General features: G+C 52.9%; 52 protein-coding genes and 1 tRNA gene. 23 read left to right on the top strand and 30 right to left on the bottom strand.

The features are described from left to right. Positions 1 to 145 precede the first annotated feature (145 nt). The 4 genes from ABDW36_RS15325 (at position 146) to ABDW36_RS15340 (ending at position 3980) form a co-directional block, all read left to right on the top strand. Positions 146 to 664 (top strand): class I SAM-dependent methyltransferase, encoded by a 519-nt coding sequence (locus ABDW36_RS15325; RefSeq protein ID WP_343702796.1) that lies wholly within the window; start codon positions 146 to 148, stop codon positions 662 to 664. A gap of 46 nt (positions 665 to 710) precedes the next feature. Continuing rightward, entirely contained in the window at positions 711 to 1952 is a 1242-nt protein-coding gene (locus ABDW36_RS15330; protein WP_343702797.1) for a DEAD/DEAH box helicase, read from the top strand. 37 nt (positions 1953 to 1989) lie between these two features. Continuing rightward, positions 1990 to 2754, top strand: a complete 765-nt coding sequence (locus ABDW36_RS15335; protein WP_343702798.1) for a DUF1080 domain-containing protein — start codon at positions 1990 to 1992, stop codon at positions 2752 to 2754. Positions 2755 to 2867: 113 nt separating this feature from the next. Further along, positions 2868 to 3980: an epoxide hydrolase family protein gene (locus tag ABDW36_RS15340; RefSeq protein ID WP_343702799.1), complete on the top strand. Its 1113-nt coding sequence runs from the start codon at positions 2868 to 2870 to the stop codon at positions 3978 to 3980. Positions 3981 to 4055: 75 nt separating this feature from the next. On the opposite strand, the gene ABDW36_RS15345 is transcribed toward ABDW36_RS15340, so the two are convergent. Beyond that, positions 4056 to 4949: a class I SAM-dependent methyltransferase gene (locus tag ABDW36_RS15345; RefSeq protein ID WP_343702800.1), complete on the bottom strand. Its 894-nt coding sequence runs from the start codon at positions 4947 to 4949 to the stop codon at positions 4056 to 4058. Between the two features lie 379 nt (positions 4950 to 5328). On the opposite strand from ABDW36_RS15345, the gene ABDW36_RS15350 reads away from it, so the two are divergent. Then, on the top strand, positions 5329 to 6831 hold the full coding sequence (locus tag ABDW36_RS15350) for an NAD(P)-binding domain-containing protein (protein WP_343702801.1): 1503 nt from the start codon (positions 5329 to 5331) through the stop codon (positions 6829 to 6831). Between the two features lie 3 nt (positions 6832 to 6834). After that, positions 6835 to 9171 carry an ATP-binding protein gene (locus ABDW36_RS15355; RefSeq protein WP_343702802.1) on the top strand — a complete coding sequence of 779 codons (2337 nt, stop codon included), beginning with the start codon at positions 6835 to 6837 and terminating at the stop codon, positions 9169 to 9171. Here ABDW36_RS15355 and ABDW36_RS15360 read toward each other — a convergent pair. From ABDW36_RS15360 to ABDW36_RS15370, 3 genes are all read right to left on the bottom strand, one after another. Further along, entirely contained in the window at positions 9140 to 9898 is a 759-nt protein-coding gene (locus ABDW36_RS15360) for a response regulator transcription factor (RefSeq protein WP_343702803.1), read from the bottom strand. The two genes, ABDW36_RS15355 and ABDW36_RS15360, sit on opposite strands and share 32 nt — an antisense overlap. Positions 9899 to 9935: 37 nt before the next feature. Then, the gene (locus ABDW36_RS15365) at positions 9936 to 10844 is read right to left on the bottom strand and encodes a histidine kinase (protein ID WP_343702804.1); all 909 of its coding nucleotides are present in this window, start codon (positions 10842 to 10844) and stop codon (positions 9936 to 9938) included. 197 nt (positions 10845 to 11041) lie between these two features. After that, positions 11042 to 11605, bottom strand: coding sequence for a 5'(3')-deoxyribonucleotidase (locus ABDW36_RS15370; protein ID WP_343702805.1), 564 nt, complete (start codon positions 11603 to 11605; stop codon positions 11042 to 11044). A 94-nt stretch (positions 11606 to 11699) separates the two neighbouring features. Between ABDW36_RS15370 and ABDW36_RS15375 the strand changes: the two genes are divergently transcribed. Next, complete coding sequence (locus tag ABDW36_RS15375) at positions 11700 to 12446, top strand: DeoR/GlpR family DNA-binding transcription regulator (RefSeq protein WP_343702806.1); 747 nt, start codon at positions 11700 to 11702, stop codon at positions 12444 to 12446. Here the strand turns inward: ABDW36_RS15375 and ABDW36_RS15380 are convergent. From ABDW36_RS15380 to ABDW36_RS15405, 6 genes are all read right to left on the bottom strand, one after another. Beyond that, positions 12443 to 13396: a YihY/virulence factor BrkB family protein gene (locus ABDW36_RS15380; protein WP_343702807.1), complete on the bottom strand. Its 954-nt coding sequence runs from the start codon at positions 13394 to 13396 to the stop codon at positions 12443 to 12445. The genes ABDW36_RS15375 and ABDW36_RS15380 overlap by 4 nt on opposite strands. A 113-nt stretch (positions 13397 to 13509) precedes the next feature. Next, entirely contained in the window at positions 13510 to 15189 is a 1680-nt protein-coding gene (locus ABDW36_RS15385; protein ID WP_343702808.1) for a SusD/RagB family nutrient-binding outer membrane lipoprotein, read from the bottom strand. A gap of 22 nt (positions 15190 to 15211) precedes the next feature. Beyond that, positions 15212 to 18931, bottom strand: a complete 3720-nt coding sequence (locus tag ABDW36_RS15390; RefSeq protein ID WP_343702809.1) for a SusC/RagA family TonB-linked outer membrane protein — start codon at positions 18929 to 18931, stop codon at positions 15212 to 15214. Positions 18932 to 18980: 49 nt separating this feature from the next. Further along, complete coding sequence (locus tag ABDW36_RS15395) at positions 18981 to 20012, bottom strand: FecR domain-containing protein (RefSeq protein WP_343702810.1); 1032 nt, start codon at positions 20010 to 20012, stop codon at positions 18981 to 18983. A gap of 64 nt (positions 20013 to 20076) precedes the next feature. Next, positions 20077 to 20643: a sigma-70 family RNA polymerase sigma factor gene (locus tag ABDW36_RS15400; RefSeq protein WP_343702811.1), complete on the bottom strand. Its 567-nt coding sequence runs from the start codon at positions 20641 to 20643 to the stop codon at positions 20077 to 20079. A gap of 172 nt (positions 20644 to 20815) precedes the next feature. Beyond that, on the bottom strand, positions 20816 to 21967 hold the full coding sequence (locus tag ABDW36_RS15405; RefSeq protein WP_343702812.1) for an aldose epimerase family protein: 1152 nt from the start codon (positions 21965 to 21967) through the stop codon (positions 20816 to 20818). Between the two features lie 142 nt (positions 21968 to 22109). On the opposite strand from ABDW36_RS15405, the gene ABDW36_RS15410 reads away from it, so the two are divergent. Beyond that, positions 22110 to 22817 (top strand): NUDIX domain-containing protein, encoded by a 708-nt coding sequence (locus ABDW36_RS15410; RefSeq protein WP_343702813.1) that lies wholly within the window; start codon positions 22110 to 22112, stop codon positions 22815 to 22817. 62 nt (positions 22818 to 22879) lie between these two features. Here the strand turns inward: ABDW36_RS15410 and ABDW36_RS15415 are convergent, their stop codons facing one another. From ABDW36_RS15415 to ABDW36_RS15440, 6 genes are all read right to left on the bottom strand, one after another. Further along, complete coding sequence (locus tag ABDW36_RS15415) at positions 22880 to 24343, bottom strand: Gfo/Idh/MocA family oxidoreductase (protein WP_343702814.1); 1464 nt, start codon at positions 24341 to 24343, stop codon at positions 22880 to 22882. Positions 24344 to 24450: 107 nt separating this feature from the next. Next, the gene (gene pepE / locus ABDW36_RS15420; RefSeq protein ID WP_343702815.1) at positions 24451 to 25155 is read right to left on the bottom strand and encodes a dipeptidase PepE; all 705 of its coding nucleotides are present in this window, start codon (positions 25153 to 25155) and stop codon (positions 24451 to 24453) included. Between the two features lie 135 nt (positions 25156 to 25290). Then, positions 25291 to 25773, bottom strand: coding sequence for a hypothetical protein (locus tag ABDW36_RS15425; protein ID WP_343702816.1), 483 nt, complete (start codon positions 25771 to 25773; stop codon positions 25291 to 25293). Between the two features lie 21 nt (positions 25774 to 25794). Continuing rightward, positions 25795 to 26133 (bottom strand): hypothetical protein, encoded by a 339-nt coding sequence (locus ABDW36_RS15430; RefSeq protein WP_343702817.1) that lies wholly within the window; start codon positions 26131 to 26133, stop codon positions 25795 to 25797. A 197-nt stretch (positions 26134 to 26330) separates the two neighbouring features. Then, positions 26331 to 28220 (bottom strand): histidine kinase, encoded by a 1890-nt coding sequence (locus tag ABDW36_RS15435; RefSeq protein ID WP_343702818.1) that lies wholly within the window; start codon positions 28218 to 28220, stop codon positions 26331 to 26333. A gap of 10 nt (positions 28221 to 28230) precedes the next feature. Next, positions 28231 to 28962 carry a LytTR family DNA-binding domain-containing protein gene (locus ABDW36_RS15440; protein ID WP_343702819.1) on the bottom strand — a complete coding sequence of 244 codons (732 nt, stop codon included), beginning with the start codon at positions 28960 to 28962 and terminating at the stop codon, positions 28231 to 28233. 103 nt (positions 28963 to 29065) lie between these two features. Between ABDW36_RS15440 and map the strand changes: the two genes are divergently transcribed. The 5 genes from map (at position 29066) to ABDW36_RS15465 (ending at position 34253) form a co-directional block, all read left to right on the top strand. Continuing rightward, positions 29066 to 29830 carry a type I methionyl aminopeptidase gene (gene map / locus ABDW36_RS15445; protein ID WP_343702820.1) on the top strand — a complete coding sequence of 255 codons (765 nt, stop codon included), beginning with the start codon at positions 29066 to 29068 and terminating at the stop codon, positions 29828 to 29830. A 198-nt stretch (positions 29831 to 30028) separates the two neighbouring features. Next, entirely contained in the window at positions 30029 to 30769 is a 741-nt protein-coding gene (locus tag ABDW36_RS15450) for an outer membrane beta-barrel protein (RefSeq protein WP_343702821.1), read from the top strand. A 50-nt stretch (positions 30770 to 30819) separates the two neighbouring features. Beyond that, positions 30820 to 32067 carry a S41 family peptidase gene (locus tag ABDW36_RS15455; RefSeq protein WP_343702822.1) on the top strand — a complete coding sequence of 416 codons (1248 nt, stop codon included), beginning with the start codon at positions 30820 to 30822 and terminating at the stop codon, positions 32065 to 32067. 107 nt (positions 32068 to 32174) lie between these two features. After that, the gene (locus tag ABDW36_RS15460) at positions 32175 to 33353 is read left to right on the top strand and encodes a DUF5009 domain-containing protein (protein ID WP_343702823.1); all 1179 of its coding nucleotides are present in this window, start codon (positions 32175 to 32177) and stop codon (positions 33351 to 33353) included. Positions 33354 to 33383: 30 nt separating this feature from the next. Beyond that, on the top strand, positions 33384 to 34253 hold the full coding sequence (locus tag ABDW36_RS15465) for an aldose 1-epimerase family protein (RefSeq protein WP_343702824.1): 870 nt from the start codon (positions 33384 to 33386) through the stop codon (positions 34251 to 34253). Here the strand turns inward: ABDW36_RS15465 and ABDW36_RS15470 are convergent. The 4 genes from ABDW36_RS15470 to ABDW36_RS15485 are packed head-to-tail and all read right to left on the bottom strand — an operon-like array spanning position 34250 to position 36533. After that, positions 34250 to 34954: a DNA alkylation repair protein gene (locus ABDW36_RS15470; RefSeq protein WP_343702825.1), complete on the bottom strand. Its 705-nt coding sequence runs from the start codon at positions 34952 to 34954 to the stop codon at positions 34250 to 34252. The genes ABDW36_RS15465 and ABDW36_RS15470 overlap by 4 nt on opposite strands. Before the next feature lie 30 nt (positions 34955 to 34984). Next, positions 34985 to 35857 carry a pirin family protein gene (locus ABDW36_RS15475; RefSeq protein ID WP_343702826.1) on the bottom strand — a complete coding sequence of 291 codons (873 nt, stop codon included), beginning with the start codon at positions 35855 to 35857 and terminating at the stop codon, positions 34985 to 34987. Next, complete coding sequence (locus ABDW36_RS15480) at positions 35854 to 36219, bottom strand: hypothetical protein (protein ID WP_343702827.1); 366 nt, start codon at positions 36217 to 36219, stop codon at positions 35854 to 35856. Before ABDW36_RS15480 ends, ABDW36_RS15475 begins: the two co-directional genes overlap by 4 nt. Before the next feature lie 14 nt (positions 36220 to 36233). Continuing rightward, on the bottom strand, positions 36234 to 36533 hold the full coding sequence (locus ABDW36_RS15485; protein ID WP_343702828.1) for a GNAT family N-acetyltransferase: 300 nt from the start codon (positions 36531 to 36533) through the stop codon (positions 36234 to 36236). Positions 36534 to 36710: 177 nt separating this feature from the next. On the opposite strand from ABDW36_RS15485, the gene bioA reads away from it, so the two are divergent. Continuing rightward, positions 36711 to 37997 (top strand): adenosylmethionine--8-amino-7-oxononanoate transaminase, encoded by a 1287-nt coding sequence (gene bioA / locus ABDW36_RS15490; protein WP_343702829.1) that lies wholly within the window; start codon positions 36711 to 36713, stop codon positions 37995 to 37997. A gap of 71 nt (positions 37998 to 38068) precedes the next feature. On the opposite strand, the gene ABDW36_RS15495 is transcribed toward bioA, so the two are convergent. The 4 genes from ABDW36_RS15495 to ABDW36_RS15510 form a co-directional block, all read right to left on the bottom strand. Further along, the gene (locus ABDW36_RS15495) at positions 38069 to 38566 is read right to left on the bottom strand and encodes a DUF2911 domain-containing protein (RefSeq protein WP_343702830.1); all 498 of its coding nucleotides are present in this window, start codon (positions 38564 to 38566) and stop codon (positions 38069 to 38071) included. A gap of 79 nt (positions 38567 to 38645) precedes the next feature. After that, positions 38646 to 39194, bottom strand: a complete 549-nt coding sequence (locus ABDW36_RS15500) for an SRPBCC family protein (RefSeq protein WP_343702831.1) — start codon at positions 39192 to 39194, stop codon at positions 38646 to 38648. A gap of 51 nt (positions 39195 to 39245) precedes the next feature. Continuing rightward, positions 39246 to 39806 carry an SRPBCC family protein gene (locus tag ABDW36_RS15505; RefSeq protein ID WP_343702832.1) on the bottom strand — a complete coding sequence of 187 codons (561 nt, stop codon included), beginning with the start codon at positions 39804 to 39806 and terminating at the stop codon, positions 39246 to 39248. Between the two features lie 58 nt (positions 39807 to 39864). Further along, positions 39865 to 40938 carry an ABC transporter permease gene (locus ABDW36_RS15510; RefSeq protein WP_343702833.1) on the bottom strand — a complete coding sequence of 358 codons (1074 nt, stop codon included), beginning with the start codon at positions 40936 to 40938 and terminating at the stop codon, positions 39865 to 39867. Between the two features lie 301 nt (positions 40939 to 41239). Between ABDW36_RS15510 and ABDW36_RS15515 the strand changes: the two genes are divergently transcribed. Beyond that, positions 41240 to 41581: a hypothetical protein gene (locus tag ABDW36_RS15515; protein ID WP_343702834.1), complete on the top strand. Its 342-nt coding sequence runs from the start codon at positions 41240 to 41242 to the stop codon at positions 41579 to 41581. Positions 41582 to 41848: 267 nt separating this feature from the next. Here ABDW36_RS15515 and ABDW36_RS15520 read toward each other — a convergent pair whose 3' ends face one another. Next, positions 41849 to 42388 (bottom strand): ORF6N domain-containing protein, encoded by a 540-nt coding sequence (locus ABDW36_RS15520; RefSeq protein WP_343702835.1) that lies wholly within the window; start codon positions 42386 to 42388, stop codon positions 41849 to 41851. A 218-nt stretch (positions 42389 to 42606) separates the two neighbouring features. Next, positions 42607 to 44364, bottom strand: a complete 1758-nt coding sequence (sppA, locus tag ABDW36_RS15525; RefSeq protein WP_343702836.1) for a signal peptide peptidase SppA — start codon at positions 44362 to 44364, stop codon at positions 42607 to 42609. Positions 44365 to 44480: 116 nt separating this feature from the next. Here sppA and folK point away from each other — a divergent pair, with 116 nt between their 5' ends. Then, positions 44481 to 44975 (top strand): 2-amino-4-hydroxy-6-hydroxymethyldihydropteridine diphosphokinase, encoded by a 495-nt coding sequence (folK, locus tag ABDW36_RS15530; protein ID WP_343702837.1) that lies wholly within the window; start codon positions 44481 to 44483, stop codon positions 44973 to 44975. A gap of 3 nt (positions 44976 to 44978) precedes the next feature. Beyond that, the gene (locus ABDW36_RS15535; RefSeq protein WP_343702838.1) at positions 44979 to 45602 is read left to right on the top strand and encodes a deoxynucleoside kinase; all 624 of its coding nucleotides are present in this window, start codon (positions 44979 to 44981) and stop codon (positions 45600 to 45602) included. A 151-nt stretch (positions 45603 to 45753) separates the two neighbouring features. Here the strand turns inward: ABDW36_RS15535 and ABDW36_RS15540 are convergent, their stop codons facing one another. After that, entirely contained in the window at positions 45754 to 45960 is a 207-nt protein-coding gene (locus tag ABDW36_RS15540; protein WP_343702839.1) for a hypothetical protein, read from the bottom strand. Positions 45961 to 46147: 187 nt separating this feature from the next. Here ABDW36_RS15540 and ABDW36_RS15545 point away from each other — a divergent pair, with 187 nt between their 5' ends. The 3 genes from ABDW36_RS15545 (at position 46148) to ABDW36_RS15555 (ending at position 49388) form a co-directional block, all read left to right on the top strand. Further along, positions 46148 to 46750 carry a hypothetical protein gene (locus tag ABDW36_RS15545; RefSeq protein WP_343702840.1) on the top strand — a complete coding sequence of 201 codons (603 nt, stop codon included), beginning with the start codon at positions 46148 to 46150 and terminating at the stop codon, positions 46748 to 46750. Between the two features lie 109 nt (positions 46751 to 46859). Then, positions 46860 to 48740 (top strand): hypothetical protein, encoded by a 1881-nt coding sequence (locus tag ABDW36_RS15550; RefSeq protein WP_343702841.1) that lies wholly within the window; start codon positions 46860 to 46862, stop codon positions 48738 to 48740. A 39-nt stretch (positions 48741 to 48779) separates the two neighbouring features. Continuing rightward, positions 48780 to 49388, top strand: coding sequence for a GNAT family N-acetyltransferase (locus ABDW36_RS15555; protein ID WP_343702842.1), 609 nt, complete (start codon positions 48780 to 48782; stop codon positions 49386 to 49388). On the opposite strand, the gene ABDW36_RS15560 is transcribed toward ABDW36_RS15555, so the two are convergent. Continuing rightward, positions 49372 to 50625 carry an NAD(P)/FAD-dependent oxidoreductase gene (locus ABDW36_RS15560; RefSeq protein ID WP_343702843.1) on the bottom strand — a complete coding sequence of 418 codons (1254 nt, stop codon included), beginning with the start codon at positions 50623 to 50625 and terminating at the stop codon, positions 49372 to 49374. The two genes, ABDW36_RS15555 and ABDW36_RS15560, sit on opposite strands and share 17 nt — an antisense overlap. A gap of 113 nt (positions 50626 to 50738) precedes the next feature. Between ABDW36_RS15560 and ABDW36_RS15565 the strand changes: the two genes are divergently transcribed. Beyond that, positions 50739 to 53177, top strand: a complete 2439-nt coding sequence (locus tag ABDW36_RS15565; RefSeq protein ID WP_343702844.1) for an MG2 domain-containing protein — start codon at positions 50739 to 50741, stop codon at positions 53175 to 53177. 78 nt (positions 53178 to 53255) lie between these two features. Here the strand turns inward: ABDW36_RS15565 and ABDW36_RS15570 are convergent, their stop codons facing one another. Beyond that, positions 53256 to 54671 carry a PQQ-dependent sugar dehydrogenase gene (locus ABDW36_RS15570; protein ID WP_343702845.1) on the bottom strand — a complete coding sequence of 472 codons (1416 nt, stop codon included), beginning with the start codon at positions 54669 to 54671 and terminating at the stop codon, positions 53256 to 53258. 485 nt (positions 54672 to 55156) lie between these two features. After that, positions 55157 to 56356, bottom strand: coding sequence for a hypothetical protein (locus ABDW36_RS15575; RefSeq protein WP_343702846.1), 1200 nt, complete (start codon positions 56354 to 56356; stop codon positions 55157 to 55159). Between the two features lie 312 nt (positions 56357 to 56668). On the opposite strand from ABDW36_RS15575, the gene ABDW36_RS15580 reads away from it, so the two are divergent. Then, positions 56669 to 56742 (top strand) — tRNA-His (locus tag ABDW36_RS15580). Between the two features lie 59 nt (positions 56743 to 56801). Continuing rightward, complete coding sequence (locus tag ABDW36_RS15585) at positions 56802 to 57392, top strand: hypothetical protein (RefSeq protein WP_343702847.1); 591 nt, start codon at positions 56802 to 56804, stop codon at positions 57390 to 57392. Positions 57393 to 57423: the final 31 nt, after the last annotated feature.

Genomic DNA, 57423 nt, shown 5'->3' on the forward strand with positions numbered 1-57423 from the left:
TGATGGTACGATACACGGCTGCCCGTAAAACGGCAGCCTTTTTTTATTTCCGGTACTCGCCCCATAGTACAACACCCTCACATCCGGCCGCTTGGAATTTTCGTAATTATATAATATATTCATTATGATAATATGACATGACCGTATGAAAGCGAACGAGCGATTTAACTGGGCGGTGGAAATGCTGCATATACACCCTGACGATCACATCCTGGAAATAGGGTGCGGGCACGGCATTGCGGTTTCTCTTATTGCCCCTGAGCTGAAAAGCGGGTCTATTACCGCCATAGACATCTCCAGGGTGATGATAAACAAGGCCATGAAACGCAATGAGACCAATGATGCCGCTTTTATTGCCGGCACGCTGGAAGAGGCCGGGTTGCCGGAACGGCAGTTTGACAAGGTATTTGCCTTTAACGTGAACGTCTTTCACAAAGGCCCCGGCAAGGAGTTGCCGCTGATACGCCGCTGCCTGGCCCCAAACGGGGCGCTGTACGTTTTTCATCAGCCACCGCCCACAGATAACATGAAAGTGGCCCAGGGCTTTGCGGACGCCATTGCCACACAGCTGGAGAAACACCATTTTGTGGTCAAAGACATCCTGCTGAAAAAACTGAGCCCCAGCCCCTGCGTATGCGTTATTTCACAACCCTCCGCGCAGTAACGCTTCATTTATCTACCTTTGTACCCTTTAGTACAAGCTGTAGCGCATGAAATTTGAACAATACCGGATTGCAGAGGAAATCAAAAGAAGCCTGGAAGACCTTGGGTTTAAACGCCCTACTGACATTCAATACAAGGCCATTCCTTCCATTCTGAAAGGAGATGACGTGCTGGCCATTGCCCAGACAGGTACCGGTAAAACCGCGGCCTTTGCCATTCCCGTATTGCAGCTGATGCACCAGCAAAGCCGCTCCCGCTCCAAAGGCGCGGTAAAATGCCTTGTGATGGTGCCCACACGGGAGCTGGCCATCCAGATATCTGACGTGTTCAAACAGCTGGGCAAACATACCCGGGTAGACATCATGGGCCTGTTTGGCGGCGTGGAACAGGAAGCCCAGATCAAAAAGCTGGAAAAAGGCGTAGACGTGCTGATTGCCACCCCCGGCCGCATGTTTGACCTCATCAGCCAGGGACACCTGGACCTCAGCTATGTACAGACCCTCATACTGGACGAAGCCGACCATATGCTGGACCTGGGCTTCATCCGAGACATCCGGGATGTGATCAAACGCCTGCCCCGCCATCATCAAACCCTCTTTTTTTCCGCCACCATAGACGAAGAGATCAAAGACCTGGCGTATTCCATCGTCCGCAACCCCATCCGCATACAGATCTCCCCGGAAGACCCCGTTTCCAGAAATGTAAGCCATTCCGTAGCCTACGTGGAAATGGATGACAAGCGTTTCTTCCTGGAACGGCTGGTAAGAGAGTTCCCGGACAATAAAATACTGGTGTTTGTACGGACCAAGGTAAGGGCGGAACGGGTAGCAGCAGCCATGGAAAGGGTGAATATCAAAACGCTTATTATGCACGGCGGCAAGGAACAGCAAGACCGGCTGGCCGTCATGGCGGAATTCAGGAAAGGGGACGTAAAAGTGCTCATCACCACAGACGTGAACGCCCGCGGCATAGACATCCCCCATGTAGACTACGTGGTGAACTATGACCTGCCTGAAGACCCGGAAAACTACGTGCACCGTGTGGGCCGCACCGGCCGCGGGGTACAGAAAGGGCAGGCCGTATCATTCTGCAGTGCGGAAGAAAAGCCCATCCTTGACGAGATACAAAAATACCTGGGCAAGCCCATACAGGTAATGAAGATCAATAAAGACGACTACCGGGAAACCATCAGCTTCTCCGAAGAAGTGCCCAACGAAAACTGGCAGCTGCTCATAGACCAGCACGAAGCTGCCATGAAAGCCGCCAAGCGGAAAAAGAAAAAGAAATAATTTTTGCTATTTTTAGGCAAAGCCTTGTTGCCATTTTATGATAAGACCATCTGTACTCCTGCTGCTGCTCTTCCTCTCGTCTGCCTGCATGAAGGCCCAGGAATGGAAACCCCTGTTCAACGGTAAAGACCTGAACGACTGGTATGTAAAGATTCACCGCCACCCGGTGGGAGATAACTTTGGCAACACTTTCCGTGCGGAAGACGGTATGATCAAGGTGCGGTATGACCAGTACGGGGACTTCAATGAACAATACGGGCATCTCTACTACAAACAGCCGTTCTCTTCCTACCACCTGAAGCTGGAGTACCGGTTCACGGGAGAATGGGAAAAAACTGCGCCTTCCTACACCATCCTCAACAGCGGGGTGATGTACCACTCGCAAGACCCGCGTACCATGCCCGCGGAGCAAGACTGGCCTATTTCCGTAGAAATGCAGTTCCTGGCCGGCCTGGGAGACGGCCAGCCCCGCCCCACCGGCAACATGTGCTCCCCGGGCACCCATATTGTGTACAAAGGCAAGCTGGATACCCGTCATTGCATCAATTCCAGCTCAAAAACCTATGGCAAGGACGAATGGGTGAAAGCGGAGCTTATTGTATACGGAGACTCCCTGATCACCCATGTTATTAACGGCGATACAGTACTCCAATATTCCAAACCGCAGATAGGCGGCCCGGTAGTGAACAACTTTGACCCGAAGCAGAAGCCGGACGGGAAGGTGCTTTCATCCGGTTTTATTGCCCTGCAAAGCGAAGGGCAACCCATTGATTTCAGGAATATCATGATCAAAGAGCTGTAAAAGCGCCCCCGTTTACCCCATACCTCCACTTTTTTTTCGTTTGCGGAAAACCTGCTGACACACCGTTGTCATGCTGTGCTGTTAGTTTTACCATATCATTTAAACCTGATCATATGCAAACAGTAACACCCTTCAAAATTGACGTTCCCCAACAAGTGCTGGAAGACCTGCAACAGCGCCTGCAACACACCCGCTGGGCAGATGCCCCCGAAAATGCCGGCTGGAACTACGGCACCAATCCTGATTATTTGAAAGAGCTGGTACAGTACTGGATAACGGCGTACGACTGGCGGAAACATGAAACCGCGCTCAACCAGTTCCCTCATTTCAAGGCAGACATAGAGGGCATCAACATCCATTTCCTCCACATTAAAGGGAAAGGCAAAACCCCCAAACCCCTGCTGCTGGTACATGGCTGGCCAGACAGTTTTTACCGGTATTACAAAGTGATTCCCATGCTCATGGAATATGACCTGGTGATCCCCTCCATCCCCGGTTTCGGCTTTTCAGACCATGTAGCCTGTGATCATGACCGCACGGCCGGTATCTTTTCCAAACTGATGACGGAAGTACTGGGCTACGGCAGCTATTACGTTGCCGGCGGAGACCTGGGCACAGGCATCACCAAATCCATGGCCAACCTCTATCCCAACGCAGTTAAAGCCATTCATCTTACAGACGTAGGGTACGGCACCGGCCAGGAAGACTGGTCTCAAATGTCCGCACCCGAACAGGAGTTCGGCAAGTTCCTGCAGCAGTGGTGGTATACGGAAGGGGCATACAACATGATGCATTCCACCAAACCGCAAACCGTAGCCTTCGGCCTGAATGATTCACCCGTGGGCCTCGCCTCCTGGATACTGGAAAAATTCAATGCCTGGACGGATAACGGCGGTAACATTGAGAGCGCCGTTACCAAAGACGAGCTGATCACGAATATCATGATCTACTGGGTAACGGAAACCATCAACACCAGCATGCGCACCTACCTTGAAAACACCCGCGCCGTGTACAGCGGGTCAGGCATGCCGGCGTCTTACCAACGCGTTACAGTGCCTACCGGCGTGGCCAGCTTCCCCGGTGAAGCGCCCATACCCCGTGAGTGGGCGGAGCGCTGGGTGAATGTGCAACGTTTTACCAAAATGCCCAAAGGCGGGCACTTTGCCGCGCTGGAGGTACCGGAGGCCTGGGTAGGGGAATTGAATGCGTTTTTTGAGACGGTGTGAGGAATTTGGTATATACTGAACAGGGGCCGCGTTTGCAGCCCCTGTTCAGTATATACCTGTATGGCAAAAAATAGCCTACACCCTTACATGTAAAAACAAATTTACGCCTTCCGCTTCACTGCCCACGTGTATAGCGCTGCGTTCCGCACCCGCCTGTAGAGCCATGTCTGTCAGGGCGGCTGTGGAGCGGTGATGCAGGTACCACTCGCCCATCAATTCCATAAAATTCTGCGTAGGGTTCTGATCGCTGAAGTTGCCGATGATCACTTCACCGCCGGGTTTTGTCCAGGCCATGAAGCGGCGGAGCAGCTTGATGAAAATGTCATCGTCAAAATAATCGAACAGGCCGGCGCTCCATACAATGTCATGCTGCATGGTGGTGTGGTAACGGAAGATGTTCTGGTGCACAAATTCCACCTGCGCAGCATGTGCTTCGTTCAGTTCCCGGGCGTAGTTAATGGCATGCTGGTCTGCTTCCACGCAAACAGTGCGCAGGCGCTGCGGCTCTATGTCTGCATATACTTCAGCCAGGTCCCTGGCGGGGCCGCTGGCCACGTTCAGCAGCTGCAGGCACGGCTGTTTTCTGAGCGCTTGTGTAATAGTACGGATGAAATAATCTTTCCGGTTACGCACCGCCTTGCAGGCCGGCTGGCCATGCCAGAAGCTGTCCCACTTCTCGAAACGCGCGTCTGCCGACACGTGTTCCCGGTAAATTTTGTCGATGATGAGAAAGTCTCCCGCATACCCGAAGGGTTTGGCCCTTACGTGGCCCAGTATGGTACTGTCCATCGTATGGCCGCCAAAGCCGTGTTGCAGCGCATCCAGCTCTTCAGCAGAAATATTGCCGGCTTTAAACTCTGCGGAAATGGTTTCAAATACGCGGTTTAGCGTTTCGTACTGGGGCGCTTCAGGGCCGCCGTTTTTAATGATCTGCTGCAGGTAAGCCAGGGGCTCATTACTTAGTTTCATGCTGGGGTCAGGTTTTTAAGATGAATGATTTGCGTTAACAGGCGTAAAGTTGGGAACGATGGGAAAATGTACGCTGCCTCAGTTAACGGGAACCATAAATCGGTTAACGGATGGTACATCAGTTATAAGGAACGTTGGTGCTGGGACTGGCGGGAGAGGCAGGCACGCGGTACTTTGTTATAAAGCCTCCGGTTGAAATAACCGTCGGTAAGACTATCATCAACGGCGCGCAGAGCGGACTTGCTACCGGTTTGTTATTACAGTCTCCGGTTGAAAGCCGGGCAGCATGATTTCATTAACCCAAACGCCGCATACATTAACTCCCGCTTTTCCGCTACCGGTGCCTTGCTAATTTCGTTTCATCAAAACCCCAACAAAAATGAAACACATCGGTATCATTGGCGCCGGCCTCAGCGGCCTGGCCACGGCAAAGGCCTTCTTGCAGCAAGGTTACAGCGTTACCATTATTGAAAAAGCAAAGGCCATCGGCGGCGTTTGGGAAAGCAGCCGCTCCTACCTGGGCGTAGCCACCCAAACCACCCGGGATGAATATGCCTTTTCAGATTTCCCTATGCCCGCCTCCTACCCCCAGTGGCCCAGCGGCGCCCAGGTGCAGCAGTACCTGGAGAATTATGCAGACCACTTTGGCGTTACCCGTCACATCCGCTTCCGTACTACCGTTACCCACCTGGAATACCGGAACGGAGAATGGCAGATGGAAGTGTATGATGAAGCGCATGACCGTACCGAAAGCCTGCACTTTCACTTTGTAGCCGTTTGCACCGGCACCTTTCACAAGCCCCACATGCCTGCTTTCAAAGGCATGGAAACCTTCACCGGGCGCATCCTGCACTCCAGCCAGGTAAATGACCCGGCCATACTACAGCAACCCCGCGTGGCGGTGATAGGCTTTGCCAAATCAGCTACAGACATTGCCACCCTGGCCGCCGGCCTCTCCAGGGAGTGCCACCTGCTGTACCGCAAGGCACAGTGGAAAGTGCCCCGTTTCTTCGGCAACCTCATCAACATGCGGTACCTGTTATTTTCCCGCTTTTCCGAAGCATTCTTTGACGCTCCTTATAAAACCGGCTTCCAGAAATTCCTCCACACCGCCGGCCGCCCCATGGTATGGGCGCAGTGGCGCGGGCTGGAGCTGCTGCTGAAAAAACAGTTCAAGCTGAAGGCCTGCGGCATGGTACCCAAACATCGTATAGAAGACCAGATCAGCTGCAGCCTGGGCGTAGCACCGGAAGGGTTTTACGAAAAAGTACGCAGCGGCGCCATCAAAGCGCAGCAAACCGAAATAGAGCTGATAGACGGGCCCAATGTATACCTTACTAACGGCCAGGTGCTGCAGCCGGATGTGATTGTTTTCGGCACCGGCTTCACCCAGAGCCTGCCTTTCCTGGAGAGCGCATACCGTGAAGTACTGACCGGGCGGGACGGCGGCTACCGCCTCTTCCGCAACATCATTCACCCGCAAATACCGCAACTGGGTTTCATCGGCTTCAACTCCAGCCTGTTTACCACCCTCACCTCGGAAATAGCCGCAAACTGGTTTGTGCGTTATGTAGAAGGTACGCTTCGCCTGCCCGCACAGGCAGCCATGCAGCAAGACATACAATACATGGCGGAATGGCGGCGCAGCGGAAGGCCTGTTTCCAGTGAGTTCAGCGGTACCTGCGTGGCGCCTTTCAACTTCATGCACCTCGACCAGCTGATGCGGGATATGGGCCTGCCTGTCACCGCTACCAAATGGTGGCCGTATGAATTTTTCAAGCCTATTAACCCGAAAGATTATCGTATTTTGCTCCGGAGAGCGATCCCGAAAGCGTCGGTAACCCCTGCACCTGTTTACCGGACGGCAGATATCACCCGATAACATATGCGAAAACCTGGTATCATATCCACCCTGGAAGAAAAGATAAAAACGCTGGAGGCGGAGAACGCGGCTTTGCGTAAAGCCGCCCGCGCCACAGCGAAAAAGAGCGGGCTGCAGCCGCAGAACGGCACTGCCTCCGTGAAAGTGCCCGCTGAAATGGAGCCGCTGTTCCGGAAGGCGGAAGAAAACGTAAGGCAGTACTTTTCAGATTTCAAATGGGACCCCTCCAAGGCGGCCATTGAGATCAACGACGAAAGATATGTACTGATAAGGGCTTCCGCTCTTTCCAAAGACTTTCTTGACAGCATCCTCAACCTGTACGCAGACCGCGGGGAAGCGGAGGCCTTCAGCATCGGCAGGAATTTTCTATTCGATATTTCCCATGCCCTGGGCCTCAACGATGCCAAGGCCTTCCATGCAAAAATGAACCTCCATACGCCGCTGTCCAAACTGTCTGCCGGCCCGGTACATTTTGCCTATACCGGCTGGGCGTATGTGGATATATTGCCGGAAAGCAACCCTTCTCCGGACGAGAATTTTTGTTTGTTCTACCACCATCCTTTTTCCTTTGAAGCAGACGCCTGGATACGGGCAGGCGTAAAATCCAAAAGCCCCGTATGTATTATGAACGGAGGGTACTCCTCCGGCTGGTGCGAAGAGAGTTTCGGAGTGCCCCTCACCGCTGTGGAAGTAAGCTGCAGGGCGCAGGGGCACAGCCAGTGTACCTTTGTAATGTCTCCTCCTCACCGCATTGAGGAGCACATCCAGCAGTTTGCGAAAACCCACCGCAAGCGGCATATCAAAAAATCACCGGCGGAGATCCCTACTTTCTTCCTGCGCAAAACCGTGGAGGAACAGATGGAAAAAGCGAGGCTGCTGGCGGAAGAATCTTCCCGCGCCAAATCAGACTTTGTGGCCAACATGAGCCATGAGCTGAGAACACCGCTCAGCGCCATACTGGGGTATACAGACCTGCTGAAAAAAACGAAGCTGGATAACATGCAACATGATTACCTGGCGGCCATCTACACCTCCGGCAGCAACCTGCTCTCCACCATCAACGATATTATGGACCTCAGCAAGCTGGACGCGCGCAAGATCAGCTTCGAGTCTGTTCCCATACACCTGCCAGACCTGCTGCAGTCTATAGAGCTGATGCTGGCCTCACGGCTGGGGCATAAAAAACTGCAATACATTTCCAGCGTAGACAAAGCGCTCAACCAGCCTCTGCTGGGAGACAGCGTGCGCCTCACGCAGATACTGCTCAACATCATCGGCAACGCCATCAAGTTCACGGAGAAAGGAAAGATCACCGTTCGCTGTGAAATAGAACAGCAAAACCCGCAGGGCGTACAGGTGTTGTTCCGTATATCCGATACCGGTATTGGTATTGCGGCAGACAAGCAGGAAGTGATATTTGAGCGGTTTACACAGGCAGACTCCGCCATTACCCGCAAATACGGCGGCACGGGCCTGGGCCTGGCCATTACGCGGGAGCTGGTAGAGCTGCAGGGCGGCAGTATTACATTGAAGAGCGAAGAAAAGAAAGGCACAGAGTTCAGTGTACGGCTGCCTTTCCTGAAAGCTGAAGCGCCCGTGGAAGGCCGCCGGCAGCCCATAGCCAGCATCAAAGGCAACGGCCTGCATGTGCTGGTGGTGGAAGACAATGTGCTGAACCAGAAGATGACGCGCATCATGCTGCTGCATAACGGCTTCAGGGTGAGTGTGGCAGACAACGGCCTCAAGGCCCTCGCCTTCCTGAAAAAGAACAAGGTAGACCTCATCCTGATGGACCTGCAGATACCCGGCATGGACGGTTACCTCACCACCGGCAAGATCAGGAAAGGGCTCCAGCTCAGCACGCCTATCATTGCCATCACCGCCCACGCCTTCAGCGGCGAGCGGGAAAAATGCATTGCCGCCGGCATGAATGACTATCTGCCCAAACCCTTCCGGGAACATGAGCTGATGCAGGCCATTGCCAACTGCCGGCAGCAGCGGCTGATAGACCTGTCTTTCCTGCGGGAGCAAACCCATAACAACATCTCCTTTATACGGGAAATGATGCGCACCTTCCTGAAACAAACACCTAAAGACCTGGCGGCCCTGCAAAAAGCGCTGGCCCGGAAAGACGGGGAGGCCGTCTACAAAATAGCCCATACCCTGCGCACAAGCGTAGGGTTCTTCGGGTTGCAGCAATACATCGGGGAAGACCTGCTGTACATGGAAAAGCACCGTGATTCCGAGGAGAACCGTTTCCTGCATGTGCAGGCCGTTTGTGAAGAAGCCATGGAGGAGCTGCGGCAGCTTAAACCATCCGCTTTGTCATCAACATCATGAACTCATCTTTCTTTTTAGGGGAAATAGCCACCAGCGCGTCGTCACTCATTACGGCATAACCGCCGTCTGTTTTTACCCAGCGTTTTACGTCTTTCAGGTTGATCATGTAGGAGTTGTGTATCCTGAAAAAGCCATGCTCCGAGAGGCACAGCTCGTATTCCTTGAGGTTCTTGCTGACCATGATCTGCCGCCCGTCCCGGAGATAAAAAATGGTGTACGGGCCTTTGGCCTCCAGGCGGATGATGTGAGATAGCGGGATGAAATCCACCCCTTCAGAAGTGGAAAGGCTGATGGAAAAATCTTCTCCCGGCGTTTTGCGGAGATTCTGCAGCAGCAGCTCCAGCCGGTTGTCTTCCGGGCGGGCTTCCATATGCTTAATGGCTTTTGCCACCGCCAGCTCAAGCTCTTCCAGGTTGATGGGTTTCAGCAGGTAATCTACCGCGCTGAATTTGATGGCCTTGATGGCATAGTGGTCAAAAGCGGTGGTGAAAATAACATGGAAGTTGTGGTGATTCACCTTTTGCAGCACATCAAAGCCGGTGCCCGTTTGCATTTCAATGTCCATAAATACAAGCCTGGGATATTTTGCGTTGATGAAGGCCACCGCTTCATCTACATTGGTGGCTACGCCCACCAGCTCCAGCTGTGGGCAAAACTCGCGGATAAGGTTTGACAGGAAATCACGGCTCAGCACTTCATCTTCTACAATTAAAGCCTTGTATTTCATACATGGGAATTGAGGTGAGAACAATATTAAGGAATATTTATGTGATGGTCAGTACCGCCTTGTTCAACCAGCCGTTCTCTCCTCTTACGCCGGTGCGGTACGCCAGGCTGACCTGCCTGATGTTTTGCTGGTTATATAATTGAATACGCTTGTTCAGCATATCCCGTTTATCGTCAGGTTCTTCCGCGCGGGTGAAGCTGATCCCGTTATCTGTTACCTCTACTACCAGTCCGTTTCCCTGTGCCCTGAGGGCCACTGTAATTTTTCCCGGCTCATCTTTTGCGAGATTCAGCACCCCCTTGTACAACGCGTCTTCCAGTAGGCTATGGGTTAAAAAGGGCGGTATATCTTCCAGCCAAAGCTCTTCCGGCAGGTCTATTTCGTAAGTAAATCTGTCGGGGAAGCGGGCCTGCTCCAGCACCAGGTAGTCATTGATAAGGTCTGCCTCATCCCGCAGGGAAATGGCAATGTCATCTCCATGCTGTATCATTTTCCGCAGGAAAGCGGAGAAGCGGCTCACATACTGCAGGGCCGTTTTTTTATCATCTGCGTTGATAAAATACTGCACCGCATTGAGGGAGTTGAACAGGAAATGCGGGTTCATCCTGGCCTGAAGGATCTTGAGCTTGAGCATCAGGTTCATCTGGGCAATCTGTTCCCGCTGCCGTTCCAGTTGCTCATTTTGCTGTTGCAGCCGCTGCTGCAGCTTTTTTCTGGCAATGTACACAATGGCCAGTGTGATGAGGACGGGCAATAACGCCAACATGAACATCCACCATGCTTGGGGCTGCAGGGCAATGGCACTTAACCTGTTGTATCCCGGGAAAGCTTTCAGGGATACGGTGACCCCTGAAATACCCTCCGCTCCTTTTGCATAGGTGAATGGTCCAATATTTCCCCACACTGCAGCCGGCTCCCTTTCCCCGCTTTGTCCAAGCCACGGCATATCATTGAAAGTTCCGGCCCATGCTATCATTCCAGCAATCCACCCGAATATTCTAACCATTTCTCTGCTTTGTATAAAGATCGGCAAGAAATAACGGTTTTTACAGGCAACTTAACGGATGAGGGGTTTGGGTTAACGAAAAGGAGGGATTTGTCTGTTACAACTGATAAAAGCGATATAAAAAAGCCGTCAGGCGTTTATGCGGAAGCTGATTCTTCCGCGGCTTCCACCTCCTGCATGGCAAAGAAACGGGCTATGTCTTCCCAGGTGTCGTACCGGTTATAATCCTGGTAATTAATATTATGCGGGGCAGTGAACAGCAGGCGTTCTCCTTCGAAATACCGGAGGTTCTTGTCATAGTCATCAATCATATAATCTGCCTGCACAATGGTTTTGAGGCCGCAGAACACAATGTTCTTCCAGCTGATGTAGGGGAAGTGCTCCTTCAGCCATTCCAGCTTTTCAGAGAGAGATTGCGGGAATTCCACGGCGGCAGACACAATGAACACTTCATAGTTCTCCATCAGCTTCAGGATCACCTCCTGCGCGCCCGGCATTACCGGGGCCGTACGGAAGAACCCGGGCGTATGCAGGAACTTGTACACAATACCCTCCTGCGGGAAACCCGTGGTCTCCGGCAGGCCCATCAGCTGCTCCTTGGTGACCCACTCCCCTGTACGTTCATAATACCAGTCTATGTAGTGCTGGTTAAGGTCAGCCATTACTCCATCCATGTCTATTGCAATTCTCTTTTTTGCCATATTCTGCTATTTGATGCAAAGTTATGCAATATTTATTAACTTAACGTTATGAAAATGGCAATATTTTACATAATATTGCATAAAACCGCAAGCCATGTTAAGAGAGGAGCGCCTGGATTACATCCTGAAAAAGCTGAAAGCCGACCATAAAGTGCTGCAGGCGGAGCTGAGCACAGACCTGCAGGTGTCTGAAGACACGGTCCGCCGCGACCTGGAGTCTCTGGCGCAGGACGGGCTACTGATCAAAGTTCGTGGCGGCGCTATTCCCCACTCCCCCAACCCATATTCTTTCAAGGAGCGGATATTGCTGCATGAGCATGATAAACAGCTGATGGCGCAAAAAGCGCTGTCTCTCCTCAAAAACGGGCAAACCATTATTCTTGACGGGGGCACCTCTACCCTGATGCTGGTAAAACTCTTTCCGCCGGGCCTGCAGCTGACCGTGATCACCAACAGCGTGCCTATTGTGGCGCAACTGATGGAGCACCCGGGAGTGGAAGTGATCTTTACGGGCGGGAGAATTTTCAAGGATTCACAGGTGGCCAGCGGCCTGGATACCATCCGCATGATACGCCGGGTGCGGGCAGACCTTTGTTTCCTGGGCATCTGCAGCCTGCACCCCATAGTAGGCGTAACAGGCCTTGACCTGGAAGAAGCGGAAGTAAAATCTGCCATGGTAGAGTCTGCCAACCGGGTGGTGGCGCTGGGCACCAGTGACAAGATGGGTACGGCGGAACCTTTCAAGGTATGCGAGATTACCGGCATTGATACCATCATTACAGACCAGCCGGAAGACGAAGCGTTGCAGCCTTATATTAACCTGGGCATACAGGTGCTCTAGGTAATGTTGTTCGACTTTTCCGGCAAATTCCCCTTTGACTCCACTTCCATCTGTTCCACCCACACCGCATAATCATTCGGGCGAATGCGCACCCCTTTATGCTGCACGTATTGCCGGGTGAACTCCGCACCAAAGTAAAGGATGGCCGCCGAGTAATACACCCACACCAGTAAAATCACAATGGAACCCGCAGCGCCATAGGTGCTGCTGATATTGCTATTACCCAGGTACAAGCCAATAGCGGCCTTTCCTATCATAAACAGGATGGCTGTGGTGATAGCGCCTATCCAGACATGCCGCCATTGCACACGTGCATCGGGCAGCACTTTAAATATAACGGCAAACAAGGCGGTAATAGTAGCAAACGTGATGAGCAGGTTGATGATATACACCGCTACTACAGCAATTTCCGGGAAGTAAGACATCAGGCGGTTAATGAGCACTTCAATGATCCCATGCACCACCAGTGACACTACCATCACAAAACCGAGGCTGATCACCATGGAAAACGACAGCAAACGGGTGAGCACTATCTTGAGGATGCTTTTGCCCACCTTTTCAGGTTTGGGTTTCAGCCGCCAGATAAAATTAATAGAGGTTTGTATTTCACTGAACACGCCGGTGGCGCCAATGATCAGGGTCACAAAACCGATAATGGTAGACCAGCCAAAGTCGCGGGAAAGCGTGGAGTTCCTCACAATTTCCTGCACCTGCTGCGCGGCGGCAGGCCCCATCAGGCCGCGGAGCTGGCCGTACAGGTCACCTTCCAGCGCCTCACGCCCCAGGAAGATGTCACTGAAAAACAGCACAATAATGAGCATGGGAGCTATGGAGAATACCGTAGAATACGCGAGTGATGCACTCAGCTTCAGCACCTTGTCATCCATAAAATCATTTACGGCGCATTTGAACAGCCCCCACCATTTTTTAAAAGGTAATGGTTGTTTCATAAGAGGCGTTACACAAAAACCCGGCCATGGAGGCGCAAAACAGGGCGCTCTTTCCTGGAGCGCCCTGCAGAACGTTGTATTTCAACCAAATTCCGGGTCAACAAACTGCTCTCCTAATTCCCCTGTCCAAAGTCCGGGCTGTTCTTGTCAAACCACAGCCGTTGCGTACTGAGGGCCGGCACGCCCCTGTCTCCGGGGGTGAAGCCCTGATCCTGCTGGGCTTTCTGCCAGTTCTCGTTATTGGTGCCCAGCGGAGGCTCTTCCAGCGGGTAGCGCCGCGGAATAGGCTCGTTCCAGGCATTGCGGGGGTAATAAGCAGAATTGTTTTTCGGGTAGCCCGTTCTTCTTACAAACACAAAGGCTTCATTGGGCTGGCGGTAAAAGTTCAGGTACTCCTGGATGTAGATGCGCTCAAGGTCGTTCACGCCGTTGAGCTTTACATTAGGATGATTGCGGTAGGCCTGAATTTCCGCATCGCCGTTGCCGGTATAGCCGGGAGTAGATTCCGCGGCGATGGCAATCTTGTTCATGGTCTGGATGGAGGCGGTAATGCCCCTGTTATACCAGTACTCTGCGTTGCCCTTGGTATCAAAACCGGTACCATGCCCCTTCTGGATCAGCTCCGCAATGTAGAAGCAGGTTTCCGCCCAGGTAACCATATAATCCAGCATACGCCCGTCACTGGTGCTGTAAATGCCGTAACGCGGGGCAAAGAACCTTTTGTTGATGTTGCCGATAAGATGCCATTTGTTGTTGCCGCCTGCGTCAAAAGTGGTCTTGTACCAGTTGGCTATAGCCGGGTCTGTTGTCCAGTCTGCCGGGCCACCCTGGAACATGAGCAGCGGGTCATTGATATTAATAAAAGCAGGTAGTGTTTTACTGTATTTGTTGAGTGTGTCCCTGAAAGACCCTGTAAGGTCATTGGGACTGAAATAGATCGGCAGGCGGGGATCTCCGGTAGCTTTCAGGAAATTGATGATAGACGAGGTACCGAAGCGCGGGCTGCGGTAGTCAATATCATTACCGATAGGGTTGTGCTGTGGCTTATTATACACAAATTGGGCATCGTCACTGTTGATGGGCCCGGCGGCGCTTTCCATCACTTCCCTGAACACCCTTTTGGTCACATTCGCATCCTGCCCTTCATACCGCAAGGCTATACGCAGTTTGAGCGTGTTGGCCAGCTTGGCCCATTTCTGCCAGTTATTGGCGTAAAAAAGATCGGAGGCGCCGAAATTCACCTGCCCGGTGGGAGAACCGCTGAGTGAATCTATCGCATCTGTCAGCTCTTTCAGCCAGGTATCATACAAGGTTTTCTGATCATCATACGCTGGCTTGAACTGCTCCTGCGTTCTGCCCTGTATGGCCTGGGTGTATGGAATGGAACCGTTCATGTCAGACACCTTGAGGGCATGCAACACCTGCGCCACATACGTTGCCGCCCGCATGTTGCGGTAACGCTCTTTGTCAGCCTTCGTTTCTATCTGCGCCCTGATCTCGAACAAGTTAGGCAGCACCTTGTTGTAGAGCACGCCGTAGCGGCTGTTGATGTTGGTAGACAGCTCGTAAGGGTCTGTAGTGAGGTGCTGGGAAAAACGAAGCAACTGCTCCAGGTTCTCCCAGATCCATTCCGTACCCTGGTAGCTCTCCATGTTCTCCAGGGAGAAAGCGAAGAGGGAATTAATATCCGGTGTAGTTACCACGCTGGGGTCTGTATTGATCTCCGCAAAATCTTTTTTGCAGGACGTACCGGCCACCGCGGCAATGAGTATATACAGGCTTAACTTCTTCATAACAATATCATTTAAACATTGATTAAAACCCTGCCCTGATGGTAAACCCGAATGAGCGCACCATAGGCGGAACAAATCCTTCCTCCTTGTTCACGCTTGTTCTGTTGGAATTGTTGGAAGCAGGGTTGATATTATTGGGTAAAGAATTATAGATGTAGAAAAGATCACGGCCTATGATGCTGATGCCCAGGTTGGTGAGGTGCAGCTTTGCGGCCACACTTTGCGGCAGCGTGTAGTTCAGCGCCAGCTGCCGGAGAGACACCCAGGAGTTTTTCACTACCCAGTAATCTCCCACTGCGGTGGAGAACGAGCCGTAACGGTAGTTGAACTGCGGCAGGTGGGTGGGTTCCACGTACCCTTTTTCATATGCCTCCCGGTAGGTCATACCGCTTACGTCCACATCCGTACCATCTGGCTGCCTGATGGTCTGGCCATTGTCAAACACGCCTTCGGGTATAATGCCGTCGTCATAGGTCTGGTTATCATACCTGCTGGTCCACACAATGCCGCCATGGTCTTTGTCCCTTCCCGGCAGGGAATTTGGGAATATGCCGGTGTGGGTGCCGTAACGCAAGGTATGCATCACCATGTCCCCGCCTATTTTGGCATCTATCAAAAAGTTCAGCGAAAAGTTCTTGTACCGGAAGGTATTATCCCAGCTGCCGCGGAAATCGGGGTTGATGTCTCCTACATCCATCCATTCATTGCTGCGCTTGGGAAAGGCGGCCCTGGCGTCTGAGCGCCAGTCAAGCACCACCATGCCATTGTTGGGATGCGCTTTCGGGTTGCCGCTGCCATCTACAGCCTGGTAAGCCTTTGAGTGTATACGGGTTCTGACCACACCATACGTGCCGCCCACTTTGGCATAGGGTATCTGGTCGTTGCCGCCCAGGTCTTCATTATCAAGCGCGTAATATTCCCTGTCTCCGTACAGCTCTACTATCTTGTTACGGTTACGGGTGTACGTCAATACCGTGCTCCAGTCAAAATCCCGCGTTTTTACGGGGGTGGCGTTAAGCGCTATTTCCACGCCGGAGTTCTGGATGTTGCCGGCATTGACGAGCAGGTTGTTCACGCCAGACTCCGCGGCGGCGGGAATGCGGATGGCCTGGTTAAATGTATTATCACGGTAAATGGTAGCGTCTATGCCCAGCCGGTCTTGCAGGAAACGCAAGTCTATACCGGCTTCCAGGGCCCGTTTATTAAGCGGTTTGATGTTTTTGTCTACTACAAAAGACTGCCCCTTCTCATCCAGGAAGTAAGTCAGCAGCGGAATGTTCCCCCCGTTGGCCTCGCTGAAGTTCTGCAGCTTGAAGCCGGGGTTGATGATGAAAGGATCCAGGTCTCCGCCCAGCCAGGCAATATTGCCGCGCAGCTTGCCGAAGGAAATGAAAGAAGGCAGTTTGAACGTTTCCGTGAATATCCAGGAAAGGCTCACGGCCGGGTAGTTGTAAAAATTGTTGCCGGAGCCGTTTGCATACGTGAGGGCGGAAGACCAGTCTCCCCGCCAGGTGGCCTGCATGTAAAGCTGCTCTTTGTAGGCCAGGTCTGCGCTGGCGTAGATGGAATTGATGGTTTTGCGTGTTCTCACGCCGCCCTGCGCAACCTGTGGCCGTTGCGAGTTGGCCAGGAAGTAGTTGCCCGGGAAGATGAGGCCGCCGGCAGTTTCGGAATAGTTGTAAGACTGGCTGTAGCGCTGTGTTTCACCGCCTACGTAGCCATTGAGCGTAAGGTCTTTGGTGAGTTGTTTCGTAACCAGTCCCATCCATTTGAGGAAGTAGCTGGTTTTGTTGGAATGCCCGAGGCCGTATTTACCGCCGCTGGTATTGTCTGCGCCGGTGAAGTTGTAGCCCTGGCCCAGTTCCTTTGTTTCGTTCTTGACAGCGAGGTTATTGAAATTACCTTCCAGCTGAAGTTTCAGCCAGCTGTTAACGGTAGCGGTAACCGTGAGGCGGCCGCGGAACATCTGCTCATTCTGCAGGTAATCGTTCTCGAAAATACGGAACCAGTAATCCGCGCCCGGTACAAAGTTGGTTTCCGCCGCATCGTACACCTTGGGCACGCCGCCCAGGCTGCTGGTGTATTTACTGCGTTGCATCCAGTACTTGGTATCGTAATTGCGCGGAAATATCCAGATAAAGTTATTCAGGCCCAGCGCAGGCGGGTTCTCCCCTTTCAGGCTGGTATAATCTGCGCCTGCATCCAGCGTGATGAAGCTGGTGAGATTATGGGTGGCACGCAGCGAGAAGGCGTGTTTGTTCAGCTTGTTCCGCAGGTTGATGCCCTCTGCCTGGTTGCGGGAGTACGAGAGGCGGAAAGAAGATTTATCCGTAGCCCCGTCCAGCGCAACATTGGTGATGTAGCCCATGCCGGTCTGGAATGCGTCCAGGTAATTGTTGGGGGCAGCCCTGTACTCCGTCCACGTACCGTCATAATTTAACACACGCTGGTTGGCAAAGCGGGGGCCCCAGTTTTCCAGCTCACGGTTTTTCTGCGGGTCTATGTAAGGGTCTCCATTCCCATTGGTCGGGAATACTTTGGTTTCCCAGTTCTGGTTGTCTTTATACCCGGGATCGCGGGTATCGGTAAAGAACGCGCCTACCGTGCCGCCGCCAAATTCATTCTGGAAATCGGGGCCGCGGTAAGGCTGCTGTACGTTGATGGTTTGAGATACGGTAACGCCCCATCCTTTTTTGGCGCGCCCTTTTTTAGTAGTGATGAGCACTACGCCGTTGATGGCGCGGGCGCCGTAGAGAGCGGCGGCGGCGGAGCCTTTCAGCACAGACACGCTTTCAAACTCTTCCATGTTCAGGTTCTTCAGATCGTTCCCGAAATCACGGCCCTGGCCGTTAAACGCATCATTGTCCATGATCACGCCGTCTATCACGAATATGGGCTGGTTGTTGGTGCTGAGGGTGGAGTTGCCCCGGATGAGTATGCGCGAGTTGCCGAACAGGCCGCCGGAGCCCTGGTCTATATTGATACCGGCCGCCTTGCCCTGCAGGGCGTTGATGGGGTTCACCTCATTGGTGGCGGCCAGCTCCGAACCTTTCACTTCCGTTACGGAAAAACCCAGGGCGCGTTTTTCCTTGCGCTGGCCCAGGGCGGTTACCACCACTTCCTGCAGCTCCCTTTTACCTTCCTGCATCACCACATCATACGTGGCGGCAGCGCCCACCGTTATTTCCTGCGTGTCAAAGCCGATGGCGGTAAATACCAGCACGGCCCCTTCGTCAGCCTCTATTTCGTAGCGGCCGTCTGCATTGGTGATGGTGCCTTTGGCAGTACCTTTTACGGCTACCGTTACTCCCGGCGCCGTACTGCCGTCTGCCGTTTTTACCTGTCCGGTCACTTTTTTAAATGCCGCCTCCAGCGTTTCACTGCTGATCACCATCTGCACCCCGTTCTTTTGCAGGATGATCTGGTTACCCACCACTTCATACGTAACCTGGTAAGGCGCCAGCAGGGTTTCCAATACGTCTCCCAGCCGTTTGTTCTCTACGTCAATGCTCACTTTGTTGTTGAGCGGAATGGTGCGGGATTTATAGGCGAACTTGACGGCAGCCGTCTGTTCTATTTTGCCCAGTACATTTTTAAGCACTTTGTTGTTCATGGCGAGGGAGATCTTTTTGTCAAGAACGCCCTGCGTACCTGTACCGGCAGCCAGCACAGTGCCGGCCAGGCATAGCAACAGGAATGACTTTAACAGCGCTACCCGCATTGTAAGAAGGAAGGTATTCATACGCGTTTTATTTTGGTTGACTGTAAATGCTTTCGAATCTGCAGGGGCCTCAATTGCAGCCCTGCGCTCTCACATAAATAACATGCTCTTGCGTTTCATACGTTGCGCCCAGTACTTTACAAAGTATCTCCAGCTTGTCTTGCAAAGATTCCTGCTCCAGAGATACCGTTACCATACATTTTGCCAGTTGGGCTCGGTTATATTGAATGTTCACTGTATACATAGCTGCCAGCGAGTCCAGCACCTGCGTTACCGGCGCTTCATCAAAGCTGAGCGTGGCAGAGGTGACCGGGCTTTGCAGCAGGCTGGCGTCTGCCACCGCCGTTTTATTGAGCGTGTTGGCCTGCCGGTTGAACACCACCTGTTCATTGGGCAGCAGTATCAGCTCTTCCGCTCCGCTTTCCTTCTGCCGTGAAACGGCTACCTTGCCTGTTTTAACGGCCACGGTTATCTTGTCATCTTCCTTTACCCTGAAGCTGGTGCCCAGTACTTTGGTAACAATGTCCCCGCTATACACCAGGAAAGGGCGCTGCGCATCACCGGCCACTTCAAAGAACGCCTCTCCGCTGAGGTACACTTCCCTTTTTTCGCCTTCCAGCAGGTTACTGTATTCCAGGCTGCTGTTTTTGCTCAGGGTAATGCGGGTACCGTCTGTCAGATATACGGTTTTTGGGGCAGTTCCGTTGTTCCGGGCCGTAATTTGTGCGGCCCCTTTTTTGGACAAGATAAGGCCGCGCTGTACCGCCGCTCCTCCGGAAAAGGCATACCAGAGGCCGCCTGCCGCCAGCAATGCCAGCACGGCTGCCGCAGCGGCATACCGCCGCCAGCTGAAGCGGCGTACCGGGGTGTCCATTTGAGATTGTACCGCCTGCCATACTTCATTTGCCAGGTCGTGGCTGCCCGGGTGGGCCTGCTCTGCGGCATAAATACTGCGCACCAGCTCCACCATGGCCTGCCTGTCTGGCTGCTGCTGCACCCAGCTTTGCCAGTAAGCGTGCTCTTCCCCTTCCGGCAGCTGTACCCAGCGGATAAAATCATCGTTCTGCAGCAATGCTTCCAGTTCCTCCTGAGAATAAGACATGTAGGCGTGTTTAATATTAAGTGTATGTTCCATGCGCCGGATACTCACCCGGCGTCAACTTTTTTTAAAAAAACAGGAAAGAGAGTGAAAAAAGGACGGCATTGAGGTAGTGCCGCAGCTGCACAATGGCCCTGTGCAGCAGGTTGATGGCAGACTGGTAGTTGACAGACATGATCTCCGCCACTTCTTCCGTGCTGCAGGCATGAAAAAAGCGCAGGTTGATCACTTCCTGCTGCCGGGCGGGCAGGCGGTCAATGGCGCGGCGCACTTTCTGGTGGCGGCCGCTCTCCTCTTCGCGGGCCAGTATATTGGCTTCTATGTTCTGCAGGTCAGGCAATTCAGGCAGGTCTGAAAAGTAACGGGTGCGCACCTTGTTGTTGCGGAGCAGTTTGTAACGAAGGGCCTTGAGCAGATAACCTTTAACAGAGCGTACGGGAGAAAGCGCTGCACGGCCCTTCCAGAGTTCAACAAAAAGGTCCTGTATGGCGTCTTTCACCACATGTTGTTCACTGCTGATACGCATTCCATAAGCAAACAGCCCATGGATATGCCCGCGGTACAACCGTTCAAACGCTTGCCGGTTGCCCTTTCTGAAATCCTCCCAGGCTGATTGGTCAGCAGAAGGCGTCATATCGTTTTGAGGCATGCTGTTGAAGCTGACTTACGTGCAAGAAAGGTAGAAAATATTATTTAAAGTTGCTACTGCCCGCCCAGCTTCCGGCAGGTACTCCATAAAAAAGGGTTTGCTGCGCAAACGCCGTTACATGCGCCAGCAGCAGCAAACCCGAACCTTGCGGTACAATTTATTTTACGCTGAATTGATAGATAGTAGTTTGTGTATAACGCGCTCCCGGTTTCAGGATAGTGTTCGGGAACGAGGGCTGGTTGGGAGAATCCGGGAAATGTTGTGTTTCCAGGCAGAGGCCGGCGTTTTTGCCGTAGTAAGCGCCATTGCGGGTATACTTGAGGCTGCCGTCCAGGAAATTGCCGGTGTAGAACTGTACGCCCGGCTCGGAGGTGGCCAGCGTCATGAACCTGCCGCTACCGGGGTCGTAGAGGGAACCCACGGTTTGCAGGCCTTCTTTCTCGAACACCCAGTTATGGTCATAACCGCCTTTTACCTTGCCAATGTCGTCACCTATGCGCTTGGCTGTGGTGAAGTCCATGGGCGTGCCTTTTACAAGCTCTATTTTGCCGGTGGGGATCAGCTGACCGTCTACCGGCGTATAGCTGGGAGCGTCCAGCTGCAGCACATGGTTGAGGATGGTAGAGTCTTTTCCGGCGGAAAGGTTGAAATACGTGTGGTTGGTGAGGTTCACCGGGGTGGGTTTGTCTGCCGTGGCCACGTACTCTATTTTCAGGCCGTTATTGGCGGTGAGGGTATAGATCACCTGGGCCTGCAGGGTGCCGGGGTAGCCTTCTTCCCCGTCAGGACTGGTATATTCCAGCAGCAGGCTGCTGTCTCCGGGCAGGGGCGTTGCTTTCCAGATGGCTTTGTCAAACCCCTTGAGGCCGCCGTGCAGGGAGTTGCCGTTATTGTTGGCGGCCAGTTTGTATTCTGCGGAATCTATTTTGAACTTTGCCTTGGCTATGCGGTTGGCGTAGCGGCCTACCAGCGTACCGAAGTACGGGTTGCCCTTCTGGCGGTAGCCGGCCAGGGAATCGTAGCTCAGCACTACGTTACCCGCCTTGCCTTCCTTGTCTGGCGTAATAATGTCCGTAATAATTCCACCGTAATTGATCACTTTAACGATCATACCTTTACCATTAGCCAGCGTGTACTGAGATACCGGTTGCCCGTCTACCTCCCCGTAGGGCTGCACTTCAATAGCAGCGGCGGTGGCGGCGGCAGAGTCTTCAGCAACACTTTTTTTAGGTCCTGCGCTATTACAGGCGGAGCCGGCCAGCAGGCTACAGGTAACAATCGTCATAAGAGATGCGGTTTTCTTGAACATGAGAAAAATGTTTTGATGATCACGTGGATTTATCGTTTAAATATCAGGAATTAATCCGGGATTTTCCAGTAAAAAAAGTCAAATTGACAATTATAGTTTTACGATATTAGCCTACAATATTCACACGCGAAAACTGATAAACTTGAAAATCAATCACTACGCAGGCAAGAACAGGATGTTGCTCGCGGTAGACTGCATCATATTCGGATTTGACGGCACGGAACTGAAACTATTGGTGATCAAGAGGGGCTTTGAGCCCGAAAAAGGCCGCTGGAGCCTGATGGGAGGCATTGTTCAACCAGACGAGAACCTGGAAAAAGCGGCAGCCAGGATACTGAAGGAACTGACAGGCCTGGAAGATGTGTACATGGAACAGCTCCACGCCTTCGGCGAAATAGACCGTGACCCCGTGGAAAGAACGGTGTCTATAGCTTACTCCAGCCTGATAGACATCAACAAGTACAAAAAGCAGATCAATAACGACTACCACTCGGAATGGTTTCCGCTGAAAAAGCTGCCTTCCCTCATTTTCGACCATCGTGACATGGTGGAGATGGCCAAACAGAAGCTGCGTTACAAGGCCGCCTTCCACCCCATTGTATTTGAAATGCTGCCGGAAAAATTCACCCTCCCCCAGCTGCAAAGCCTGTATGAAGGCATCTACGGCTCCCTGCTTGACAAGCGGAACTTTTCCCGGAAAGTGCTCTCCACCGGCCTGCTCATCAAACAGAAAGACAAGGAGAAACAAAGCTCCAAACGGGGCGCGTTCTACTACAAGCTGGACAAGCGGAAATACCAGACCAAGTTCAACGCCTTCCTCAACTTCATTCCCAGGCCTACCCACGTTTAACCTGCCCGCCATAAAAAAAGGCGCACCCTTGCGGATGCGCCCCGTGTTTCAACAAGATCGTTTTAGTGAACGTTGAGCTGCTTGGATTCTGATTTTTTCTCCACGCCAATCACCCCCGTATTGCCTCCGCCTTTCAGCGTCAGCTCTACCGGCTTATTGGTTTTCCAGGCGCCGCGGGTAAAGTCCGGAATATCTACGCTGCTGGCACGTTTGGCAATGGATTTTTCGCTGAGCGGCACAATGCAGCTCCATGCGGCGGCGTCATACACATCCTGGTCAAGCGGCAAACCGTTGCGCAGGCAGTCTATCAGGCGCCAGTCCATCATAAAGTCCATACCACCGTGGCCGCCCACTTGTTTGGCCAGCTCACCGATGTGTTTGATGATCTCGGGCGTGTATTCTTCTTTCAGTTTTGCCAGTTCTTCTTCCTTGATCCAGGAGTGGCCGAAGGCAATGCGCTCGGGACTGGGATATTTGGAGGCCATGCCTTTGGTACCGCTGATGAGGTGAATACGGGAATACGGGCGCGGCGTGGTTACATCGTGCTGTATCATGAGGGTTTTGCCTTTGGCGGTTTTCACGGAGGTAGTGCTCATGTTACCGCGGTAGCGTTTGCCCACAAATTCGTTATAGAACGGGTCCGTGGCGGCTTTTTCTTTGGCCATGTCTGCCATCATGAAGTCGTTGCTGGCCATGGTGACCAGGTAATCCATCTTGTCTCCCCGGTTAATGTTCAGGCATTGTGCAATAGGCCCCAGCCCATGCGTGGGGTACAGGTTGGCGTTGTGCTTGATGTTCTCACGCAGGCGCCACATGTTCTGGTAGCCTTTTTTGGAGAAGTTCAGCTCCCGCAGATCGTGAATGTAGGCGCCTTCCGCATGCACCAGCTCACCAAACATGCCCTGGCGGGCCATGTTGAGCGTGAGCAGCTCAAAGAAGTCATAGCAGCAGTTTTCCAGCATCATACAATGCTTCTTTGTTCTTTCGGAGGTTTCCACCAGCTTCCAGCAATCTTCCAGCGTAAGGGCAATGGGTACTTCAGAAGCGGCATGGCAACCGTGCTCCATGGCGTAGAGGGCCTGGGGCGTATGCAGCTCCCAGGGGGTGGTGATATAAACGAGGTCCAGCTTTTCCTTGTTGATCATGTCTTTCCAGCCATTCTCGCCGGAGTATTCTTTGGCCGCAGGCCTTCCTGCCTTGGTCACTATCTGGTTGGACTTGGCAGCCCTTTCCGGCAGCAGGTCACACAGGGCCACAATTTCAACGCCATCTATATAAGACATGCGTTGCACCGCACCGGGGCCGCGCTGGCCCTGGCCAATGAAGCCGATGCGCACCTTGTCAATTTTAGGCGCGGCATAACCGCTCATATTGAAGCGTTGCTGCTTATTTGACTGTTCCAGGGCTCTTTCCAGTTCCCTGTCTGAGGGAGCGGCGGGCGTGGAAGCAAAAGAAGGCAGGCCCACGGCAAGGGCGCCTGACCCTACGGCCAGGTGGCGTAGGAAGTTTCTGCGGTTCGAACTCATAGTTTTTTGTAGTTGAGCGTAGACAATAAAGAGCTGCTAAAAATAGTAAAGTTTTACAGTTTCCACAGCTTTTTTTCTTGAACGGCGGCAGGCCGGTATAAAGCGCTTTACAGGATGGCCAGGTTGCCCCCGCTTTCCAGCTCATAGGGCGCATGGCCTGCTTTGAAAATACGCGCGCCGGGCTCTCCGCGCAGGGTAATTTCCGTACCGTTCACTTCGATCCACCCGCCTTCCCGCAGGCCCACTACGGGTATGGTGCTTTGGGTGTGGAACTCTTTAATGCGTGTTTCCCGTGTTTCTCCCATGTGCTGCAGGCCGGGCAGCGGGTCAAGGTAATGCGGGTTGAGATTGAAAGGTACCAGGCCCATGGTCTGGAAGCTGGGCGGGTATACAATGGGCATGTCATTGGTGGTTTGCATGTTCACGCCGCCAATGTTGCTGCCGGCGCTGGCGCCCAGGTAGGGCTTGCCTTTTTCCACTTCAGCGTTCAGCGCTTCCATCAGCCCCAGCTCATGCAGCTGTTTAACCAGCAGAAAAGTGTTGCCGCCGCCGGTGAAAAAACCTTTGGCATGCAGCAGGGCCACGGCCGGGTCTTCAAATGTATGCAGCCCCTTCACGCCTATGCCGATGGTAGCGAATGCTTCCGCTGCGCGGGCCGTATAGTCATCGTGAGAAATGCCTCCGGGGCGGGCGTAAGGAATAAAAACGATGTCGGAAATGCCTGCAAAAAGCTGCTGCATAACGGGTTTCAGGTAGGCGAGGTACTCCTGCCCGAACAAGGTGGAGGTACTGGCCAGAACGATCTTTCTCATGTCCCAAAAATAGTAAACTCCCCCGGGATTGGGAGAGCTTACGTATCAGGGCATACAATCAGGCTGAAATGGCGGGAGCATGGATGAAGGAAAGCATGGTTTCCGCGGGGTTGATGTTATGATGATATAGCAACACTACATAAATAGCAGATCGTCTCCCTCGGCCGCCGGCAGCACTGCTTTTTCAAACCGCTCAAAAAACACGGGCAGCGGCGGCTCTTCTCTCTCTTCCAGCCGTTGCAGCACGGCCTGCTGCGCCAGCATGCTAATGCGGAAAACAGGAGCTCCTACCACCAGCACCGGCTGCTCCAGCGGGTGGTACCAGAGGTACTGCAACGGCCAGTCATGAAACCGCTGCGAGGCTACCCTGAACAGGTAAGCCCCGGCATGTACGGCCAGCCACTGCTTCCATTCGGGAGACAGCGCGCTGTAACGGGCTTCAGACAGTATCAGGTCCAGTATGCCCAGGCTGCCCTGCCGGTAATTCAGCCGGTAGCCGAAGCGCTCTTTGTAAAAGGCGCTGAATTCCTCCGCACGCCGCTCTACCAGGGAAGCCAGTTCAATGGAAGGCCGGATGTATGGACTGTTTCGTTTGCGGAAAAAACGGAAGAACGGCATACTGATGTTTATAGTGAGGGCTCACGAAAGCTTTGCCCTGATAGCCGTAGCTACTTCCTGCTCCAGCTGGCCCCACTTCGGCAGCAGCAGCAGCCGGGTGGCAAAATTGCTGAAGAATATTTTTTCAATTACCTGGTTGGGTACAATACCGTCTACATCTACCCGCTGCTTTTTCTCGTTCAGCGCCACGCAAATGCCCAGCAGGCCGGTTTTCTTTACCAGCACGCACTGCGCGCCCGAGAAATTGACCGTCCACCGGTCATGCACAATGCTGCATTCGTATTTGCTGCCCAGGGCATCTTTCAAGGTGTTGTGCAGCTGGATGAGCGTAGGTACGTTGCCGTTATATTCCAGTGTCATGGTTGAAGATTTTTCATAAGGTTGCGTTTATGCTGGATCTGGCGCAAACATACCGCGGCCCCGCCGTTGAAAGGAGCCATAATACAAAAGCGCCCGGACTTTTCTCAAATCCGTGCGCTTTTGGGGGATATATGCGTCATGCATGAGGATTATTTCAGGGAAGTGGCGATATGCGCCATAGAAATTTCCGGTAACGGCTATGCCGTTTCCCGGCCGGCCTGCGCCGTGCTGCTTTTCCGGAAGGGAATATTCATCTCCACCTTTATGCCGTGGCCGTTCTCCGCTTTTTTGTCTGTGATCTGCAGCGTGGCCGGGTAGCCGGTTTGTTTGCTGAGCATGGCCAGCCGCTCCTGGGTGATAATGGTGGAGAGCGATTGTTTTTCTTCGCCGGCCTCAGCAGGCTGCATGCCGCTGCCGTTGTCTTCTATTACACAATGCAGGGTATGCTGCCGGCGCTCGATGCGCACGGTTACCATGCCGCCCTGCTCAACCCGGCGCAGGCCGTGCAGGATGGCGTTTTCCACAAAAGGCTGCAGCAGCATGGGCGGTATCAGCAGACCGTCTTCTTCATAATGGTCATACACCTCTATCTTGAAATCAAAAGCGCCTTCAAAACGCATGGCCTGCAGGCTCAGGTAACTTTCCAGCGCTACCAGCTCGTCTTTGAGGGGCACAATGCTCTCCCTGGCGTTTTCAAGGCTGATGCGCACCAGGCGGGCAAATTTGTTGAGGTATTTGATGGATTTTTCCCGCTCGTTGCTGCGGATGAAACTTTGCAGCACGCTCAGGGTATTGAAAATAAAATGCGGCTCCATCTGGCTGCGCAGCAGGCGCTGGCGGAGGGCGGCTTCCCGCAGCTCCAGCTGCTGTGCCCTTCTGCGCCAGAGCAGTACCCCCAGTATGCCCAGCAATACGGCCGCTATGGCAATTACCGCAATAATAACCTGTTGCTGCCGGCGTATCTGGCGGTTTACCTTGTTCTCAAAGGCGAGGGCCGCAATCTCGTCATCTTTGGCTTTTACGGCATATTGCGTTTCCAGCTCGCGGGCTTGCAGGGCCAGGGAAGAGTCCTGCTCGGCGGCAAAACTCTCGTAGGCGCTGTCCAGCGCGGTGAAAGCCGCCTTGTAATTGCCCTGCGCGGCCAGGTTGTTGGCGCGGCGGTTCCAGCTGCGGGTAATGGTGTTCTGATCTTTCTCGGCAGTGGCCAGGTGCAGCGCACTGTCAAGGTAAGTGGTGGCCGTGCCGTATTGCTCCAGCTTGCTGTAGGTAACCGCCAGGTTGAGGTAAGAATCTCCCGTCAGCTCATTCAGCGCACGGTTGATCTCCATGGCCTGCAGCTGGTGCTGCAGGCCTTCTTTCGGCTTGTGGTCATCTACCAGCAGCACGCCCAGGTTTTCGTGCAGCACGGCGTCAAAATACGGGTTGGAGAAACTGGTATCCCTTTGCATTTCCCGGAAAAAGAGAATGGCGGAGTCCGTATGCCCTTCCTCCTTGTAATACTTGGAAATGCTGTTGGCCAGTACTGTTTTGAGCCTGGGCTGGGTGCAGCGCTCATACCCTTCAAACAGGTAACGCCGTACGGCGGCGGCATCACCAATGTCATTGTATATCTCAGACAAACGGAAGCAGATGATAGGCAGGCCCGGCGTGTCTACTTTTTTGGCGAGGTAATAGGCCTCCCTGGCATAGCGCAGGGCACTGTCATGCTGCTCCTGCTCCCGCATCAGGTCTGCCATCTGCACATTGGCGCCCAGTATCTGCTTGCCGGTAGAGTCTTGCTGCACGGCCAGCTGCATGGCCTGGTCAATGAAATACCGCGCGCTGTCATACTGCTTCTGCATGTTGTACTGCACGCCCTTGCAGCGCAGCCAGTTGCAGGTGGCGCGGTAATCGGCAGCCTGTTTCACCAGGGGCAGCAGGCTATCCAGCAAATGGCCGGCCTCCCGCGGGCGGTGATCATGAAAATAGGGATTGACCTCATCTTTCATGAAAGCGATCAGCGAATCGGCGCTGTCCTGCTGCCGGGAGGCGCCTTGCGGCCTGCATGCGGCCAGCACCAGCAATAACAGTACGGGTATACGTTGCATCTCAGAAAAGTTATCGGTTGCCGGTCAGGTATTCCATCACAAAATCTTTCCGGCGGGTGGAAACGGGTATTTCTATATTGTTGCGGAGCACGAGGTAACCATCTTTATGGTACCGGTCAATAAAACGGTGGTTGACCAGGTAAGACTGGTGCGGCCGCAGAAACCAGGTATCCGGCAGCAGCTCTTCGTATTCCTTGATGGATTTTGACACCACAATTTTACGACCGTCTGTCAGGAAGAAGGTAGTATACCCGGCATCACTCTGGCAATAGATGATCTCTTCAAAAGCCACTATTTGCAGGTATTGCTGGGAGCGCAAAACAATGCGGTGCGGCAGGCCGCCCTGTTTCAGCTGCTCCCTCGCTACGGCCAGCTGTGCCGGTTCAGCCGCCTGCATGCGGGATACGCGGGCCAGCGCCTGCTGCAGCTCCTCTTCGTCTACCGGCTTCAGCAGGTAATCCAGCGCGCCGTACTTGATGGCCTTGATGGCAAAATGCTGGTGGGCGGTGATGAAGATGACCTTGCAGGCGGGCGTCAGTTCCTGCAGGAGGTCAAAACCGGTGCCGTCTGCCAGGGAGATATCCAGCAGCAGGAGGTCTGGCTGTGAGGCGGGTATGAGCACCCTGGCTTCCTGTATGCCGCCACAGGCGCCCACCACTATAAAACCGGCCTGCTGCTGCATAAGGGCCTGGAGGTCTTTGCGGATGGCGGGCTCATCATCTATTATGACTACTCTGATCACGGGGTTTCTTTTTAGGTCCAGTAGGTTGCGTGGTTTTTCCGGATGCTAAAATATCCTTTTTAGGGAAATCATTATGTATCTTGCAGGAATTAACCGGTAAAACATGTCAATCACAAACCAGGCGGAACTGCTGGGCATGCAGAAAGTAAGCGAAGCAGTAGCCGTAACGCTAAAAAGGATGCGGGAATATGCCCGGCCGGGTATGTCTACCGCGGAACTGGATAATTACGGGCGCACGCTCCTCACCTCCATGGGCGCCAGGCCCGCACCCAAGCTGACCTACGGCTTCCCGGGCTGGACCTGTATTTGTGTAAACAATGAAATTGCCCACGGCATTCCCAGCCATAAAACCATTCTCCGCGAGGGAGACCTGGTGAACGTAGATGTATCTGCGGAGCTGGGCGGCTTCTGGGCAGACAACGGCGGTTCTTTTGTACTCGGAGAAGACCTCCGGCAGCACCAGGCGCTGGTAGATGCTTCCCGCAGCATTCTGCAGGCGGCCATAGCCCACATCCGGGACGGTGTTAAAATAGCTATGGTAGGCGGACTAATAGAGGCCGAAGCCAAACGCCGCGGTTACCGCGTTATCAAAAACCTCACCGGCCACGGCATTGGCCGCGCCCTGCATGAGGCGCCTCACTCGGTGGCCAACTATTATGACCCATACAACAAGTCCCGCTTCCGCAAAAACTCTGTGGTGGCCATAGAAACTTTTATTTCCACCAAAGCTACCTGGGCTTATGAAAATGGGGACGGATGGACGCTCGTAGCGCGTGACGGCAGCTTTGTGGCCCAGCATGAACATACCATTGTGGTAACGGACGGGTTGCCGGTGGTACTTACAAAAGATAACGGCATCTGGGATTAAGAACCCGGATGAAACCATACTGAAAAGGGTGTCTCAAATTAAATGAGGCGCCCTTTTTCTATTTTCCGGTTCAGCCCCTCCTTAAAAAATTAAACAAGTTTAATAGCCACTTTGTTCCCTTTTGCGTTATTGCATGTTACCACGTATACATGCATTTGTTTACAGCTAGAAATAATTTGTACGACCAAAATTTATTGTATGATCAAAAGCAAACTAACCGCACTCTGTACCTGCCTTTTATTAGGTTCTCATTACACAAGGGCGCAAGGAATTTATCTGGGGTTCGAAAGCGGCGTTAGCATGAACCGCATGCAGACCAATGCTTCAGGCCGTTTTTTCACGAACTATCAGGGCCTTCCCGGCATAGCAGTTGCCGCTGCGGTTTCCTGGGAGGTAAATAAATGGCTAGCGCTGCAAACGGCTCCAACATTTGTTCAAAAGAACTATAAACTATACCGGACCGGGTATTTTGATGGAGTCTTCCGGGAGTTTCACAATGATTATTGGCAATTGCCCGTGATGGCCCAATTCAGTTTCGGCACCAGCGTTATTCAGGGCTTTTTAAACCTGGGGGCGTATTCTGCTTACTGGTCCTCTGCTGCAACAAAAGGCAGACAGCCGGTCATGTGGAATCAAGGTGACCGGGACCCCGCATCATCAAATAAGATATTCAGCCGGAACGGGGGCCAGACATACAATGAGAAGTATGAATTTGACAACAGGAAAGATAACAGACGGGAACACGGCTGGTTGGCCGGTGCAGGTATACGGTGGATGCCCGGTCCATTAAGCCGTATATATCTTGAATGCCGCTATTATGACTCCCAGAGCGACCAACAGAAAAACTATATGTTGAATAGAGTGGGCCGGTATAATCAAACAATCTGCATTTCGCTTGGATATCAATATCGTTTAGCTAAACTAAACCGGTTGTTCTAGAGAACCATCATCCTGTTATTGAATGATTTTTAATTTCCAAACTTTGGTTTATGCAACGACTTATTTATATATTTTTTTTATTAGCAAGCACATTTATTGTATGTTCCTATGGTTGTAAAAAAAATCTGGTAGTGTTAAACCCGCCCAACCAATATACTACTGCAGGTTATAACGATATATTTGAATCTTTCTGGAATGGCATGAACAATAACTATGTATTCTGGGACATTGACACCACCAATTGGGACAATATGTACAGAATTTACAAACCGCTTTTTGCACAACTGGATACCGCCAGGGATAAATCAAAAGTACGCGACTATTTCCGTGCTATGACATCAGGACTAATTGATGGGCATTACAGTTTGAAACTTCTGGGTAGTTTGGGTTCGCCTAAAACGACGATCTATCCTCCAGGCATTCAAAGATCGGCTGAAAAACGTCATCACAATAGACCTCCCAGCCTTCTTAAACTGTACGGCAACATCAGCGATAACTATTTTGATGAAAACACTGCTTATTTCAAGCGTCCGTACACATACCTTTATTTTTCCAATCCTGTCGATACAACTATATTCATGTTCGGGAAAATAAAAAACGCGCCCAAATCAGAGGCGGATAATATCTTGTATATCAAATTCAATCGATTTGAACTGAAATCCGGCTATGGAAACAGGAATTCCGCGGTCATCCGCAGTGTCATCGACAGCTTCTTTTCCCATGTACACGATGCCAGTGTAACAGCACTGATCGTGGATTTGCGAAGCAACGGCGGAGGAAGCCTGGATGATATGCATTTTCTCGTAGGCCATTTAATTGATCAGCCTTTGCACTGGGGATATTCCAAATATAAAAACGGCAATGGCAGGTTGGACTATACACCCTGGGTCAAAAACATCGTTACGCCACAACCCGGCGGAAAAGCATTCAATAAACCGGTAATAGTGTTGGTGGATGTTCAATCTATCAGCATGGCTGAAATGACCACGCTTGCATTAAAAGCGCTCCCTGCCAAAAAAACGGTTATCATAGGGGAAAGAACCTGGGGGGGATTAGGTGGTTTAACCGGGAAATATGACTCTCCTAATTACAATGGCGGCAAATTCACTTTTGGCTTTGACCCTGCCTATGGAGAGGTGTATACTCCATCAGGCCAGGTCGTTGATCTGGATAAGCGGAATTATGAAGGAAAGGGCATTCCCCCATCCATTACAGTGCCTTATGATGAACAGTCCTGGCTGGGAATAAAAGACGCACCCCTGGACAGGGCAATACAATATATCAGAACAGGTCAGTAAAGTGTTGTTAGCGGAATATCCCCCACTACAGGAGCCACCCGGCTCCTTTTTTATGTATGGGAAATCCCGCCTTCATTCATTATCTTGATTTACCAAACCCACGTTAGATGAACATCCACCAACGCATTGCCTCTATTGACATTACGCGTGCCGTTACCATGTTGCTGATGATATTTGTGAATGACCTGTGGACCCTGCGCAATATTCCCTCCTGGCTGGAGCATACCGCCGCAAAAGATGATGGTATGGGCCTGGCCGATACTGTATTCCCAGCCTTTCTTTTCATAGTAGGCATGAGCATCCCTTATGCCATTGCCAGCCGCATCAAAAAGGGAGATTCGCGGCTGCGGCTGCTGCGCCATGTGCTGGAGCGCTCTGTAGCGCTTATGCTGATGGGCCTCTTCCTGGTAAACGGGGGTTACCTGAATGAGGTGCAGACCGGCCTTTCCCGCAATGCCTGGAACGTGATCTGCTGCGTTTGTTTCATCCTGGTCTGGAACCAGTACCCCGCAACATATCCCCGTGTAGCCGTTAACATTCTCAAGGCTATTGGCCTTGCCATCCTGGCCCTGATGGCCTATATCTGCCGCGGCGGTACAGAAGGCCAAATATTTTCTACCTACTGGTGGGGCATCCTGGGGCTCATTGGCTGGGCTTACCTGGTAGCTGCCCTGGTGTACGTACTGGGCCGCGGCAGCCTGCTGGTCAATGTGTTGGCCTGGCTGGCGTTCACCGGCTTCAGCATGGCCGCGCATGGCCACCTTACCCCTCCGGGCAGCCTGCTGCGCCTGCTGCTTGACCCGCTGGAAGATGGCGCCATGCCCTCCCTGGTGCTGGCCGGCGTAATAGTGTCTCAACTGTTCAGGCAATACAGCGCTGCCGGCCGCTGGCAGGCGCTCACTGGCATATTGGCTGCCATAGCCCTGGTGTGGATGGCCGCGGGTTTTGCCACCCGGCCCATATGGGGCATCTCCAAAATACTGGCCACCCCCAGCTGGGTGCTGATCTGCAGCGCCCTTACCACCTTGCTGTTCATAGCCCTGTACTGGCTGTGTGACCTGCGGCAGAAAGCCCGCTGGTTCAATATTATCAGGCCCGCCGGCTCAGATACCCTGTTATGTTACCTGGTGCCCTATTTCGTATATGCGCTCATGGCAGCCACCCATGTAACCGGCCTTATCAGGCTGAGCGGCATAGCGGGACTTTTGAAATCTTTCCTCTTTGCCATCATCGTCATACAGATAGCCCGCGGCCTCTCCAAAGCAGGTATCCGTTTGAAACTGTAACTTTACAGTTGAAAAAACCCTGCAACATCCATGTTAGAAATTTCGAACGACTTTTTACAGGTGCGGTTGAGCGCACAAGGCGCAGAGCTGCAAAGCATTACCAGGAAAGACCACCAGCTGGAATATTTATGGAGCGGAGACCCCGCCTTCTGGGGCAAAAAAAGCCCCATCCTCTTTCCCATAGTAGGAGGGCTGAAAAACAACGCCTACCGCTATAACGGCCGCGAGTACCACTTAGGCAGGCATGGCTTTGCCCGTGACATGGCCTTTACCGTTACCCTGCACACGGCCAGCAGCATCAATTTTTCCCTGCAGGACAATGAAAGCACCCTGCAGCACTATCCTTTCCCCTTCAGCCTGAACGTGCGCTATACCGTGCAAGACGCTACGCTGCTGGTCAATTATGAAGTGCAGAACATGGGAGACGAAGTGATGTATTTTTCCATTGGCGCCCACCCGGCCTTCAGGGTGCCGCTGGTGGCCGGTACCCGTTTTGAAGACTATGCGCTGCATTTCAACGAAACGGAAACGGCCGGCGTTTGGCCGCTTTCAGCCGGCGGGCAAATAGCAACCACGCCCCTTCCCTGCCTGGAGGAAACCCGGCAACTGCCCCTGAAAAAGGAATTATTCTATAAAGACGCGCTGGTATTCAAGCACCTGGCCTCTACCGCCATTGCCATCCGCAGCGCCCAAACGGCGCATGGCGTGGAAGTACATTTTCCGGGGTTCCCGTATATGGGCATCTGGAGCGCAAAAGATGCAGACTTTGTATGTATTGAGCCATGGTGCGGCATTGCAGACCATGTAGACGCCACCGGGGAACTACAGGAAAAGGAAGGCATCATGCCGCTGAAACCGGAAGAGATCTTCCAGAAACAATGGTCGGCGGTGTTCTTTTAGCACTTGATCGTTTTCTTCTTTTTGGCGCCTCCCGGCCTGTTCCGGGAGGCCTTTATATATTCTTCTGCGGCAGGCACCTTGCAAGCCGTGCCGTTCATGTCTACGCTTACCAGCCCTATTTTGCGGGCTGTATCTACTGATTGCTGCTCCAGCACGTTCACGTAAGTGCCTACGCCTATCACAAAACCGTTCATGGTGTACCGTACGCGGTTGGGGGCTTTGTGTATCTCCTTCTCCACCCTTTTCAGCAGCTTTTCGAGCATGGGCAGGTCAAGCGCGTCGTCTTCCTTCATTGACACAATGCCGCCCAGCGTGCTCCAGCCGCTGCTGGCAATCTTCTCGTCTCCGGAATCGATCCATTGCAACGCCAGCTTCCAGCCGGCGGGATGCTCTGAGGCAACCCAGGGAACAGTATATTCGCTGATGCCCTGTGAGCGGGAGGTTTCTACCCAGCGCTGCAGCTGCTTCTCCGTCATTTTGGCCCCGTCTGCCACCAGGCCGGCCAGGTACATGGCATCATACACGCCGGTGTCATACAACTGCAGGGCCAGCTCCTGATCGTTCTTTATTTTCTTCTGGAGGGTTTTGAGGTCTGCCACCTTCACGCCGTAAGTATTTACCGCGCCGTGCTTCATGAGCGTATTGCGGGTTTGTTCGCTGCCATAGGCCTTGATAGCGTCCAGCACTTGTTGTAAGGTCATGGTAAAGGAGTTTGCTATATAAATGTACGTTTATTCCTCTATCAAAATACCCATTTTGCCCATCTGGTAATCCCGCATGGCCTCCAGTACTTCCGTTTCCGTATTCATTACAAAAGGCCCGTTGGCGGCTATTTTTTCGTTGAGCGGCTGGCCGGAAGCAATCAATACAAGGCTGTCTTCATCTGCCGCCAGCTGTATGCCTTCCCCATCATTCCCGAACACCACCGCATGCAGGCCGGTGTATATGCTGCCGCCTGTTACCTCCACTACGCCGTTCACCACATAGATGAACGCATTGTGCGCAGGCGGCAGGGGAAAATAAAACGAGCCTCCTTTGGAGAAACGCGCCACAAAAGTGTTTACAGGGGTAATGGCGGGCACCGGCCCGCGGGTACCGTTCAGCGCTCCGGCTATGACCTGTACGTTCACCAAACCGTCCGCACTGTGTACCACCGGCGTATCTTCCGCATGCAGCGCAAAATAAGAGGGCTGTTCCATTTTACGGGCGGCGGGAGAGTTTACCCACAGCTGCAGCATTTCCTGCTCCCCTCCCTGTTCAAAAATACCTTCGGGCGGCCTTTCGCTGTGAACAATGCCCCGGCCCGCATGCATCCATTGGGTGCCGCCGGCCCATACTACGCTGTTGTTGCCACGCGAGTCCCGGTGATGCACACCGCCTTTGAGAATAAAAGTAACAGGAGAAAAACCGCGGTGCGGATGTGGCCCCACGCCGGAATGTTTCACCGGCCTGTCATCAGGTACCTGCACCTGCAGGTGATGTAATAAAAGGAAAGGATCTATGCGGTCTGCATGCATGGAAGGGAAAGGCTGGCGTACCGGCACGTCTCCCATTTCCTTCAGGTCTGCATACAGCACATTTTTCACGCTGCGGTAAGCGCTCACGGCAGACTGCGTTTGAAGGTCTTGAACTCTTCGCGCAGCTCTACGAACAGGCGGTCAAAAATATCCATGTCTTCCTGCAGCTTGTTATGGAGCATTTGCAGCTCTGCATCCTCCCCATTGGCTTCAGACATCATTTTGTCTCCCTTGATGACCAGTTGCAGTTGCTCGTTCACCACATCCTTCTGGCGGATGAGCGCATTCTGGAAATGTTCCACTTTCACCTGCTGGTCTCGCTCCAGCGGTTGTTTGGCCAGTTCTCCCAGCTCTTCCTGCAGGGACTTGATCTCCTTTTCGCTCAGCAGCAGGTCTTTTTTCCACTCCTGGTGGAGCTTGTGCAGTTTGTCGAAATTTTCTATGGGCATATAACGGGTATTAATCAAAGGTTGATGCCGTGGGCCAGCAGCTTTTTCCATTCAGGGTGTTTCCGCAGATAGGCGGCCACATGCGGGCTGAGGGGTACTATACGCAGCTCCCGTTCTTCCAGTATCTGCAGCACCCTTTCAATGAGGGCATCCGCCATGCCTTCTTCTGCCAGGGCCGGGGGCACGTCTATATGGGTCAGGAAGATCTTTTTCCCGCCAAACATGTATTCCAGCTTCGCCACCAGGCCGTTTACCTTTACTTCAAACTGCCTGGCATTCACATTATCAGTTATTTCCAGCGCCTTCGCTTCCATAAAATTCGGGTTTTAACAGTGAAGACTATACGAACATGCTCCGGCTGTTACGGTTTTTCATGTGCTGACCAAATCCTGTGCCGGTATTCAATAAAACACAAAGTTACGGAATTGGTTCTGCACGGGCATCATTAGTGATATGATGTATGTTTTGTTTTAGTCATGTACATTTGCCCCATGCAAAAAACTTTGAGCGGGCGGGACCAGGCGGTGATCTGGCATCCGTATACCCAGATGCAGACGGCGCCCGCGCCCATAGGCATAGTACGGGGCGAAGGGGCCCTGTTGTTTGATGAAGCAGGCAACTCTTATGTGGACGCCACGTCCAGCTGGTGGGTCAACATTCACGGGCATGCCCACCCCTACATTACGGAGAAGCTGGCAGAGCAGGCCCGGCAACTGCATCACTGCATATTTGCCGGGTACACCCATGAGCCGGCGGTACAGCTGGCAGAACGGCTGCTGCCTATACTGCCAGGCCGGCAGCAAAAGCTGTTCTATTCAGACAACGGCTCCACGGCGGTGGAGGTGGCCATGAAAATGACCATCCAGTACTGGCATAACAAAGGCGAAAAACGGGGCCGCCTGCTGGCCTTCCGCAATGCGTACCATGGAGATACTTTCGGCGCCATGAGCGTGAGCGCGCGCAGCGTGTTTACCCGTGCTTTTGACGATTACCTCTTCAACGTCAGTTTTCTTGACCTGCCCACGGAAGGCAACATCAACCACCTGCTGGAGGAAGTAGACGCCCTTGCCGGAGACACAGCCGCGTTCATTTTTGAGCCGCTGGTACAAGGCGCGGGCGGCATGGTCATGTATGAAGCCCCCCTGCTTGACAAACTGCTGCAGCACTGCCGGCAGCGAAACATACTGCTCATTGCAGACGAGATCATGACCGGCTTCGGCAGAACGGGTACCAACTTTGCCATGGAACAGGTATCTACCCCGCCAGACATCATTACCCTTTCCAAGGGGCTTACCGGCGGCACCATGGCCATGGGCATCACCACCTGTACAGAAGATATTTATGCCGCTTTCCTTTCCTCAGACAAGCTGAAAACCCTCTTCCACGGCCATTCCTTTACGGCCAACCCGCTTACCTGCGCCGTTGCCCTGGCCAGCCTGGAACTTTTTCTGCAGCCGGCATGCCGGCAAAACAGGGAACGCATTGCGGCCCGGCACCGGCAGTTTGCCGTTGAGCTGGCTTACCAGGAAGATGTGAAACAGGTGCGCTCCCTTGGTACCATACTGGCCTTTGAAATTGTGACGGGTGAGGCAGACAGCTATATAAATGACCTTTCCGGCTTCCTGCATGCCTTTTTCAGGGAAAAACGGGTAATGCTGCGGCCGCTGGGCAATACCTTGTATATTCTGCCGCCTTACTGTATTACAGACGCGCAGCTGGACGAAGTATATGCCAGTGTACTGGAGATGCTGCGGGCGTACGGCGGGAAATGGAACTAACATATTAGCGAAACGTCAAAAAGAAAAGGCCGGCAACTGAAGCCGGCCTTTTGCAATTATTTCTTCCTCACCTAGAAGGTCAGCGGCACGCTTACCTTGGTATCGTCCCACTCAAACACCATAGCGCCTTTAGGAAAAGAGAACGTGAGCTTTTCTACGGGAGCCGCTGTTTTCTGGCGGGGCACCTTTACTTCCGCTACGTTCTTGTCTTTGTTCTTTTCATAGTCAAAAGCACCGGGCTGATTGGGTACGCTGTTCAGGATCACGGTAAACTCTTTTTCCCCGGGAATGGTAAACAATGAATACGTACCGGCTTTTACCTTGGTGCCGCCAAAGGTGGCGTCTTTCTTAAATGTAATATCTGTGGATTTGTTGGCACCTGTGCGCCATACTTTGCCATAAGCCTCCAGGCCGGGGAAAATGTTGCGGCCTTTTTTGGAAGGCTGGCCGTAGGCAATTTCCACATTTTCGCCGGAGGCGGTAACGCGCGGGCTCTTAGGCGGATTCTGCTGCGCCATGATGGTGGTGGCTGTAAACAGGAAGGCGAGGCCCAGTAACATGCTTTTCATAAAAAATAGGATTTGATTGTTTAATATATTGGAAAAATACGCCGTTCCTCTTACAATTACCGTACCGCTTACATAAAAATCAGTTCTTTTCACAAATATCCCGCAGTTTGTTGAGGCCGTCTTCCATGGAAGCACCAAACATCCTGTCCATCAGAAAACCCCGCAGCTTCCACCAGGGCGTCATGCCCACATTGGTTTCCAGGCGCCAGAGAATGGCAGTGCCCTGGCCGTCAGTAGTAGGCTTCAGCTCAATATAACCCGTTACCGGCTTCATGGCGGGGTGGGTCATGTTATAGGTAATGCCCTTCAGCGAATCTGCCGCCACCACTTCCGCCCTGCCGGAGGCTGCATTACCCACCGTATTGCTCCAGGTATACCAGGCCCCGAGGCCCGCAGCAGGCTTTGAATATTGCTGCAGCATATTACCCCGGCCGGTGTAGGCAGGGTGCCAGGGGTTCCACGAAGGCCACGTTTCCAGGTTGCTGACTTCGGCATACACCTCCGCCAGCGGGGCGTTAATGGAGCCCGAACGCTCCAGCCGGGCCGTAGACGGGAATAGCAGGGATAAAAGAAAAACCAGCGTACCTAAAATGACCACCGCGGCCAAAAACATCTTGATGAATCGCATATTCGTATTAACGTAAAAGAAGCCGGGGCTTTTCTTTTACCCATTGTTGTTTTAGTGATTGATCCTTTCCTTTTTCAGTTCTGCCTCACATACCCTTTTCAGGTTGCGCAGGCCCTTTTCAAAATCTCCGCCCACCCATTTGTCCATCATCCGCCCCATCAGCTTCCGGAGCGGGTTCTGCCCCATATCTGCCTCCATGCCCCAGGTAACCAGGGTACCTTCTGCTACCGGCTCAAAGCGGAACCAGCTTTTGGCCGTACCCTGCTGCATGAAGTTCATTTCAGTGGCCAGGTACTCATTGGGCCGGCTTTCTGTGATGGTCAGGCTGCCCTTCCCTACGTTCCGGTGCCGGCTGCGCCAGGAATAACCCGCTCCCGCGCCGGCGTCTTTTTGCGTATACTGCAAGTTCATGGCCGGGTCATACGCATGCCAGGGAGACCACTCCGGCCACTTGCGCAACACATTCACAAACGGGAATATTGCTGAAGCCGGTGCTTCCGTAACCAGGGAACGCTCCACCCTTACACGGGAAGGAAGATAAAGGGAGAATATAAAAAACCCCAGCACGAGCACAGCCAAAGCTCCCAACATAATGAACAAGGCTTGTTGCATAAGGAGTGTTTTTAATTGAGGAGGACATTTAAGTTACGTTTATTCCCGCAAATATCCCCTATTCCCAGCGGAAAACTTTTATGGCCACTCCATACGCCACCACACCCCAGGCCACCAGTACCGCCAGCTGCGGGCCCAGGTGCCAGAGGTGCAGGCCTTCAAAGGCCACCTTGCGCAACGCATCATTCAAGTAAGTGAGCGGTAAAACACGGCAAACAGGCTGCAGCCATGCCGGGAATACATCTACCGAAAAAAAGGTGCCAGCCAGCAAAAATTGCGGCAGGGTAACAATATTGGCCAGCGGCGGAATGGTGCTTTCCGTTTTGGCAATGCCGCTTACAATAAAACCGAAACCCATGAACACAATAAGCCCAAAGAGACAGAGCACCAGCATTTCCAGGAAAGTGGCAAACCCGTTTACCAGCGTGAAGCCAAAAAAGAAATAACCGATGCTGATGATGATCACGGAGCCAAAAGACTGGAACAAGAGGCGGCTCAGCGCCTCACCCAGTATGATGTACATGCGGCTGATGGGGGTGGCGAAAAAACGCTTCAGCACCAGCGTTTGCCGGAGGCTGAAAAAGAGGAAAGCCGTGCCGAACACCGCGGCGCTGAGCAGGGAAAAGCCCAGTTGTCCGGGTAAAATAAAATCGATGGACTTATACGCCCTCCCCGGCACCACTTCCGGCGTAATACGGGCAATGGAGGGCCGCGGGTACACTACGTCGTTTACCTCGTTGAGGCTGGTGCCCAGTATATTGAACAGTACGCCTGCGCTTTCGCCGCTGGCGGTAGAGGTTTTGACATGAATATTGTATTTGGGCATGGGCGCCTGCCCGCCGGAATCTATGCGTAAAATGGCCGTTAGCCGCCCTTTGCGGAGGTCATCTTCCATTTGCGCTGCCGGCATGGTAGTGGTGGTAACCAGCCGTATGCCTTTGCTGTTGCGCAGCGCCCCGTAAATAGCGCCGGTAGTGTCTGACGCCGCGTCTATACCCACTTTTACCGAAACGCCCCTGCCGCCGATGAAACCGAACACCAGTATAAAAACGAGGGGGAAGGCAAGACTGAACACTACTGCCGAAGGACTCCTGAACATACCCCGTATGCTGGCCCGGGTGATTGCCCACATTGCTTTCCACTGATTATATTTTCCTGCCATATGTTCCCTTTAAAGGGAGTAAAGGTAATATTCCGTTCCGAATAAGGAAAACCTCTCCTCAAATAAGCAGGTGGCAACAACAACCAAACTTTTTTTAAAAAAAGTGGCCATCACTTCACCCTATTGTTCAATAACTCCTGGTTAACAATTTTACCTCACAGCGCAATGGCACATTTTATTAAGTTGCAGCAAGCGGCTGCATTGCCGCCAGTCTAAACCTTTACAGATCAACCAAAACCGGGTTGCCGGCAACTGAAAAACTCAACCAATTATGGCAAATCATCAAATCCAATCCGCCGCTGTTCCGCCTTCAGCCAACCTCGAAAAAATGTGCACCTGTTATGACGACATTCTGAATGACCTGCAGAACTTTGACCCGTTCAGCGCCTCGCAGATCATTTGCAACGTGATCAACGAACATATCAAACGCCTCACCAGCGTTATCAAACATCATAATGAGATAGCCGAATCTGCGGAAAAAAGCATGGAAGCACTGGCAGACGGGCTTCGGCGACTAAGGCTGCAGGCCCAGAAGGTGGTAGACGATACCCGCAACACGGTGATCAGGCTGACCCCGGAAGACCGGGACCCGGTGTATTCCGGTGAGGGATGACAAACTCTTTGTTTCCCCTGAGGGGGAGTGCTATATGTACTTTGTTTATTGAAGGGAAAATTTTACATGGCGGATGGTTTCTTCCATCTGCGTATCTACTTCTCTTATTTCTGTGCACAAAGTATCAGCGTCTTTCCATTTGATCTTTGCAGGCCCCGCTTTCCCTGACCCCGTACAACTCAAAACCGTTCTCATTAAACTGCGCCACCAGGTCTACATTGGCCGTGATGAAGTGTTTTTTGTCCGGCGAAATAACAAATGTGGCGGTTATTCATGTTTTAACTTGAAGCCAATGCGCGTCCTTGGCTGTTCAGGCTGATGCAACAGTTGTTTCAGGCATTCAAAGATGCGGGCAATATCTTCATCATGCCCGGTTACTTTCCTTTCCAGTTGTTCCAGCTTCAGCAAAATGTCTTTATGCGCCAGCAGAGCCTCCCGCATGCGGGCAAAAATGCGGATGAGGCGGATATTGACAGAAATGGCCCTTTCGCTGTTGAGGATGCAAGACAGCATGGTAACGCCCTGTTCGGTGAAGCAAAACGGTGCATACCGCAACCCCTGCCGGTCTTTTTTGGAGGACGCAAAATGCGTCCTCCAATTTTCGAATTCTTCTTCGTTCATTTCGAACATAAAATCTTCGGGGAAGCGGGCCATGTTGCGGCGAACGGCTTCTTTCAACCTTTTGGTTTCTACACCGTACAACTCCGCCAGGTCACGGTCTATCATTATTTTCTGGCCCCTTACGAGGTAAATCTTGTTGATGATGAGCTCATCAGATACAACCGGTATGTTCTTGGATGTAGGCATTACAAACAATGTTTCTGATGAATGTACCATTAAAGATCATTCAACCAATAAAGAAAATGCCAGATGTGATATTGTTTCTGAAAAGGATTATAAAAATCCATGCTGCCGCTAAAAAATTGGAAGTCACAGATTGTGCCCCAATTTTTCCCTAACACCCGGGGCCGGCCAAAAAGCAACACGCTTCTCAACCGGCCGCGGCTATAAAGAAATGTACTGGTCTATTCAATCACCATGTTGTACGGCAGCTTTGCCTGTACCCCTCCTGTCATCTGCTTCAGCTCCCTGATGGTTTTGTACAGGTTGTATTGCTCTCCCAGCTCCTCCTGTATCATGCGGGCGCGCATTTCGCTGCCCAGGCTCTTCATGATGCGGGCGTAGGGATCTTTCACCTTGGGGTAAGTGGCCAGTTTATGCTCAGGCAGGTTGGCCATGCGGGCTGCGCAGGCAATAGCGTCTTTAATGCCGCCCAGGCGGTCTACCAGGCCCATTTTATGCGCCTGTATGCCCGTCCACACCCGGCCTTGCGCAATGCTATCCACCACGGAGGCATCCAGCTTGCGGCCTTCGGTAACGCGGTGTTTGAAAGTAGCGTAAATAGTATCTACAGAGCGCTGGATGATCTGTTTTTCCTTCTCTGTGAGCGGGCGGCTGGCGCTGCCAAGGTCTGCATACTCAGCCGTTTTGACGCCGTCAAAGGTCACGCCCAGCTTATTATTGAAAAAGCCCTGCATGTTGGGCAACACGGCAAATACACCAATAGAGCCGGTGAGCGTGTTGGGTTCCGCAAAAATGGAATCTGCCATGCAGGAAATATAATAACCGCCGGAAGCCGCATAGTCTCCCATGCTCACTATCACCGGTTTGCTTTTGCGCGCCAGGCTCAGTTCCCGCCAGATGCCTTCAGATGCCAGGGCGCTGCCGCCGGGAGAGTTCACACGGAATACAATGGCCTTGATGTCTTTATCCTGCCGCACTTCGCGGATGATCTTGATATAGTCTTCGCTGGCAATGCCGGTAGGCTCTTCATTGTGGCCGCCGGTAATATCCCCCTCGGCATAGATGAGCGCAATGTTGCCGTTCATCTCGTAGAGGTTGTTGGCCTTGTCGTAGCTGTTAAGGGACACAAAGTTCACTTTTTCGTCTCCTTTCAGGTTCAGCAGGCGTTTGATATCGTCCATCACCTGGTCGTTATACTTCAGGGCGTCTACCAGTTTATATTTTTCCGCGTCAGCCGGTTCCTGTATGAGGCCCTGGTTGGCGTAACCGTGCAGGGTGGCAGTATCTATCTTGCGGGAAGCGGAAACTTTCTGCAGGAACTCTCCGTACAGCTCGCCCAGGAAAGCGGTGGTCTGTATGCGGTTGGCTTCGGTCATCTTTGTTTCGCGCAGCGGCTCCGTAGCGCTTTTGAACTTGCCGTTGTAGAAGATCTGCGGCTGTATTTCCAGCTTTTCCAGGGTACCCTTGAGATACATCATGGTAATGGAAAAACCGCTGAAGTCTATCATGCCTTTAGGATGAAGATATACCTTGTCTGCCGCAGAGGCCAGGTAATAAGCGTTTTGTGACATTTGCTCCGCATACGCCACTACAAACTTTTTGCTTTGCCTGAACTCCACGATGGCGCGGCGCAGCTCTTCACTGGCGGCATAGCCGTTGCCGTTGCCCTCTGCCTTGAGGTAAATGCCTTTCACTTTATCGTCTTTCGCTGCTTTGTTGATGAGGCGTACCACGTCAAACAGCCCCGGTTTTTCGGCAGATTTGCCTGACATGTAAGCCACCACCGCATTTTCCACTTTCCGCTGCTCGTTGAAAGATTCACTGAGGTCTATCACCAGCACGGCATTGGGGCCTACGGTCACCTTGTCGCCAGAGGCGGCCACCCTGGCAATGATCATCAGCATAAAGAGAAAAGCGACAATGGAAAAAACGATAAGGGCTACAAAGGAAGCGAGGAAAAACTTTAGGAAACTGCGCATGTTCTTGTTGTTAGTTTAGATGCTGGATTTGGGTAAAGATACCGGCCCAAATTTCGAAATCTTCATTATTTTTTTCAAAAATACGGAATATGGCTACTTTTGGGCCGTCAAAATACATGAATACTGCAATATTACTTATAGGTGGCAATATCGGGGACCGGCCCCGGAACCTGCAAAAAGCAGCGGAGCTCATTGCCGCCAGGGCAGGGCATATTACCCGGAAATCCGCCTTGTATGAAACCGCTCCCTGGGGCGGAGTGCAACAGCCTGACTACCTGAACCAGGCCCTCGTGCTGGAAACGCCTTTAGGGCCGGAGGAGTTGCTGGATACCCTGCTGCAAACGGAAAAAGAGATAGGCCGGGTACGCCGCCTCAAATGGGGCGCCCGGGTCATTGATATTGACATGATCTTTTTCAATAATGAAGTGATCACCCTGCCACAGCTGAAAATCCCCCATCCGCAGATGCAGAACCGCCGTTTTGTGCTGGCGCCGCTGCAGGAAATAGTGCCAGACTGGGTGCACCCTATTCTGCAGCTCACCGTGAGCCAGTTGCTGGAGGCCTGTACAGATACTCTGCCCGCCCATAAACTGGCTACTGCCGCCCCCTGAAATATGCGCTATCGCTTTATTACCATAGAAGGCAATATAGGCGCGGGAAAAACCACCCTGGCCCTGAAGCTGGCGGAACACCTTCAGGCTCGGCTCATACTGGAAGAATTTGCGGACAACCCTTTTCTGCCCAAGTTCTATGAGCAGCCTGACCAATATGCTTTTCCCCTGGAACTGTTCTTTATGGCGGAGCGGTACAAACAACTGAAGGAGGTGCTGGCTGCCCAGGACCTTTTTACCCGTTACACCGTAAGTGACTACCTGTTCATTAAAAGCCTGCTCTTTGCCAAAATGAACCTGCAGGAAGATGAATTCTCCCTTTTCCAGAAACTGTTTGACATCATCAACCCCCAGCTGGCCCAGCCGGAACTGCTGATCTTTCTCAATGCCCCTGTAAGCCTGCTGCAAAGGAATATTAAAAAGCGGAACCGCAGTTATGAGCAGCAGATACCGGATGCCTACCTGCTGAAGGTGCATGACATGTATATGCAATACCTCCGGCAGCATGCCGTGCGCACCCTGATGGTAGACGCTGCACAAATGGATTTTTTGCGAAGTGAAAATGATTTCAACGGCCTGCTGGCGGCCCTGGAGAAAGACTTTCCGCCGGGCGTAACGTACCTCTGACGGAGTTTTGGGGAAACAACGCTGCAATAAAAAAGAACCTTAACGGCAACCTGCCCCGGATGACACCATGCATCACCCAGGAACGGGCACATATAAGAAGGTGGCCTGTTACCGACCAACAGCAAACGGCCACCCTCATTACATCAGATCACTACGCGGCATCAATTACCGGGTCAACAAAAGCGGTCAGCAGCGAAACTGCCAGCGGACCTGCCAACGGAACATTGAGCGCAAACCCTTTTGTAAGGGAATAAGCGGCTTTCGCCAGCGTGAGGATGTTATTTACATAACCACCCCCCTGGATGTTTGTCAGTGCGGCTGCGTCCAGTTCTTCGCAGCCAAATAGTTTTTGCTCCATAGCATATGGTTTTAATTGACGTTGATGAATTTAACGTAAAATCAGCATGCACAGGCTTGCCATTATTGTTCATTCTTTCCCTGTCTGTTCAACCTGTTCATTCCCTATGTTAAAAAAATTTCAACCCCGCATAGGGGGCTTTGCCCGTTAGCCGGTTATAATAGCAGAAACCACAAAAACAGCATATATGAAACAATTATTACTGCTTGTAACTGCATGCATGATAGCCGGCCTGGCACAGGCGCAGCAAATAGAGACCCTCTCCGGCCAACGCGGCGGCCCCGGCAAGCTGGGCGCGTACGGCGCTCTGCAGGGCAAGCTGACGGCCATAGACGGCAAGCTGGCCGTGATCAGCGGCGGCTATGGCGGCGTGTTCCTCAACAAAAAAATACTGCTGGGCGCAGGCGGTTACTCTCTTGCCAACCGCATCAAGCTGAACAATACAGATAACCACGAGCTGGGCTTCTGGTACACCGGCGGGGTATTTGAATATGTGCACAATACGGATAAACTGTTCCACTGGTCTGCCGGCATGCTGGTAGGCGGAGGCGGCATTTCCGAGCGCGAGCGCACTACCCGTCATGACAAAGACCGTGACCGCGTGCATACTTCCAATGCCGTATTTGTGGCAGAGCCGTTCGTAAACGCGGAAATGAACATCACCCCCTACATTCGTGTAATTGCGGGCGGCACCTACCGCCAGGTGCTGGGCGCCGGCAATGTGCCTATCACGGACGGCAAGCTCAGCTTCCCCTCCTTCCACCTGGGCATCAAGGCAGGCATCTTTTAACCGCCTGTACAGAAAGCCCCCTATCCTTTTGCGCTATTTACGCTAATTTTGGCCGCCGGGAACTGCAAACGCAGGCCCGGCGTTCGCCATGCATAAACCCTGTAACACTTTGCCACGTACCTGTTTCATACTCCTGATCTTTTTCACGGGTATCTACTCCGCCACCGGCCTGTACGCCCAGCAGCCGCTCAGCAAAACCGTGTCCGTTAAAGTGGTGCGCCAGCCGGTAGATACGGTGCTTTCCATGCTCAGCCGGCAAAGCCAGGGCGCCATTTCCTACATTGGCAGCCCTTTCCGGAGAGATAGCCTGGTTACGCTCACCATGGTGAACAAACCCCTCAGGCAGGTGCTTGACCAGCTTTTCCAGGGCCGCATGCAGTACATGGAAAGCGGCGACAATATTATTCTTCAGCGGGCGGATGCACAGCGGGAGCGGCACTATGTGATCAGCGGCACGGTGCGTGACAGGCAAAGCGGCCTGGTGATACAGAACGCGAGCATTTATGAACACAGCAACCTTACCTCTACCTTCACAGACAGCGAAGGCCGCTTTCATTTGCGGTTGAGAGACCGCGGGCGGCTCCCGTCCGTACAGCTTACCGTCAGCAAAGAATTTTACCTGGATACAGCCCTTTACGTGATGCCCGGCTTTGACCGGGAAATATCCGTTGCCATTGCGCCCGCGCCGCCGGTGCAACTGCGGGAGTTCACTGTTACAGAAGGTGTGGAGAAAACCTGGCTGGGCAAACGCCTGCTGTCCAGCACACTCAGAAGGCAAACACAGAACATCTCCCGTTTTTTTGCTGAAAAACCTATCCAGTCTTCCCTTGTGCCTTCGCTGGGCTCCCACGGCAAAATGGCCGGACAGGTGGTGAACAAATTTTCACTGAACATTATAGGCGGCTATGCCGCCGGTCTTGACGGGGTGGAAGTTGCCGGCGGTTTCAACATCAACAAAAAAGACGTGCAATACGCCCAGGTGGCCGGCCTGTTCAACATGGTGGGCGGCCACATGAAGGGCGCGCAGGCTACGGGAGGAATGAACAGGATCATGAAATCCGCAGAAGGCGCGCAAGCGGCCGGCATTGCCAATATTGTAGACAGCAGCCTTACCGGCGCCCAGGCGGCTGGCGGCATCAACAAGGCCGGCGGCAACTCCCGCGGGGCGCAGGTGGCCGGCATTGCCAACGTCAGCTACGGAGACTTTAACGGCCTGCAGGCAGCGGGCGGACTCAACACCATCCGCGGCCAGGCCATGGGTGTGCAAATAGCCGGGCTCAGCAACTTCGATCAGGGCGCATTGAACGGCGCGCAGATCACCGGCGGGCTGAACCATGCTACCGGCAAAGTAGGCGGCCTCCAGATTGCGGGCATCTACAACTCTGCCGGCGGAGACCTGTACGGGCTGCAGCTGGCGGGCGGGGCCAACCGCAACAAAGGCAGCAACCATGGCATGCAGCTCGGCCTGTTCAACTATACGCGCCACCTCAGGGGCCTGCAATTCGGGCTCATCAACGTGGCAGACTCTTCCTCCGGCACCAGCATAGGTTTGATAAACATTGTGCGCAAAAACGGCTACTATAAACTCTCTGTTTCCTCCAGTGACCTGCTGCCTGTGCAGATAGCCGTCAAAACCGGGCGCAGGCAGTTCTATTCCATGCTCATAGCCGGAAAGAACGATGACCGGCACAGTTTGGGCTTTGGCATAGGGAGGGAGTTCTCACTTTACAAAAATCTTCTGCTCACCACGGAGCTGACACAGCAAACGCTGTTCGGCAATGCCTGGGAAGTACATGCCACCATAGGCCGCCTGCTGCCTTTGCTGAATTACCGCCTCACTCCCTGGCTGACCGTACATGGGGGGCCAGCTCTTTCTATCGGGGAATACAGCATTGAGCAACCCGTGCCGGGCAAGGGCTATCCTTCCTTTTTCAACGGGGATGGTTTTACCGGCTGGCTGGGCTGGCAGGCCGGCATCACTTTGTTCTGATCTCTTTTCGTAAATTGAGGATACTTCAAACCAGGTAGTATGAAAGCATTGCTGCATACCGTCCTGCGCATGCTGCGCACCTTCCGCCGGCCCTCCCGCCATGTCAACCTCCAACGCATGCAGCGGCGTGGGGAAAGCCTGAGCACCCTCATCATCCGGGAAGCCACTGCAAGAGACATTCCCGCCCTTGGCGCGTTACACGCAAAAACCTGGAGTGATACCTACCCGCGGGTAATACATCCGCCTACCGCCCAATTGCGGGAACACCAGTGGAGAGAACAGTTCAAGGTAACAGACGGCAGATGGTGCTGCTATGTGGTGGAGAACAGCCGTGGACAGCTGGTGGGCTTTGCCAAAGGCATACCTTTTAAAGCGGAAGCGATGCCCGATTTCAACGGGGAGCTCAGCAAAATATACCTGCTGCGCGGGTATCAGCGCCTGGGGCTGGGCAGCAGGCTGCTGGAAAAAGTAGTGCAGCATTTTCTGCAGCGCGGCATCCGCAATATGCTATTGTTTGCAGACCCCGGCAATGCCTCCTGCCGTTTTTATGAAACGTTGGGCGCCGAAAAGCTGTTTGACAGAAAAGGCGCCTTTCATGGCGCCTACGGCTGGCGCGATCTGCAGGAGCTGCTCAACCGCCTCCGCTGAGCTGTGCCGCAATCCACCCGCTTGTCCATGCATGCTGGAAGTTGAAGCCGCCCGTAATACCGTCCACATCCATCACCTCTCCGGCAAAATACAGGTTGGGCGCTACCCGGCTGCACATGGTAAGCGGGTCTATTTCAGCCAGTTGTATGCCGCCGCAGGTCACAAATTCTTCCTTGAAAGTGGTTTTGCCCTTTACGGCAAACTCCATGGCCGTGAGCAGCCTGATCAGTTTATTCTGTTCACGCGCGGGCAGCTCCGCCCACCGCGCACTTTCGTGTATGCCAGCCTGTTGCAGCAAAAACTGCCAGAGCCTTTGCGGCAGCCCAAAGGGGTTGCGGGTATAGATCATTTGCCCTCCCATGTTCAACCGCAGCGCGGCCCAGGCTTCGCGAAGGGAATTTTCGTGATGGTCCGGCAGCCAGTTCACTACCAGGGTAAAGGTATACTGCTGTTCCTGCAGGTAGCGGGCGCCCCAGGCGGAAAGCCGCAATACGGCCGGCCCGCTCATGCCCCAGTGGGTAATCAGCAGCGGGCCTGTTTCCTGCAGCTTGCTGCCCGCTATTTTCACCTGCGCCTCCGGTACCGTTACGCCCATCAGCGCGGTAACGGGATTTTGCGGCATGTTAAAAGTAAAGAGCGAAGGCGCCGGCTCTTCAATATGGTGCCCCAGCGCCTGCAGCCAGCTGTATTTGCCCGCCTGGGCGTAACCGCCGGCCGCAATGCACAGGTAACGCGCCGGCAGGGTGCGGCCGCCGGCGAGATACACCAGCCAGTGGCCGTCTGGTCCTGCTGATTGACGTTCCACTTTTTCCACCTCCGCATGCGTAAGCACCTGCACCCCGTATTTGTCCGCCTCCCGCAGCAAGCAGTCTATAATGGTCTGGGAACTGTCTGTATCAGGGAACATCCGGCCATCAGCCTCCGTTTTCAGGCGCACACCTCTATCCGCATACCAGCGCACCGTATCTGCGGTAAAAAAGCGGGTGAAAGACTTTTTGAGGAAACGGCTGCCACGGGGGTAGCGCTTCACCATGTCCGGGATGCTGCTGAGGTCATGCGTCACATTACAACGTCCGCCGCCGGATACTTTCACCTTGGAAAGCAGCTTGCCCGTTTTCTCCAGCAGCACCACCTCCAGCCTGGGGTGCAGGCGGGCAGCGTTTACCGCACAAAAGAAACCGGCGGCCCCGCCGCCCACCACCACCAGCCTGTTCGTTTCCTGATGCCTTGAATCCATGGCGGCGAATTTCGCAAATATGCGGTAAATACGAAATGTTAAAATATGGTCAACTTTATCTACTAATTATTCGTAATTCACTATCTTGGAAGATTATAAACCAACAGCGATCCATGCAACGTACATCCCTGAGGAAGTTCCGTGCTCTGTTGATAGCAGGCCTGTTTGCCACCGGCATTGTAAGTGCATTGGGTTTTACAAGACCCGATGACTGGACGGAACGCATTCTGAAAGCACTGGAAAAATTTACCAACAACTACCCGCAAGAGAAAGTTTACCTGCATTTTGACCGGGATTATTACTCCGCCGGCGAAACCATCTGGTACTCCGCCTACATCACCCTCAACGAACAGCCCGCTCTCGGCGCGCGCAACCTCTACGCCGAACTGCGGGACGCCAAAGGCGCCATTGTGCAGAAACAACTGGTGGTGGCCAACGAAGGCGGTGCGGCGGGGGAATTCACCCTCCCGGAAAATATGAAACCCGGCCTCTACCAGGTGCGCGCCTATACCGCCTGGATGCTCAATTTTGACAGCTCTTTCCTGTTTTATAAAAACATCCAGGTAATGGACCCGAAAACAGGTAAAGCAGGAGAAACACCTGCTTCCAAAGAGTTTTCGGTGCAATTCTTCCCTGAAGGCGGAGACCTCATCCATAACGTCAGCAGCCTGGTGGCCTTTAAGGCCATTGACCAGAACGGCTACCCTATTAAAGTGGTGGGCGCCGTGCGTGACAGTAAAGACAAACAGGTTGGGGTCATAGAAACCGTACATGACGGCATGGGCAGCTTTGAGCTGAAACCGGAGCCGAGTGAAACCTACAAGGCGGTGATACAGTCCGCCACCGGCCAGCAGAAAACGTTCCAGCTGCCTGTAGCCAAAGAAAAAGGCGCCGTGCTGAAGGTATACAACCGCGGCGCACGGGTATTTTACCTGGCCGGCTTCAACGGGCTGGATACCAGTATGAACAAAATGCTGCTGATAGCGCAAATGCAGAACCAGGTAGTATACCGCGCCAACCTCAACGTGGAGGAAGGCCAGGTAAGCGGCCTTATTCCCGCTGCTGAATTGCCCACAGGCATTTTACAGCTCACCTTGTTTGACATGCAAGGCCGCCCCTTGAGCGAGCGCATCGTATTCCTGAAACAGAAAACCGATCTGCTCGACTTTATGCTGGACCCCAATGAGCTGAACAAGGCCCCCCGCGGCAGAACGGAACTGGTGCTCCAGGTGCCTGACAGCATGAAAGGCGGCCGCATCAGCGTGTCAGTAACAGATGCAGACCAGGTGGCGGAAGACCCGTATGCCAACAACATCGTGTCCAATACGCTGCTCACGTCAGATATTCATGGTTATGTGCACAACCCGTACTGGTATTTCCAGAATGACAGTACCAGCACCCTGGCCGCGCTCGACCTCGTGATGCTTACCAACGGCTGGCGGCGTTTTTCCTGGCAGGAAATCCTGCAGGACAAATTCCCGAAGCTCACCTACCCTTACGAGCAGGGCATTAACATTACCGGTACCGCCCGCACCGCAGGCGGCCAGCTGGTAACAGACGGTAACGTGAGTTTCCTCATCCGCATACCCATAGACAGCTCGTCCGCCTTTGCTTCCGCCCCGGTAGACGCACAGGGCAAGTTCTCTCTCAACAACCTGTTGTTCAGCGATACCGCCCACGTGTATTTCCAGGGGAACATGGCCAACAAAAAATGGAAAGACGTAGACGTAAAATTTGACCGTCACTTCTTCGATATTTACACGTCGGTTAAAACGCCCATTCCCCTGTTGCCGCCGCCGCCCATGAACAACCAGGTACTGAAAAACTACCTGGCCACCGTTAATGAAGGCATTGGCGTTAACAAGATGATCAATAACCGGCCTATCATGCTGAAAGAAGTGAACATCAACGCCCGCAAGCCCACGGTAGCAGAAACTACGGAAAAACGCTACGCCAGCGGCATGTTCAGCGGCGGGGACGGTTATACTTTTGACCTGACCGAAGAACCGCCTACTTCGTTCAACGTATTCCAGTACCTGCAGTCACGCGTACCGGGCCTGCAGATCACCGGAGACCTGAGCAGCCCTGCCCTCAGCTGGCGCGGCGGCGCTCCCGGCGTTTACCTAGACCAGATGCCGGTAGACGTGAGCATGGTAGCCTCCATCCCCATGTCTGACGTAGCGCTCATCAAAGTGTTCCGCCCACCGTTCATGGGCGGCATGGGCGGCGGCAACGGCGCCATTGCCATCTGGACGCGCCGCGGCGGCGACTACAAAGGCGATCCGAATGCCAAAGGCATGGACCTCGTGAAAAAAGGCGGCTACAAGATCATCAAGGAATTTTACAGTCCTGATTACGCCGTGAAGAAAGCCGTACACGCCCTGCCAGACAAGCGCCTTACGCTGTACTGGAACGCCAGCCTCCGGCTGGATACCACTAACCAGACCGCCCGCTTTACGTTCTATAACAATGACTTTACGAAGAACTACCGCGTGGTGGTGGAAGCCATGGACCAGTATGGGCGAGTGGGAAGGATGGTGAAGACGTTCTGATATACAGATATTATAAAATAAAACGAAGGGGCTTTCACACCGAAAGCCCCTTCCCTTTTCATGAGCCGCGGGCCATCACTAATAATCCTTTCCACCCCCTTTATGCCCGTGCCCGTTCTCTTTCTCCTGCACCAGCTTGAATACTTTGCCGGTAGTGCCTGAAGGCCCTGCCATGCTGGAAACCGTCAGGTATACTTCCCCTTCTTTATCCTGGCCGAACCCTTTCAGGTAATAGCCCAGGTCATCGGGGTTATCTTTCAGCGTTACCTCTGCAAAGTCCCACAGGCCTTTGCCGCCGCGCGGGCTGCTTATATACAGCTCGCCGTTGGGCACATTGCCCGGCTGGGAAAAGATGCCGAAGAGGTATTTGCCTTTGAACGCCGGTATTTCGTTGCCGCGGTAAACATTGCCGCCTATAACGGTGGTGGCTTTGCCGCCTTTAGGGTTATCTGCGTTGTTCAGCTCAATAACGGGGTCTATCAGCTCGTTCCCCATAGCATCAACAAAGGGACAGCTGGCCAGCTCCACCGTATTGTTGGCCGCGTCAAAACAATGGGTGCCTTCCTTTACGTTCCAGCCGTAGTTCCCTCCTTTGCGCACCACGCTTACTTCTTCATAAAGAGACTGGCCGGCGTCTCCCACATAGAGCCAGTGATTGCCGCCCATGTCAAAAGAAAAACGGTAGGGGTTACGGAAGCCGTAGGCGTATATCTCGTCACGGCCGGGTTTGCCTACAAAGGGGTTATCTGCGGGAATGCCGTAGGGGCTGCCGCTGTTCACATCTATGCGCAGGATGTTCCCGAACAGGTTGGAATCTATATCCTGGCCATTACCGCCTGCATTTACAGGGTACCAGTCCATTACGTGCCCTGGCGCCACGTCGTTAGCCGCACCGCCGTCTCCTATGGCGATGTAGAGGTAACCGTCAGGCCCGAATTCCAGCGTACCGCCATTGTGGTTGCTTTGCGGGTCATCAATATCAAACAATATTTTTTCCGAGCTCATATCCGCCATGTTCGGATCTGCAGAAACCCTGAACTCCGCAATGCGGCTCAGGTTATTCCAGGATGCGCCCGGCTGGGGGCCGCCCGCGCGGGGGCGGAGGTTGTAATAGATGTAAAAACGCCCGTTGTTCTTGTAGTCTGGATGGAACGCAAAACCTAACAGGCCGCGTTCGTCATAATTGGCATTGAGCGGCACCATGCTGCCGCTTACATCTATGAACGGCGCTGCAAGCTTGTTGCCGCCTGCATCTACGATCCAGATCTTCCCTACCTGGTCAAGGATGAACAGCCGTTTTGAATTGTCTGGCGCCTCCACCAACCCAAGCGGAGATACCAAACCTTCCGCAACAAGCTCCAGGGTGATCGCTTTCGGAGGTTTGAAATCCGTTTTTTTACAGCCGTTGAACAAAAATAAACTGATCAATACTACAGGCAGAGTGCCTGCAATAACGCGCCGGAAGTGCGCGGCCTGAGTGGAACTGATTTTCATAGTAATCACGATTTGATTGTTAATAAATCGAACTAAAAAATCGTAATAGGCAGAGAGAGAGGAAAAGCCCGTCAGACGCTTTACAACAACAGTAAAGGATTTGAGCGGAATGAAAGCACCTATTATTACGCAGGCGCAGGCATAAAAGTTGCCTGTTGCTATAAAAAACATGAAGTCTTTTTTAAGCCTTCACAACATTAAACATGCGGCAGCGCACAGCATAGCTGTTCCGTTCCGGCTACCAGCCAACGGGCAGGCTGACAACCGGTTATGCCAGGGTTTCCCCATGGTCCGGGCAGGGATGATATAGGGATAACTTACCCCTATATAGGGGTGAGACATGGGTGGGATATCCTTATGATATGGGTATGATATGGGTAAGATATCCTGCCTGGAACCCGCTGGCAGCAATACCTTTGCCAAGAAGCAAAAAAAAGGCTGTATCGGAACACCGATACAGCCTTTTCCCGGAATATTATCAGGAACTAGTCTTTCAGTTTGCTCAGGTAAAAACTCAGCTTGAACAGCAGTTCATCCTGCAGGCCGGCCCTCAGCTTGGCTTCCTCTTCCGTGATGCCCAGCCTTCTTAAACGCTGGTAATACACATAAGAGCTGCCTATCAGCTCAAGGCACTCCTGTATCTTTTCTTTCACTTCCTCCTCCTTCGCTTTTTTCTCAAATTCTTTTTTAGACAGGATCTTGTCTACAAAATAGAAAGCGTCCTTGTCTTCCATCCACTTATCCCCTTCCTTGTGTTGCGGCTTGTACACTTCCAGGTAACAGTTGTCCAGCTTGAGGGCTTCCCCGAATTCAGCCTTGATGTCTATTACCAGGGGCTTTTCCGCAGCGCGGTTGGCCAGGCGTTTTTTGATGGCATTGCTGATTTCCACGCCCAGTTCCCCGCCGCTCATGAGCAGCTGGTTCAGTTCGGAAAATTCCAGGCCGATGGTGATGCGGGAATAGCTTCTGCCGTTCCGTATTTTGCCGAACAGGGTGGTGTTGTCATCAAACACAATATCTTCCACCTGTATTTTGGAGATGGTCTTATAGTTAGGCTTATAACCTTCTTCAGCGGGCGTGAGCCGTTTGTTTTGCGGCTTGGCCACTTCCTGCCGGCGCAGCTGCTGTATAAAATCGTCTACGAACCTTACCTGCTGCTTTTTCAGCTTGGCGTACAGCTGATGGCTGGAATAGTTGTGCACCTTGCTGAGAACGGCCAGGTCGTCCCAGCTTTTGTGGTGCTGCACGTTCTTCAGCTCTTCCAGGATGTCTTGCGGGGCCATGTTCCTTCGGTACAGCAGCTCCCCTATCAGGAATATAGCATATTCGTAGGTAGGGTACCCCAGTTCCGGCAATACGTCGTACGGGCTCCGTTTCTGATCACGAGCTTGCGTCAGCAATTCAATATCGCTCATCACCGGTGACAATAAATACTTCCGTGCGGCTGTCCGCAATTTTTTGCTCACATAATCCAGCAACTGTTCGTTCACCACGCTATGATTCACAAAATCGTGCAGGATCTGTACGAACCGTTTGGATACCGGCAAGCCGAACTGCGTCAGGATATCGTTTTCCAGTTCCTGCACGGAATCGTCTTCCTTGTCTGCCGCCTTCCCGGAAGGTTGTTTCTCCAGTTTCTGGTACTGTTGATAATACTGTTGTAATTTCAATTTCAGCTGATCCATATGCATAATTACTTGTATATCAGATTTATATATAATTTTTTCTTGGTTTATAAAAATAAAAAGCCCAGCACTTCGCATGCTGGGCTAGTAAGTTGATTGGGTATTTGCGAATGGCAAAGATAAGGCATTTTTTGTGGGAATCATGTGCATAACCGGGCTTTCTGATACATTTCCATCTTTCATATGTTAGGGTGCTTACCATCAGGCAGTTACCCTCCACAAATAATTTGGCTATAATTCAAAAATATTTGTGCCGGCGTTTGGAAAATGCAAAGGTTTTCCATTACCTTTGCACTCCGCAAAACACACATGGTGACCATAGCTCAGTTGGTTAGAGCATCAGATTGTGGTTCTGAGGGTCGGGGGTTCGAGACCCCTTGGTCACCCGGAAAATGAAATGGCCTTTCGAAGAGAGGCCATTTCTCTTTTAAATCCGTTATTACCCATGCTCTATCTTATTCCCATATTAGGCGCCTTTACTGGCTGGCTGGTGATCAGGGCCGCGCTCTGGCTGCTGTTCCACCCCGTTAAACCGGTCCACCTGGGGCTGTTCACCCTGCAGGGCATGTTCCCCGCCCGCCGGCAACAGCTGGGGGAACAGCTGGGCAATACAGTGGCCACGCAGTTTTTCTCCTTTGAGAACATCCGCGCCAAGCTGACGGACCCGGAAAAGATCAGCGCCATCAAACCTTATGTAGAAGAGCACCTGGAGCATTTCCTGCGTAAAAAGCTGCCGGAAACCATGCCCATGATCTCCATGTTCATAGGAGACAGCACCATTCTCCAGATCAAGACCACCCTGGCCAACGAGCTGGACCTGCTGTTCCCGAAGCTCATCAGCCAGTACCTTGATAACGTTCAAAACGAGCTGGACCTCCGCGCCATCGTTTCCGCAAAAGTAGCGGCCCTTTCTGCTGATGAACTGGAGCAGGCCATGCACCGCCAGCTGGGCGCCGGCCTGTCAAAAATGGGCTGGGCGGGCGCTGCCCTGGGCTTCGTCATTGGCCTCCTGCAAATGCTGCTGGCAATGGCCTGATCTGTTAACAAGTGTTAATACCTTTTACCCC

The sequence above is a fragment of the Chitinophaga sp. genome, from assembly GCF_039596455.1.
Lineage (GTDB): Bacteria > Bacteroidota > Bacteroidia > Chitinophagales > Chitinophagaceae > Chitinophaga.

Bases quoted from the DNA above. Each gene is read 5' to 3' on its own strand.
- ABDW36_RS15325 (WP_343702796.1), top strand. From the start codon at position 146: ATGAAAGCGAACGAGCGATTTAACTGGGCGGTGGAAATGCTGCATATA.
- ABDW36_RS15330 (WP_343702797.1), top strand. From the start codon at position 711: ATGAAATTTGAACAATACCGGATTGCAGAGGAAATCAAAAGAAGCCTG.
- ABDW36_RS15335 (WP_343702798.1), top strand. From the start codon at position 1,990: ATGATAAGACCATCTGTACTCCTGCTGCTGCTCTTCCTCTCGTCTGCC.
- ABDW36_RS15340 (WP_343702799.1), top strand. From the start codon at position 2,868: ATGCAAACAGTAACACCCTTCAAAATTGACGTTCCCCAACAAGTGCTG.
- ABDW36_RS15345 (WP_343702800.1), bottom strand. From the start codon at position 4,949: ATGAAACTAAGTAATGAGCCCCTGGCTTACCTGCAGCAGATCATTAAA.
- ABDW36_RS15350 (WP_343702801.1), top strand. From the start codon at position 5,329: ATGAAACACATCGGTATCATTGGCGCCGGCCTCAGCGGCCTGGCCACG.
- ABDW36_RS15355 (WP_343702802.1), top strand. From the start codon at position 6,835: ATGCGAAAACCTGGTATCATATCCACCCTGGAAGAAAAGATAAAAACG.
- ABDW36_RS15360 (WP_343702803.1), bottom strand. From the start codon at position 9,898: ATGAAATACAAGGCTTTAATTGTAGAAGATGAAGTGCTGAGCCGTGAT.
- ABDW36_RS15365 (WP_343702804.1), bottom strand. From the start codon at position 10,844: ATGCCGTGGCTTGGACAAAGCGGGGAAAGGGAGCCGGCTGCAGTGTGG.
- ABDW36_RS15370 (WP_343702805.1), bottom strand. From the start codon at position 11,605: ATGGCAAAAAAGAGAATTGCAATAGACATGGATGGAGTAATGGCTGAC.
- ABDW36_RS15375 (WP_343702806.1), top strand. From the start codon at position 11,700: ATGTTAAGAGAGGAGCGCCTGGATTACATCCTGAAAAAGCTGAAAGCC.
- ABDW36_RS15380 (WP_343702807.1), bottom strand. From the start codon at position 13,396: ATGAAACAACCATTACCTTTTAAAAAATGGTGGGGGCTGTTCAAATGC.
- ABDW36_RS15385 (WP_343702808.1), bottom strand. From the start codon at position 15,189: ATGAAGAAGTTAAGCCTGTATATACTCATTGCCGCGGTGGCCGGTACG.
- ABDW36_RS15390 (WP_343702809.1), bottom strand. From the start codon at position 18,931: ATGAATACCTTCCTTCTTACAATGCGGGTAGCGCTGTTAAAGTCATTC.
- ABDW36_RS15395 (WP_343702810.1), bottom strand. From the start codon at position 20,012: ATGTCTTATTCTCAGGAGGAACTGGAAGCATTGCTGCAGAACGATGAT.
- ABDW36_RS15400 (WP_343702811.1), bottom strand. From the start codon at position 20,643: ATGACGCCTTCTGCTGACCAATCAGCCTGGGAGGATTTCAGAAAGGGC.
- ABDW36_RS15405 (WP_343702812.1), bottom strand. From the start codon at position 21,967: ATGTTCAAGAAAACCGCATCTCTTATGACGATTGTTACCTGTAGCCTG.
- ABDW36_RS15415 (WP_343702814.1), bottom strand. From the start codon at position 24,343: ATGAGTTCGAACCGCAGAAACTTCCTACGCCACCTGGCCGTAGGGTCA.
- pepE (WP_343702815.1), bottom strand. From the start codon at position 25,155: ATGAGAAAGATCGTTCTGGCCAGTACCTCCACCTTGTTCGGGCAGGAG.
- ABDW36_RS15425 (WP_343702816.1), bottom strand. From the start codon at position 25,773: ATGCCGTTCTTCCGTTTTTTCCGCAAACGAAACAGTCCATACATCCGG.
- ABDW36_RS15430 (WP_343702817.1), bottom strand. From the start codon at position 26,133: ATGACACTGGAATATAACGGCAACGTACCTACGCTCATCCAGCTGCAC.
- ABDW36_RS15435 (WP_343702818.1), bottom strand. From the start codon at position 28,220: ATGCAACGTATACCCGTACTGTTATTGCTGGTGCTGGCCGCATGCAGG.
- map (WP_343702820.1), top strand. From the start codon at position 29,066: ATGTCAATCACAAACCAGGCGGAACTGCTGGGCATGCAGAAAGTAAGC.
- ABDW36_RS15450 (WP_343702821.1), top strand. From the start codon at position 30,029: ATGATCAAAAGCAAACTAACCGCACTCTGTACCTGCCTTTTATTAGGT.
- ABDW36_RS15455 (WP_343702822.1), top strand. From the start codon at position 30,820: ATGCAACGACTTATTTATATATTTTTTTTATTAGCAAGCACATTTATT.
- ABDW36_RS15460 (WP_343702823.1), top strand. From the start codon at position 32,175: ATGAACATCCACCAACGCATTGCCTCTATTGACATTACGCGTGCCGTT.
- ABDW36_RS15465 (WP_343702824.1), top strand. From the start codon at position 33,384: ATGTTAGAAATTTCGAACGACTTTTTACAGGTGCGGTTGAGCGCACAA.
- ABDW36_RS15470 (WP_343702825.1), bottom strand. From the start codon at position 34,954: ATGACCTTACAACAAGTGCTGGACGCTATCAAGGCCTATGGCAGCGAA.
- ABDW36_RS15480 (WP_343702827.1), bottom strand. From the start codon at position 36,219: ATGCCCATAGAAAATTTCGACAAACTGCACAAGCTCCACCAGGAGTGG.
- ABDW36_RS15485 (WP_343702828.1), bottom strand. From the start codon at position 36,533: ATGGAAGCGAAGGCGCTGGAAATAACTGATAATGTGAATGCCAGGCAG.
- bioA (WP_343702829.1), top strand. From the start codon at position 36,711: ATGCAAAAAACTTTGAGCGGGCGGGACCAGGCGGTGATCTGGCATCCG.
- ABDW36_RS15495 (WP_343702830.1), bottom strand. From the start codon at position 38,566: ATGAAAAGCATGTTACTGGGCCTCGCCTTCCTGTTTACAGCCACCACC.
- ABDW36_RS15500 (WP_343702831.1), bottom strand. From the start codon at position 39,194: ATGCGATTCATCAAGATGTTTTTGGCCGCGGTGGTCATTTTAGGTACG.
- ABDW36_RS15505 (WP_343702832.1), bottom strand. From the start codon at position 39,806: ATGCAACAAGCCTTGTTCATTATGTTGGGAGCTTTGGCTGTGCTCGTG.
- ABDW36_RS15510 (WP_343702833.1), bottom strand. From the start codon at position 40,938: ATGTGGGCAATCACCCGGGCCAGCATACGGGGTATGTTCAGGAGTCCT.
- ABDW36_RS15515 (WP_343702834.1), top strand. From the start codon at position 41,240: ATGGCAAATCATCAAATCCAATCCGCCGCTGTTCCGCCTTCAGCCAAC.
- ABDW36_RS15520 (WP_343702835.1), bottom strand. From the start codon at position 42,388: ATGCCTACATCCAAGAACATACCGGTTGTATCTGATGAGCTCATCATC.
- sppA (WP_343702836.1), bottom strand. From the start codon at position 44,364: ATGCGCAGTTTCCTAAAGTTTTTCCTCGCTTCCTTTGTAGCCCTTATC.
- folK (WP_343702837.1), top strand. From the start codon at position 44,481: ATGAATACTGCAATATTACTTATAGGTGGCAATATCGGGGACCGGCCC.
- ABDW36_RS15535 (WP_343702838.1), top strand. From the start codon at position 44,979: ATGCGCTATCGCTTTATTACCATAGAAGGCAATATAGGCGCGGGAAAA.
- ABDW36_RS15540 (WP_343702839.1), bottom strand. From the start codon at position 45,960: ATGGAGCAAAAACTATTTGGCTGCGAAGAACTGGACGCAGCCGCACTG.
- ABDW36_RS15545 (WP_343702840.1), top strand. From the start codon at position 46,148: ATGAAACAATTATTACTGCTTGTAACTGCATGCATGATAGCCGGCCTG.
- ABDW36_RS15555 (WP_343702842.1), top strand. From the start codon at position 48,780: ATGAAAGCATTGCTGCATACCGTCCTGCGCATGCTGCGCACCTTCCGC.
- ABDW36_RS15560 (WP_343702843.1), bottom strand. From the start codon at position 50,625: ATGGATTCAAGGCATCAGGAAACGAACAGGCTGGTGGTGGTGGGCGGC.
- ABDW36_RS15565 (WP_343702844.1), top strand. From the start codon at position 50,739: ATGCAACGTACATCCCTGAGGAAGTTCCGTGCTCTGTTGATAGCAGGC.
- ABDW36_RS15570 (WP_343702845.1), bottom strand. From the start codon at position 54,671: ATGAAAATCAGTTCCACTCAGGCCGCGCACTTCCGGCGCGTTATTGCA.
- ABDW36_RS15575 (WP_343702846.1), bottom strand. From the start codon at position 56,356: ATGGATCAGCTGAAATTGAAATTACAACAGTATTATCAACAGTACCAG.
- ABDW36_RS15585 (WP_343702847.1), top strand. From the start codon at position 56,802: ATGCTCTATCTTATTCCCATATTAGGCGCCTTTACTGGCTGGCTGGTG.